Annotated in this window: 46 protein-coding genes, 1 tRNA gene and 2 rRNA genes (1 of these 49 running past the window's edge); 33 read left to right on the forward strand and 16 right to left on the reverse strand. The window is 62.3% G+C overall.

Annotated features, from left to right (window positions below; all coding sequences use genetic code 11):
- Window positions 1-177: 177 nt before the first annotated feature.
- From rrf (BLP99_RS25030) to pgaD, 8 genes are all read left to right on the forward strand, one after another.
- A 5S ribosomal RNA gene (gene rrf, locus BLP99_RS25030) occupies window positions 178-293 on the forward strand.
- Window positions 294-401: 108 nt separating this feature from the next.
- Window positions 402-517 (forward strand): 5S ribosomal RNA (gene rrf, locus BLP99_RS25035).
- Between the two features lie 180 nt (window positions 518-697).
- Window positions 698-1,333: an NADH:ubiquinone oxidoreductase subunit N gene (locus tag BLP99_RS25040; protein ID WP_072398950.1), complete on the forward strand. Its 636-nt coding sequence runs from the start codon at window positions 698-700 to the stop codon at window positions 1,331-1,333.
- 155 nt (window positions 1,334-1,488) lie between these two features.
- Window positions 1,489-2,994, forward strand: coding sequence for a YdgA family protein (locus tag BLP99_RS25045; RefSeq protein WP_072398951.1), 1,506 nt, complete (start codon window positions 1,489-1,491; stop codon window positions 2,992-2,994).
- Window positions 2,995-3,234: 240 nt separating this feature from the next.
- On the forward strand, window positions 3,235-5,715 hold the full coding sequence (gene pgaA / locus BLP99_RS25050) for a poly-beta-1,6 N-acetyl-D-glucosamine export porin PgaA (protein WP_092182068.1): 2,481 nt from the start codon (window positions 3,235-3,237) through the stop codon (window positions 5,713-5,715).
- A gap of 12 nt (window positions 5,716-5,727) precedes the next feature.
- Window positions 5,728-7,725: a poly-beta-1,6-N-acetyl-D-glucosamine N-deacetylase PgaB gene (gene pgaB, locus BLP99_RS25055; protein WP_072398953.1), complete on the forward strand. Its 1,998-nt coding sequence runs from the start codon at window positions 5,728-5,730 to the stop codon at window positions 7,723-7,725.
- 1 nt (window position 7,726) lies between these two features.
- Window positions 7,727-9,082, forward strand: a complete 1,356-nt coding sequence (gene pgaC, locus BLP99_RS25060) for a poly-beta-1,6-N-acetyl-D-glucosamine synthase (protein WP_072398954.1) — start codon at window positions 7,727-7,729, stop codon at window positions 9,080-9,082.
- The gene (gene pgaD / locus BLP99_RS25065) at window positions 9,079-9,579 is read left to right on the forward strand and encodes a poly-beta-1,6-N-acetyl-D-glucosamine biosynthesis protein PgaD (RefSeq protein WP_072398955.1); all 501 of its coding nucleotides are present in this window, start codon (window positions 9,079-9,081) and stop codon (window positions 9,577-9,579) included. Before pgaC ends, pgaD begins: the two co-directional genes overlap by 4 nt.
- A 90-nt stretch (window positions 9,580-9,669) precedes the next feature.
- Here the strand turns inward: pgaD and BLP99_RS25070 are convergent, their stop codons facing one another.
- Window positions 9,670-11,205, reverse strand: a complete 1,536-nt coding sequence (locus BLP99_RS25070; protein ID WP_072398956.1) for an FAD-dependent oxidoreductase — start codon at window positions 11,203-11,205, stop codon at window positions 9,670-9,672.
- A gap of 138 nt (window positions 11,206-11,343) precedes the next feature.
- On the opposite strand from BLP99_RS25070, the gene BLP99_RS25075 reads away from it, so the two are divergent.
- From BLP99_RS25075 to BLP99_RS25080, 3 genes are all read left to right on the forward strand, one after another.
- Window positions 11,344-11,904 carry a YbhB/YbcL family Raf kinase inhibitor-like protein gene (locus BLP99_RS25075; RefSeq protein WP_072398957.1) on the forward strand — a complete coding sequence of 187 codons (561 nt, stop codon included), beginning with the start codon at window positions 11,344-11,346 and terminating at the stop codon, window positions 11,902-11,904.
- Window positions 11,905-12,036: 132 nt separating this feature from the next.
- Window positions 12,037-12,210, forward strand: a complete 174-nt coding sequence (locus BLP99_RS26485; RefSeq protein WP_168199064.1) for a hypothetical protein — start codon at window positions 12,037-12,039, stop codon at window positions 12,208-12,210.
- A 35-nt stretch (window positions 12,211-12,245) separates the two neighbouring features.
- The gene (locus BLP99_RS25080; RefSeq protein ID WP_092182071.1) at window positions 12,246-13,559 is read left to right on the forward strand and encodes an MFS transporter; all 1,314 of its coding nucleotides are present in this window, start codon (window positions 12,246-12,248) and stop codon (window positions 13,557-13,559) included.
- 41 nt (window positions 13,560-13,600) lie between these two features.
- Here BLP99_RS25080 and BLP99_RS25085 read toward each other — a convergent pair whose 3' ends face one another.
- Complete coding sequence (locus BLP99_RS25085) at window positions 13,601-14,479, reverse strand: LysR family transcriptional regulator (protein ID WP_092182074.1); 879 nt, start codon at window positions 14,477-14,479, stop codon at window positions 13,601-13,603.
- Between the two features lie 107 nt (window positions 14,480-14,586).
- On the opposite strand from BLP99_RS25085, the gene BLP99_RS25090 reads away from it, so the two are divergent.
- From BLP99_RS25090 to BLP99_RS25110, 5 genes are all read left to right on the forward strand, one after another.
- Window positions 14,587-15,579 (forward strand): zinc-dependent alcohol dehydrogenase family protein, encoded by a 993-nt coding sequence (locus BLP99_RS25090; protein ID WP_072432192.1) that lies wholly within the window; start codon window positions 14,587-14,589, stop codon window positions 15,577-15,579.
- 167 nt (window positions 15,580-15,746) lie between these two features.
- On the forward strand, window positions 15,747-16,328 hold the full coding sequence (locus BLP99_RS25095; protein WP_072398961.1) for a hypothetical protein: 582 nt from the start codon (window positions 15,747-15,749) through the stop codon (window positions 16,326-16,328).
- Window positions 16,329-16,470: 142 nt separating this feature from the next.
- Window positions 16,471-18,135 carry a vWA domain-containing protein gene (locus BLP99_RS25100; RefSeq protein ID WP_092182077.1) on the forward strand — a complete coding sequence of 555 codons (1,665 nt, stop codon included), beginning with the start codon at window positions 16,471-16,473 and terminating at the stop codon, window positions 18,133-18,135.
- Window positions 18,136-18,242: 107 nt separating this feature from the next.
- Window positions 18,243-18,815, forward strand: a complete 573-nt coding sequence (locus BLP99_RS25105; RefSeq protein ID WP_072398963.1) for an RNA polymerase sigma factor — start codon at window positions 18,243-18,245, stop codon at window positions 18,813-18,815.
- The gene (locus BLP99_RS25110; protein ID WP_092182080.1) at window positions 18,812-19,393 is read left to right on the forward strand and encodes a hypothetical protein; all 582 of its coding nucleotides are present in this window, start codon (window positions 18,812-18,814) and stop codon (window positions 19,391-19,393) included. Before BLP99_RS25105 ends, BLP99_RS25110 begins: the two co-directional genes overlap by 4 nt.
- A 59-nt stretch (window positions 19,394-19,452) precedes the next feature.
- Here BLP99_RS25110 and BLP99_RS25115 read toward each other — a convergent pair.
- Window positions 19,453-19,529: transfer RNA gene (locus tag BLP99_RS25115), tRNA-Arg, on the reverse strand.
- Between the two features lie 350 nt (window positions 19,530-19,879).
- Between BLP99_RS25115 and gabD the strand changes: the two genes are divergently transcribed.
- The 3 genes from gabD to BLP99_RS25130 all read left to right on the forward strand — a co-directional run bounded on the left by gabD (window position 19,880) and on the right by BLP99_RS25130 (window position 24,128).
- Window positions 19,880-21,322, forward strand: coding sequence for an NADP-dependent succinate-semialdehyde dehydrogenase (gene gabD, locus BLP99_RS25120; protein WP_072398965.1), 1,443 nt, complete (start codon window positions 19,880-19,882; stop codon window positions 21,320-21,322).
- A gap of 169 nt (window positions 21,323-21,491) precedes the next feature.
- Window positions 21,492-22,769, forward strand: coding sequence for a 4-aminobutyrate--2-oxoglutarate transaminase (gene gabT / locus BLP99_RS25125; protein ID WP_072398966.1), 1,278 nt, complete (start codon window positions 21,492-21,494; stop codon window positions 22,767-22,769).
- A 141-nt stretch (window positions 22,770-22,910) separates the two neighbouring features.
- Window positions 22,911-24,128, forward strand: coding sequence for an HDOD domain-containing protein (locus BLP99_RS25130; protein WP_072398967.1), 1,218 nt, complete (start codon window positions 22,911-22,913; stop codon window positions 24,126-24,128).
- A gap of 33 nt (window positions 24,129-24,161) precedes the next feature.
- Here BLP99_RS25130 and BLP99_RS25135 read toward each other — a convergent pair whose 3' ends face one another.
- Window positions 24,162-25,151 (reverse strand): GGDEF domain-containing protein, encoded by a 990-nt coding sequence (locus BLP99_RS25135; protein WP_072398968.1) that lies wholly within the window; start codon window positions 25,149-25,151, stop codon window positions 24,162-24,164.
- 198 nt (window positions 25,152-25,349) lie between these two features.
- On the reverse strand, window positions 25,350-26,534 hold the full coding sequence (desA, locus tag BLP99_RS25140; protein ID WP_072432196.1) for a delta-9 fatty acid desaturase DesA: 1,185 nt from the start codon (window positions 26,532-26,534) through the stop codon (window positions 25,350-25,352).
- A 145-nt stretch (window positions 26,535-26,679) separates the two neighbouring features.
- Between desA and dibA the strand changes: the two genes are divergently transcribed.
- From dibA to BLP99_RS25185, 9 genes are all read left to right on the forward strand, one after another.
- A complete protein-coding gene (gene dibA, locus BLP99_RS25145; RefSeq protein WP_072398970.1) occupies window positions 26,680-28,587 on the forward strand; it encodes a phosphodiesterase DibA in 1,908 nt (635 codons plus the stop codon).
- 207 nt (window positions 28,588-28,794) lie between these two features.
- Entirely contained in the window at window positions 28,795-28,977 is a 183-nt protein-coding gene (gene oscA, locus BLP99_RS25150; RefSeq protein WP_003186967.1) for a sulfur starvation response protein OscA, read from the forward strand.
- Window positions 28,978-29,103: 126 nt separating this feature from the next.
- Window positions 29,104-30,117, forward strand: a complete 1,014-nt coding sequence (locus BLP99_RS25155; RefSeq protein ID WP_072398971.1) for a sulfate ABC transporter substrate-binding protein — start codon at window positions 29,104-29,106, stop codon at window positions 30,115-30,117.
- 144 nt (window positions 30,118-30,261) lie between these two features.
- Window positions 30,262-31,080, forward strand: a complete 819-nt coding sequence (gene cysT / locus BLP99_RS25160) for a sulfate ABC transporter permease subunit CysT (RefSeq protein ID WP_072398972.1) — start codon at window positions 30,262-30,264, stop codon at window positions 31,078-31,080.
- 13 nt (window positions 31,081-31,093) lie between these two features.
- Window positions 31,094-31,963 (forward strand): sulfate ABC transporter permease subunit CysW, encoded by an 870-nt coding sequence (gene cysW, locus BLP99_RS25165; protein WP_072432197.1) that lies wholly within the window; start codon window positions 31,094-31,096, stop codon window positions 31,961-31,963.
- 3 nt (window positions 31,964-31,966) lie between these two features.
- Complete coding sequence (locus BLP99_RS25170; RefSeq protein ID WP_072398974.1) at window positions 31,967-32,956, forward strand: sulfate/molybdate ABC transporter ATP-binding protein; 990 nt, start codon at window positions 31,967-31,969, stop codon at window positions 32,954-32,956.
- A gap of 283 nt (window positions 32,957-33,239) precedes the next feature.
- Window positions 33,240-34,604 (forward strand): cytochrome C, encoded by a 1,365-nt coding sequence (locus BLP99_RS25175; RefSeq protein WP_092182083.1) that lies wholly within the window; start codon window positions 33,240-33,242, stop codon window positions 34,602-34,604.
- Window positions 34,601-35,125 (forward strand): sorbitol dehydrogenase, encoded by a 525-nt coding sequence (locus BLP99_RS25180; RefSeq protein ID WP_076405783.1) that lies wholly within the window; start codon window positions 34,601-34,603, stop codon window positions 35,123-35,125. Before BLP99_RS25175 ends, BLP99_RS25180 begins: the two co-directional genes overlap by 4 nt.
- Window positions 35,122-37,341, forward strand: coding sequence for a GMC family oxidoreductase (locus tag BLP99_RS25185; protein ID WP_092182086.1), 2,220 nt, complete (start codon window positions 35,122-35,124; stop codon window positions 37,339-37,341). The genes BLP99_RS25180 and BLP99_RS25185 overlap by 4 nt, the downstream gene beginning before the upstream one ends.
- Window positions 37,342-37,484: 143 nt before the next feature.
- On the opposite strand, the gene BLP99_RS25190 is transcribed toward BLP99_RS25185, so the two are convergent.
- Window positions 37,485-38,009: an Mpo1 family 2-hydroxy fatty acid dioxygenase gene (locus BLP99_RS25190; protein ID WP_072432201.1), complete on the reverse strand. Its 525-nt coding sequence runs from the start codon at window positions 38,007-38,009 to the stop codon at window positions 37,485-37,487.
- An 88-nt stretch (window positions 38,010-38,097) separates the two neighbouring features.
- Between BLP99_RS25190 and BLP99_RS25195 the strand changes: the two genes are divergently transcribed.
- Window positions 38,098-38,784 carry a Crp/Fnr family transcriptional regulator gene (locus tag BLP99_RS25195; RefSeq protein WP_072398979.1) on the forward strand — a complete coding sequence of 229 codons (687 nt, stop codon included), beginning with the start codon at window positions 38,098-38,100 and terminating at the stop codon, window positions 38,782-38,784.
- A gap of 31 nt (window positions 38,785-38,815) precedes the next feature.
- Here the strand turns inward: BLP99_RS25195 and BLP99_RS25200 are convergent, their stop codons facing one another.
- Complete coding sequence (locus BLP99_RS25200) at window positions 38,816-39,820, reverse strand: AraC family transcriptional regulator (RefSeq protein WP_092182089.1); 1,005 nt, start codon at window positions 39,818-39,820, stop codon at window positions 38,816-38,818.
- A gap of 100 nt (window positions 39,821-39,920) precedes the next feature.
- On the opposite strand from BLP99_RS25200, the gene BLP99_RS25205 reads away from it, so the two are divergent.
- Window positions 39,921-40,994 (forward strand): fatty acid desaturase, encoded by a 1,074-nt coding sequence (locus tag BLP99_RS25205; protein WP_092182091.1) that lies wholly within the window; start codon window positions 39,921-39,923, stop codon window positions 40,992-40,994.
- 191 nt (window positions 40,995-41,185) lie between these two features.
- Here the strand turns inward: BLP99_RS25205 and BLP99_RS25210 are convergent, their stop codons facing one another.
- From BLP99_RS25210 to BLP99_RS25220, 3 genes are all read right to left on the reverse strand, one after another.
- Window positions 41,186-43,687, reverse strand: coding sequence for a TonB-dependent siderophore receptor (locus tag BLP99_RS25210; protein ID WP_072459587.1), 2,502 nt, complete (start codon window positions 43,685-43,687; stop codon window positions 41,186-41,188).
- An 85-nt stretch (window positions 43,688-43,772) separates the two neighbouring features.
- Window positions 43,773-44,762 carry a FecR domain-containing protein gene (locus BLP99_RS25215; RefSeq protein WP_072459586.1) on the reverse strand — a complete coding sequence of 330 codons (990 nt, stop codon included), beginning with the start codon at window positions 44,760-44,762 and terminating at the stop codon, window positions 43,773-43,775.
- Window positions 44,752-45,252, reverse strand: a complete 501-nt coding sequence (locus BLP99_RS25220; RefSeq protein WP_072398984.1) for a sigma-70 family RNA polymerase sigma factor — start codon at window positions 45,250-45,252, stop codon at window positions 44,752-44,754. The genes BLP99_RS25215 and BLP99_RS25220 overlap by 11 nt, the downstream gene beginning before the upstream one ends.
- A gap of 254 nt (window positions 45,253-45,506) precedes the next feature.
- On the opposite strand from BLP99_RS25220, the gene BLP99_RS25225 reads away from it, so the two are divergent.
- A complete protein-coding gene (locus BLP99_RS25225; RefSeq protein ID WP_072398985.1) occupies window positions 45,507-47,387 on the forward strand; it encodes a methyl-accepting chemotaxis protein in 1,881 nt (626 codons plus the stop codon).
- A 173-nt stretch (window positions 47,388-47,560) separates the two neighbouring features.
- On the opposite strand, the gene BLP99_RS25230 is transcribed toward BLP99_RS25225, so the two are convergent.
- From BLP99_RS25230 to BLP99_RS25250, 5 genes are all read right to left on the reverse strand, one after another.
- Window positions 47,561-48,025, reverse strand: coding sequence for an SRPBCC family protein (locus BLP99_RS25230; protein WP_092182094.1), 465 nt, complete (start codon window positions 48,023-48,025; stop codon window positions 47,561-47,563).
- A 31-nt stretch (window positions 48,026-48,056) separates the two neighbouring features.
- Window positions 48,057-51,479, reverse strand: a complete 3,423-nt coding sequence (locus tag BLP99_RS25235; protein WP_072432208.1) for an amino acid adenylation domain-containing protein — start codon at window positions 51,477-51,479, stop codon at window positions 48,057-48,059.
- Between the two features lie 10 nt (window positions 51,480-51,489).
- Window positions 51,490-52,422, reverse strand: a complete 933-nt coding sequence (locus tag BLP99_RS25240) for a diiron oxygenase (RefSeq protein WP_072398988.1) — start codon at window positions 52,420-52,422, stop codon at window positions 51,490-51,492.
- Window positions 52,419-53,195 (reverse strand): DUF3050 domain-containing protein, encoded by a 777-nt coding sequence (locus tag BLP99_RS25245; RefSeq protein ID WP_092182097.1) that lies wholly within the window; start codon window positions 53,193-53,195, stop codon window positions 52,419-52,421. The genes BLP99_RS25240 and BLP99_RS25245 overlap by 4 nt, the downstream gene beginning before the upstream one ends.
- A 676-nt stretch (window positions 53,196-53,871) precedes the next feature.
- Window positions 53,872-54,561, reverse strand: a complete 690-nt coding sequence (locus BLP99_RS25250) for a GntR family transcriptional regulator (RefSeq protein ID WP_072398993.1) — start codon at window positions 54,559-54,561, stop codon at window positions 53,872-53,874.
- Window positions 54,562-54,766: 205 nt separating this feature from the next.
- On the opposite strand from BLP99_RS25250, the gene lapG reads away from it, so the two are divergent.
- Both lapG and lapD read left to right on the forward strand, forming a co-directional pair.
- Window positions 54,767-55,456, forward strand: coding sequence for a cysteine protease LapG (lapG, locus tag BLP99_RS25255; protein ID WP_072432210.1), 690 nt, complete (start codon window positions 54,767-54,769; stop codon window positions 55,454-55,456).
- 14 nt (window positions 55,457-55,470) lie between these two features.
- Window positions 55,471-57,417: a cyclic di-GMP receptor LapD gene (gene lapD, locus BLP99_RS25260; protein ID WP_072398991.1), complete on the forward strand. Its 1,947-nt coding sequence runs from the start codon at window positions 55,471-55,473 to the stop codon at window positions 57,415-57,417.
- Window positions 57,418-57,471: 54 nt separating this feature from the next.
- Here lapD and BLP99_RS25265 read toward each other — a convergent pair whose 3' ends face one another.
- Window positions 57,472-57,671 carry the 3' portion of a tryptophan synthase subunit beta gene (locus BLP99_RS25265; RefSeq protein ID WP_072398992.1) on the reverse strand. 139 nt of this gene lie beyond the right edge of the window, so only the last 200 of its 339 coding nucleotides appear in the window; its start codon lies off the right edge, out of view — the gene reads right to left on this strand; the stop codon is at window positions 57,472-57,474.

Consider the following 57,671-nt stretch of genomic DNA (forward strand, 5'->3'; position numbering starts at 1 on the left):
CCCGTGAGGCTTGACCATATAACACCCAAGCAATCTGTCGACTCGACAGAGACCAGATTGCGGTGTTGTGAAGACGAAACGAACCGAAAGTTCGAACGTGCTTGCAGGCAACACACAAACTATCGCATACCCATTCGCTGGAACGTGACCGCAAGGCACACGCTGGCTACCGAATTTCTTGACGACCATAGAGCGTTGGAACCACCTGATCCCATCCCGAACTCAGAAGTGAAACGATGCATCGCCGATGGTAGTGTGGGGCTTCCCCATGTGAGAGTAGGTCATCGTCAAGATTAAATTCCGAAACCCCTATCTGCTGACGCAGGTAGGGGTTTTGTTTTAGTAGAAGTTGCTGATTTTTTACCGGCACGTTGCTGTTGGACGGGCCGGTCACAGAATTTCTTGACGACCATAGAGCGTTGGAACCACCTGATCCCATCTCGAACTCAGAAGTGAAACGATGCATCGCCGATGGTAGTGTGGGGTTTCCCCATGTGAGAGTAGGTCATCGTCAAGATTGAATTCCCAAAACCCCTGTCTGCTGACGTAGACAGGGGTTTTGTCGTTTGGGCCCGGTGATCGGAGAGACGCCCGACGACCAGCAAACTCCGAGGCCGTTGCTATGCTGTGAATGTCGGGCATCGGCAAAAAACAAGCCCGTGAGGTCTATGTGCCACTGGTCATGGGGATTCCAATAATGAAAAACCCTTATGCTCCCGGGTTCTGGTGCGCCATCGCGGCATTGGTGCTGCTTTCGGCTACTTATTTCTATGGTGTCATGCTGACTCACCAGATCGAAAAAGCACTGATTTTTTTAGACAGCGCTTCCGCCCTCATTGGCGTAATTTCCATCGCTGTCGTGGCCTGGGCATCGGTGCAAGGCCAACGCATCAAGAAGAAACACCTGGACCAAGGCAAGACCCTGGTGCTGATCTGGGATACCAAGGTAGCGTTACGGCGGGTCGAAACAGTGTTCGATCGTTACTTCTGGGGCAGTTACTGGCAGCCAGGCCGTACATTCCAGGAGGTCATGGGGGAACTCACCGGCACCCCGCTGGAAAAAAGTCTCGAGGCCCTGAAAGTCCAATGCGCTGCCCTGGATAAGCAAGTCGCGCAAGAAGGTTGGCATTGGCTCAACAATGCCCGTGAGTTGTGTGATGTCGCCAACGCTATGGCTCGTGAGCGTTATCAACTGGACTTCTGTGACCCTCGCGCCGAGTCATCGGGCGCTGCGGTGATCAACCGCGACTTTGAAGTGTTGGTGTACACCTGGACGGCACGGCTCAGGACTTTCGATCACCAACTCGACGAGATTGAAGTCCAATATTCGTAGACCACCTCTCAAGAATTCGCTTTTCCCCCTTTAAACATTGGGCCTCCAAGGGGCCTGATGGTAATCTCCCCCGCACTTCACGGCGTCGAGCCACCCCCTTTCGCGGGCCAGGGAAGACGGCGACTTTCAACCAATGGATATCGATCGGGTCACTCATGAATAAATCAGCAAGCGTACTCCTGGGAATCGTTGTGGTTGTCGGTGCGATCAGCGCGGGCGGCGCCTGGTACACCGGCACCAAGCTCGAAGGAGTGCTGCAGAACGCGATTGCCGACAGTAACAAGCAGATGGCGATTGCCCTGACCGGTTCCAACAGTTCGTCCTCCATTGAACTGGTTTCGCTGGAACGAGGGATTTTCAGCAGCACCGCCCGTTATCGCCTCAAGGGTGAAGGCGAGATGTTTGGCGGCGAAGCGGTCGAGTTGCAGCTGGTAGACAATATCGAACATGGACCGCTGCCATTTTCGCGTTTGATGACACTCAAGTGGCTGCCGGTCATGGCGACCAGCCATACAGAAATCGAGCGCAACCCGCTGACCGATAAATGGTTTGCCGCCGCCAAGGATAAGTCGCCGGTCAAAGGCGTGTTCAACCTGGGTTACGATCAGTCGGTCAACGGTACCTTGGAGCTGCTGCCCCTGGACACCAAGCTGGATGAGCAATCCCATCTGATCTTCTCTGGCCTCAAGTTTGACCTGGCCGCCAGCGCCCAGGCCGAGAAGATCAAGCTCGATGGCTACATGGACAACCTCAAGCTGACCACCGTCGCAGAGGATCAAAGCCCGGTACAGGTTGAACTCAACGGGCTCACGCTCGCCAGCAACCTGAGCAAGAGTTCTTACGGCTATTACCTGGGTGAGAACGCCCTGATCCTGAGCAATACCAAGGCCATCTTCGGTGAGCAGAAGTCGGTGGTGGGCTTGAAGAATCTGGAGATGAAGAACAGCAGCACCGAGAGTGGCACCAATGCTTCGGGGCGTGCCGATTACAAAATCGGCGAGTTGTCGTTCAACGAGAAGGCTATCGGCTCGGCACACATGGCGCTGAGCCTGAAGAACCTGGACGTTCCCGCTACGATGTCACTGATGCAGCTCTATCAGACCAAGCTGCAGCCTTATGAAAAGGCCGCAGCCGAGGCCGCTGAAGCAGGCGAGCCGGCTCCAGAGCTGAACCTGACCGAGGCAGAAGAGAAGCAGGTCAAGGCTGATCTTGAAAAGATCCTGGCCGGCAGTCCTCAAGTGGCGGTGGAAAAACTGGCGTTCAGCACTCCTAACGGCGAGAGCAGCGCCAGCCTGGTCATTAACCTGGCCAAGCCTCAGTCCATGGACCTGCCACCTGACGAACTGGGGCGGCAACTGCTCGCACTGTTGGAGCTCAACGTGAAGGTGTCCAAGCCGATGCTGGCTGACCTGGCGACCGTACAGGCACAAATGGAAGGTCAGACCGACGCCAAGTTGATCGCCGATCAGGCGACGGCCACCAGCGACATGTTCAGTGCGATGGCAGTCGGCACTCAGCTGGCTACCCTGGAAGGCAATGACGTGGTGACCAGGCTGCGCTATGCCAACGATCAGGTCGACTTCAATGGCCAGAAGATGACCGTAGAGCAGTTCACCACTTTCGTGATGAATCAGGTAGGTGGCGGCGTCGCTGTTCAGTAATTCTCGCCAGCGACATCCAGAACCGGTCCGTGCATTGCGCGCGGGCCGGTTTTTTTTGTCCGCTCACAAGGGGTTAGCAAATCTGACGGATTCTGAAGAATTGTTGCGTTCCGAAAAATGACCCGCATGGGGATGCAAGACTTAGCCCATTAGAGCTTGGCTGGATTCCTTTGATCCGGCTTCCTGTGTGATGGGCAAGGGGGCACTGCGACCCGGCTGGCCATGTAAGGGTGCTGACGAATGCCGCGTACCGTAGGTCCTTTTATTCAATGTGGTTTGCGCCCGTTGTTTGGCGTCGTGCTGTGCAGCCAATTGTGCTGGCCGGTACTGGGCTTTGCCGATACCGCCTATGACGAAGCGGTTCGTGACGCCCGTGCCGGTCGTCATGCGCCCGCCTTGGTTGCGTTGCGCGGGGTGCCGGTCGGCCAGGCCAGTACCGCGCAGATCGGCGATCATCTGCAGATCGCCAGCTGGGCCGGTCTGGATGCCGAAGTGGTGCAGGTTTATGAAAGCCAGGGTCGCTATCGCGATCTGCCAGTCCAGGCGCTGAGCGCTACGGCTCGGGCTTATCGTAATCTCAAACGCTGGGATCTGGCTGCCGAAGTCTATCGCCAGGCGCTGTTGAAAGATCCCCGCAACCCCGACCTGCAGCTCGGCCTGGCATTGACCCAGGCTGACGCGGGCAAGCCCGACGAAGCCGTTGCTCGTGCCAGGGCCATGGTTGCCGCCAAGCCCGAAGATCCGATGCGTCGCATGGCCCTGGGCTATGCGCTGACACGTGCCGGCAATCCCCATGAGGCGCTGTTCGAATATGACCAGGCCTTCACTCGCGCCGGCAACAAGCCTGAAATCGCCCGGGAATATATCGACGCCCTGCAACGGGCTCGTCTGCCGGAGCCGGCGTTGCGCCTGGCCCGTCTGCAGCCAGGGTTGATCGAGCGTGGTGTACAGCGGCGGCTGGAAGGCGATGTGGCCGCTGAGCGGGTTCGTCTGGCGGACATGGCCACCCGCAGTGAAAAAGAGCGTTTTGTCATCGCTGATCGTGCCTTGGCCGATTACGACAAGTTGCTTGCGACCTGGACGCCGGTAACCGAGGCTCACGATGATGTGCTCCGCTGGCGTATCGACCGCATGGGCGCTCTGAACGCTCGCGCTTATCGGGCAGAGGTGATCGTCGAATACCAGAAGTTGCGCGCCGAGGGAGTGAGCATCCCCACGTATGCGTTGCGCTGGGTGGCGTCCTCCTATCTCGAGCAACGCCAGCCCGAAATCGCCGTCGATCTCTATCGTCAGGTCCTGACGGCGCCGGACGCCGATGCGGCGGATCGCTTCGAGGACAGCACGGCTCTTTATTACGCCCTGCTGGAAAGCGAAAAGTCAGAGGAGGCCCGGGCCTTGGCCGAGGACTTGGCAAAGTCCCAGCGTCCGCGCGTCGAGCTCAAGGGGCTGCCCATCGGTAACCCCAACGATGAATGGATGGATGCCCAGCTGCTGGCTGCCCAGGCTGGTACCTACGGTGCTGATTATCCCTCTGCCGAAGCGAGCTTGGACACCTTGGTCAATCAGGGACCGGGCAACATCGGCTTGCGCCTGGCCCAGGCCGATCTGTATCGGGCCCGCGAATGGCCGCGACGCTCGGAAAACCTGCTCAAGGAGGTCGAGACGACCACCCCGCGCAACCGCGACCTGGAGGTCGCCCAGGCCCGCACCGCCATGGAGTTGCAGGAGTGGCGGCAACTGGATGCGCTGACTGACGATGTGGTGGCCCGCTACCCGGAGAACGCTCACGTCAAGCGCCTGCAACGCCAGCGCGAGGTGCACGACATGGCCGAGCTGCGTATCGAAGCCTACACCGGCAAGAGCTACGGTGGTGGCAACGGTGAGGCCGGCGCGGTGACCGGCAGCCGGGATTTTGGCATCGAGACCTTGCTTTATAGCCCACCCATCGACGAAGACTGGCGACTGTTCGGCGGCGCCGGCTACGCCACGGGGGATTTCGAGGAAGGGACCGGCCATCACCGCTGGCAGCGCCTTGGTGTGGAACGGCGCACCCGGGACATGACGCTGGAGGCGGAAGTCTCGAATCACGTCTACGGTTCTGGCGATAAACAGGGCGCACGCCTGGCCGTGGCCCGGGATATCGACGATCACTGGCAGTACGGCGGCAGCCTGGATTACCTCTCGGCGAACACGCCGTTGAGAGCCCTCAACAGCGGCATCCGCGCCAACGGTGGCAGTGGTTTCGTTCGCTGGCGTGCCCATGAGAGTCGTGAGTGGCGACTGACCGTCAGCCCGTCCCATTTCAGCGATGGCAACAATCGTCTCGAGGCTTTGCTGAGTGGCCGCGAAGGACTTTACAGCGCCCCTCGGCTGCAGGTGGAGCTGGGCCTGGAAGTGAGCGCCAGCCGCAACAGTGGAACCGACGAAGTCCCGTACTTCAACCCCAAGTCGGACCTGGGCGTGATGCCCACCCTGACCGCCAACCATGTTTTGCACCGCCGCTATGAGACCAGCTGGAGCCAGCAGTTCCAGGTCGGCGCCGGCACCTACAGCCAGCGCGACCATGGTACGGGTGCCATGGGCCTGCTGGGCTACGGCCAGCGTTTCATCTGGAACGATGTGCTCGAGGCCGGTGCCGCGCTGAGCTGGCTCAACCGCCCCTACGACGGCGATCGCGAGAGCGATCTGCGCCTGCTTGTCGACCTCACCTATCGCTTCTAGAAGAGTTTGAAGATGCCTGTCATTTCGCGATTCATCCTTCTGCTGGGCGTCTTGCTGGTCAGCGCCTGTGCCCAGCAGGCCCCGGCCTTCACGCCCCCTTCGCAGCGCCCGCTGGCGGCCAACGAGGCGCCCTGGCCAAAGAACCACGTACTTGGCATCGCCTACCACGATGTGAACGACCGTGATCCGGACCAGGCGCTGGTGGCCGTGCGCACCGAGCGCCTGATCGAACAGTTGGCCTGGCTGCGGGAAAACAACTATCAGCCGGTCACGGTGGACCAGATCATCACAGCCCGCAACGGCGGTCCGCAGTTGCCGCCACGGGCGGTGTTACTGAGTTTCGACGACGGTTACTCCAGTTTCTACACCCGCGTGATGCCGATCCTGCGTGCCTATAACTGGCCGGCGATCCTGGCTCCGGTGGGCAGCTGGATCGATACGCCGTCGAACCAGACGGTGGACTTCGCCGGTGTGCCGCGCAAGCGTTCGGAGTTCCTCACCTGGGAGCAGATCCGCGAGGTCTCCAAGTCTGGCCTGGTGGAAATCGCCGCGCATACCGATGCCAATCACAAAGGCGTGCTTGCCAATCCGCAAGGCAACCAGCAGCCCGCGGCGACAACCCGACGCTACGATCCCGCCACCGGACGCTATGAAACCGAAGCCGACTTCCAGGCTCGCCTGCGCCAGGACGTGGCGGCGATTTCCGAAAAGATCCGCAAGGTTGCCGGCTACAATCCGCGCGTCTGGGTCTGGCCGTACGGGGAAGCGGACGGTACCGCATTGCAGGTGATTGGCGACCACGGCTATCAGATGGCCCTGACGCTGGAGGATGGCCTCGACAGCCTCTCCAACCTGATGAGCGGGCCGCGCTTCCTGGTGGCTTCCGATCCGGATGGCGCGCACTTCGCCGAAAGCATGGTTTCGGTGCAGACGATGGACCCGATGCGAGTGGTCCATGTCGACCTGGATTACGTCTATGACCCGGATCCCGTGCAACAGGAAGCCAACGTCGGCAAGTTGATCCAGCGCATCTATGACCTGGGCGCCAATACCGTGTTCCTGCAGGCTTTCGCCGACCCTAAAGGTGACGGCCTGGTGCACTCGCTGTACTTCCCCAACCGTCACCTGCCCGTACGGGCGGACTTGTTCGACCGGGTGGCATGGCAACTGAAAACCCGAGCGAACGCCAAGGTTTTCGCCTGGATGCCCGTGCTCGGTTTTGCCCTGGACTCGAAGCTGCCGCGCGTGCAGCGTTGGGACCCGGAGACTGGCAGGACCGGCATCGCCAAGGATCAGTACGTCCGCTTGTCACCCTTCGACCCGAAGGTTCGGCATGTGATCGGCGAGATCTACGAGGACATGGCGCGAATGAGCTCGGTGGACGGCGTTCTGTACCATGACGACGCGGTGTTCTCCGACTTCGAGGATGCCGGCCCCGCTGCCTTGAAGGTCTATGCCGCCAACGGCCTCTCGACCTCCATCGCAGCCCTGCGGGACGACCCGGCGGCCATGCAGCGCTGGACTCGCTTCAAGAGCCGCTACCTGATCGATTTCACCCAGGAGCTCACTGCCAAGGTCCGGGCGATCCGTGGCCCGCAGGTGCAGACGGCCCGCAATCTGTTCGCCGAGCCCATGCTCAACCCTGAAAGCGAGGCCTGGTTTGCCCAGAATCTCGACGACTTCCTCGGTGCCTACGACTGGACGGCACCGATGGCCATGCCGTTGATGGAAAAGCAGACTCGCCGGCAGTCCGGCCCCTGGCTCGAACGCCTGGTCAACACGGTCAAGGCTCGTCCCGGCGCGCTCCAGCGCACCGTGTTCGAACTGCAGGCACGGGACTGGCACAGCCAACCGGCCAAGGACATCGACGGTGAACAACTGGCCGAATGGATGGGCGTGTTGAAACGCCAGGGCGTGATCAGTTTGGGCTACTACCCGGACAACTTCATCGAAGACCAGCCCGCCGTGAAAACCGTGCGCCCTGCGCTCTCCAACAAGTGGAATCCTTGACATGCTCGACAGACTGCTCGCCCTGCTGGTGCTGGCGATTGTCCTTGGGGTACCCCTGGGCCTGATCTTCCTGGTCACCGGGCAATTTCTGATGGACTTCGTATTCTTCTACCCGCTGTTCATGTCCGGTTTATGGATTGCCGGTGGCCTGTATTTCTGGCTGCACTGGGAGCGCCACTGGCCATGGAAGGATGACACCCTGCCGCCGCCCCTGGCCGGCGAGCCGCTGATCAGCATCCTGGTTCCATGCTTCAACGAAGGCGACAACGTTGCCGATACCATCCACGCAGCGTTGGGCCAGCACTACCCGAACATCGAAGTGATCGCCATCAACGATGGCTCCAAGGACAGCACCGGCGCGGTACTGGATCAGTTGGCGACGCAAGACCCACGTCTGCGCGTGCTGCACCTGGCAGAGAATCAGGGCAAGGCCGTGGCCCTGCGCATGGGCGCCATTGCCGCGCGCAGCGAATACCTGGTGTGCATCGACGGTGACGCGCTGCTGGCGCCCAATACCTGCGCCTACCTGGTGGCGCCGATGCTGGACAATGCCCGCCTTGGCGCCGTGACCGGCAACCCGCGCATCCGCACCCGCTCCACCTTGGTGGGCCGGGTCCAGGTGGGGGAGTTTTCTTCGATCATTGGCTTGATCAAGCGAACACAGCGGGTCTTCGGACGGATCTTCACCGTCTCCGGCGTGATCGTCGCCTTCCGGCGCACGGCCCTGCACCGGGTCGGCTATTGGAGCCCGGATATGATCACCGAGGACATCGACATCAGCTGGAAGCTGCAACTGGATCACTGGAGCATCTTCTACGAGCCCCGGGCGCTGTGCTGGATCCTGATGCCCGAAACCCTGCGCGGTCTGTGGCGGCAACGGCTGCGCTGGGCCCAGGGCGGTGCCGAGGTGCTGTTCAAGAACATTCGCGGCATCTGGCAATACCGGCATCGTTACCTGTGGCCGCTGCTGTTCGAATATTGCCTGTCCACCGGGTGGGCGTTCACCTTCCTGCTGTCGGTGGTTTTCTGGGGCGCCGGCAAATTCGTCGAGATGCCGGCGGCCATCGCCGTGGACCACCTGATGCCGCCGGCCTTCACCGGACTGTTGCTGGCGGTGGTGTGCCTGATGCAGTTCGCCGTGAGCATCCTGATCGATCGCCGCTACGAAAAAGGCCTGTGGCACATCATGTTCTGGGTGGTCTGGTACCCACTGGTGTTCTGGCTGATCAGCCTGTTCACGACCCTGGTGAGCTTTCCCAAAGTGTTGTTCGGACAGCATCAGAAGCGTGCGCGCTGGATCAGTCCGGACCGCGGCATCAAACCCTTCGGTGAGCAAGAAGAGGAAGTGATCCGATGAAAATTATCAGGACCCGCCAGCGACCTTTTCTGGTCATCATCGATGTGTGTTTTACCGTGCTGGCGTGGATCGGACTGCTGTACCTGCTGATCAACGGGTTATGGCCGCTATTCGACGGCCACGCAGGCCCACGCCTGGGAGGCGCGTGGCTGGAAACCCTCGGGACGCTGCAGATCTACGGTTGGGTGGCGCTGGTCAATGCGCTGATCCTGATTGGCTGGGCACGTTACCAGCAGCGCAAGAGCGGCCGTTTCGCCCAGCGCCGGCTACCGGCGCCGGTGGTGGACGATCGACGCCTGAGCGAGAGTTTCAAATTGACCGATGAGCGCCTGGACACCCTGCGCCAGCCTGGTTCGAAGATCATTCATAACAACCAGGACGGCGACATCAGCCATGTCGTGCCGCATTTCCATGTGCTCCCCAAGGAACTGCAACCGCCGCCTTTGGCGCCGCTGGAGCATTCGGGAGTGATCCATCTGGCTGATCATCCCGCGTAGGGGTTGGTATCGCCTTCGCAGGCAAGCCCGCTCCAAGGATGGGCAATGCAGCACAAGGCACGAACGTCACGGTTTGCTGCGCCGGTCGGCTCAAAGCGTCGAGAAGTCACGAATAAGTCGCCACGCCTCGTCTACCGGCAATGGTTGCTTCATGCGCTGGGCCAAGGCCGCCATGGCCCGGCCTTCATCACAGGCCACTGCGGCGGCGACGACGCCGTTCTTGCCCAACAGGCCGATGAAGGGCGGATGTTCAGGCGTGCCTTTGAATTGCACCTCGTCCCACTGCTCGGCATGGCCGAGGTAGTCGTAGCGTTTGCCGAAGTGATAGGTCCAGAAAAACGGTACATCCAGGTAGTGTTCATCCCCGCCGAGCATGTTCGCGGCGGCGATGCGCGCCTGTTGCTGGGCCAGGCGCCAGTGTTCGATGCGTCGGGGCTGGCCGTCGAGGGGAAAGGTCGCGATGTCGCCGACGGCCCATACCCCATCGGTCACGCGCATGCCCGCGTCGACCCTCACAGACTGGTCCTTTTCCCTGGGCAGTTCAATGAACGGCTCGGTGGCCGGACGCACGCCGATACCGACAATCACCAGGTCCGCTGCAAAGCGCTGGCCGTTATCCAGCACCACGGCTTCCACCTGGCCGCGGCCTTCGATCCGCGCCGCTTCGCCATCGGTGTGATACACCACGCCATTGGCCCGATGGCGGGCCAGGATCGCCTGGCCGACGCTCTCGCCAAACTGCTTGGCGAACGGTACGGGATGGCGAGCCAGCACGGTGACGCTCAGCTCGCGCTTGCGCAGCGATGAGGCAACCTCCATGGCAATGAAACTGTCGCCGATGATCACCGCTCGTTGACCCGCTCGGGCGTTCTCAAGGATTTGCCGGGTATGTTCCAGGTTGCGCAATACGAACACCTGCGGCAGATCGATGCCCGGCAGATCCGGAATCCTGGGGGAGCCGCCGGTGGCGATCAGCACGGCGTCGTATTCCAGCCACCGGTCATCGGCGAGCCTGATCCGGCGGGAGTCGCAATCCAGGCCAGTGACTTCGCCCTGGATCCGTTCGATACGTTGCTGGATGAAATAAGTGTCATCGCGCAGCGGTGGCGTTTCGTCGACGCTCATGTCGCCGGCCAGGACATATTTGCTCAGCACGGTGCGGTCATATCCGGCCCCCGCTTCACGGTCGATCATCTGGATGCGGCCGCCGAAACCTTTCTCCCGCAACGCCGCCGCGCAAGCCGTGCCGGCGGCACCGGCGCCGATGATGACAAAGGTGCGTGAGTCGTCGGCCGGCGGGATTTTCTCGGCCGGCAACGGTTGATCATCGACCCAGACCTCGTCGCCTTTCACTTCGACGTGATAGCGCGCCAGGCTATCGAGCGCCGGCGGTTCGCACAGGGCGCCGTCTTCTGCCCGGAACGCCGCCTTGTGCCAGGGACAGATCAGCCTTCCATGACACACCGCGCCCTTGGCCAAGGGCGCCCCGGCGTGTGGGCATCTGCCCTGGAAAGCACGTACCTGGTCGCCTGCGCGCAGCAGCAGGATGGTCGTGTCGTTGATCTTCACTTCGAGGCCGCGGTCCTCGCGCACATCCGCGAAGCGGGCGACTTGATGCACAGGCATGGTCGGTCTCCGGCAGGCGTTTCCCATTAGAACCGAAGGACCGGAACGAGGTTCAGCGTAATTGTCACTGCAACCCGGCGGGCGCTGCGGCTATAGTTCGCAAGCCGTCCATGGCCTGAACCGCATAAGGTGCCCGGTATGACTCGATTGACCTCACTTGCTCCCTGGCTGGCCGCCGTTGCCCTCGTGTTGTGCGCACAGGCAACCGTCCAGGCGCAGGAGCGCTTCACCCTCAGCATTCCCGGTGTGTCGGACGACCGCCTCTTCACCGCAGCGGCCGCCAGCGATGCGAACAATTGCGGCGGCAAGAACGTTTCCCCGGCCCTGAGCTGGAACGCCGGCCCGCCCGGCACCCTCAGCTACGCCATCGTCATGCATGATCCGGATGGTCAGAAAGGCCAGGGCGTCGACCATTGGGTGCATTACGGCATCAAGGCCTCCACGCGGCAGATTCCGGCAGGCGTGGGTGCCAAGTCGGCGCTGGAAGGCGTGAGCGGCACCAACAGCAAGAATACCCATGGCTATATCGGCCCTTGCCCACCTGTCGGTGACAGCGCCCACCATTACCTGATCCAGATCTACGCCCTGGACTTGCCACCCGAAGCGCTGCCTGCCGGCCTGACCCGTGCCCAATTGATGGAAAAGATCAAAGGCCATGTGTTGCGCAACAGCAGCGTGGTGCGTCGTTACCACCGCTGATCCGGAACGCCCCCGTCGTTCGTGGCGGGAAGGCCGATATTCCCCGGGCCGCCAGGCGGCCCTCATCACAAAATTGGCATCAGGCGGCAAAAGCGAGCACTATCGAGCCCCTGATCACTGCCGGAGATGGCGATGACGCAGAAACCCGACGGCATCGCCCGCCTGAAGAACTGCCCCACCAAGGGCGACGAAATACGCCAGGCCATCGCGCGCAGTCGCAAGGATTACCTGCCTGAAGACGAGGCCGAAGACGCCGAGCCAGGTCAACCACCGGTTCGACCCATGGACAACCGGGGCGACGACTGAACGGTCGTCCTCACTCAACTTTCTGCTATCTGCCTATGACTGCCACAACTCATCTACCAGGCGACCGATTCAGCCGGTCCGACTACAAGACCCTGGGCCTGGCCGCCCTCGGCGGCGCTCTGGAGATCTATGATTTCATCATTTTCGTCTTCTTCGCCCTGACGCTCAGCCAGCTGTTCTTCCCCCCGGAAATGCCCGAATGGTTGCGCTTGCTGCAAAGCTTCGGAATCTTTGCCATCGGCTATCTGGCTCGCCCCTTGGGCGGCATTCTCATGGCGCATTTTGCCGATCGCCTGGGACGCAAGCGGGTGTTCAGCCTGAGCATCCTGATGATGGCCTTGCCGTGCCTGCTCATCGGTGTGATGCCGACCTACGCGCAAATCGGTTATTTCGCGCCGTTGCTGTTACTGGCGTTGCGCATCCTGCAAGGGGCGGCGGTAGGGGGCGAGGTGCCGAGTGCCTGGGTGTTCGTGGCCGAACACGCACCGCCGCGACACCGAGGCTACGCCCTGGGCTTCCTCCAGGCCGGCCTGACGTTCGGCTACTTGTTGGGCGCCTTGACCGCCACGGCGCTGGCACGGCTGTTCACTCCTGAGGAAATTCTCGACTATGCCTGGCGGCTGCCTTTCCTGCTGGGTGGCGTCTTTGGTGTGATCGGAGTCTGGCTGCGTCGCTGGCTGAGCGAAACACCGATTTTCATGGCCTTGCAAGCCAACCGTGAAGGCGCGGCGGAACTGCCCCTGCGCACCGTGCTGCGCGACTATCGCCACGCCTTGTTGCCTGCCGCCATCCTTACATGCGTGCTGACCTCCGCCGTGGTGGTGTTCGTGGTCATCACCCCGACCGTCATGCAGAAGAGCTTCGGCATGACTCCTGGCCAGACGTTCGCCCTGAGTAGCCTGGGCATCGTTTTCCTGAACATCGGCTGCGTCCTCGCCGGCCTTATCGTCGACCGCATCGGCGCCTGGCGCGCGGTCATGCTCTACAGTCTGCTGCTGCCGCTGGGCATTGCGCTGCTCTACGCCAGCCTGATCGGCGGCGGTGCCTGGCTGGGCCTGGCCTACGCTGTGGCAGGCCTGGGCTGTGGCGTGGTGGGGGCGGTGCCTTCGGTGATGGTCAACCTGTTCCCGGCCAGGATCCGTGTGTCCGGCATCTCGTTCACCTACAACATCGCCTATGCGCTATGGGCCAGCATGACGCCGTTGCTGCTGATTGCGCTGGTGCCCTGGAGCCCATGGGTGTGTGTGGCCTATTGCGGGGTCATGGGCGCGGTGGGGGTGGGTGCGGCGGCGTATTTTTCGGGGCGGGCCACGAAGTCGGCGCTATCGCCGTTGGTGTGTGAGTCCTAGGTTTGCGCGACGACGCCCTGCCGCGGGCCCGGTCAGCCTCATCAGAGGCGTTCGCGCAGAAAGTCCACAAAGGCCCGGGTACGTGCCGAGCGTCGGCGGTCGCTGCTGAAGACTGCGTTGATGGGCAGGGCGGTTGGTTGGTAATCCTCAAGCAGCTGCGACACGGCTCCCTGACGCAGGTCGGCGGCAAACAACCACTGGGGTGAAAGGCAAATGCCCAGGCCCGACAGCACCATTTCCCGAATGGCCTCGCTACTGTTGCTGGTGACGTTGCCCTTGATCGTCACGCAGTGTTGCCTGCCTTCCTGGTCGAAACGCCAGGTGTCGTAGTGCTCCAGCAGTGTAAAGCCCAGGCAGTTATGGTGGATCAGATCCGCCGGCTCGAGCGGCGTGCCGTATCGCTGCAGATAGGCCGCAGACGCGTAGACCCGGCGCGGACTGTCGCCGAGGGAGACGGCCACCAGCCCTTCGTTCTTAACCGCGCCGATGCGAATGGACAGATCGATGTTTTCCTTCAGCACATCTTCGTTCTGGTCATTGAGCCGCAGGTCGATCCGCACCTTGGGATGGCGCGCCAGGAACTCGCCCAGCAGCGGCGCGATGCATAGCCGCCCGAAGCTGACTGGCGCCGCCACACGCAAGGGGCCGGCGATCTCTTCCTGTCCGCTGGCGAAACTGAGCCGGGCCGCGTCCAGGCTGGCGAGTATCTCCTTGCTTTGCGCGTAGAAACGCTGGCCCTGGTCGGTCAGCGCAAGCTGGCGGGTGCTGCGGGCAAGCAACGCGCCACCCAGATGCCGCTCCAGCGCACGGACCTGCTTGCTCACCGCCGGTTGGCCCAGGTTCAGTTCCCTGGCGACAGCCGAGAACGAGCCGCGCTCCACCACCCGTACGAATACCTGCATCGCGTCGAACAGATCCATCGGAATTTGGCCTCTTCATGGAATAAAACCTATCCGTGCTTGCTTACTTATCGGAATGCATCGTGGGTTGCAACATGTACTCCACCCACTCATTGGAGGTCACTGACATGAACGACACCATGCTCGCCGCCATCGCTGAAACCGCCCAGGCCCCTTTGGTCGTCCGCCCTGTTGCCCGGCCCGTGCCCGGCAAGGGACAGGTCTTGATCAAGGTCCATGCCGCCGGCATCAATCCGCTGGATACCAAGATAGCGACGGGAGGCGGCGCCCATGCCCGTCAACCGCTGCCCGCAGTGCTGGGAATCGACCTGGCCGGCACGGTCGTCGAGCTGGGCGATGGCGTCACTGACTTCACCCGTGGAGATGAGGTATTTGGCATGGCTGCCGGAATCGGCGGAATCCAGGGCGCCCTGGCCCAATACGTTGCCGTCGATGCGTCGCTGATCGCACCCAAGCCCCGGTCGATGAGCATGCGTGAAGCAGCAGCCTTGCCGTTGGTCTTCATCACGGCCTGGGAAGGCCTGGTCGATCGCGCCAACGTCCGGGCCGGTCAACAGGTGCTGATCCATGGCGGCGCCGGCGGTGTCGGCCAGATGGCCGTGCAAATCGCCAAGGCCCGAGGCGCCAAGGTCTATGCCACCGGCTCGGCCGGCAGCCTGGACTTCATTCGCGAGCTGGGGGCCACCGCCATCGATTACCGGATCCAGGACACCGACAGCTACGTGCGCCTGCACACCGATGACGAAGGCTTCGATATTGTCTACGACACCGTTGGCGGCTCGACCCTGGATGCGTCGTTCAGCGCCGTGAAGGCGTACACCGGTCACGTGCTCAGTTGCCTGGGGTGGGGGCAGCACAGCCTGGCACCGCTGTCGTTTCGAGGCGCGAGTTATTCTGGGGTGTTCACCTTGATGCCCCTGCTGACCGGCAAGGGGCGCGAGCACCACGGGCAGATCCTGCGGCAGGCGGCGGCACTGGTCGAAGCCGGACAACTGCGGATCAAGGTGGACGTACATCGGTTTGGCCTGGACGACGTGAACGACGCGTTCAAGCAAGTGGCCCAGGGGCTTGGCGCAGGGAAGACGGTGGTTGACATGTGAGCCATGGAAGCCAGCAAAGCCCAGTCTCCAGGACCTGGGCTTTGCTGGCTTGATGACGTTTCGCTGAAAAAATGCGCATGCAAGTGAAAAAGGTGACGTGAGAAACGCTCGGCTCCCTTAGAATGCCGCCGGTTTTTACTCTTCACTTTCCAGGGACGAATTCAGACATGCGCGTTTTTGCACTGTTGCTTGCCGCTTGCCTCATGGCGGGCTGTGCCTCCAAGCCGGACTACTATATTTCTCCCGCCCCCGTGACCATCCCCAAGACCGCCACCTATTGGATCGACACGTTCAATGTTGAAGTCGTAGGCAAGAACGAGCGTTTTCTGCCTGACGACAAAGTCCGTGACCAGCTGCACTCCGACCTGATCGTCCGCCTGCTCGACGGTAATCGCTATGCCGACAGCAAGGAAACCGCCGATTACCTGCTGGATGTGAACGCCGTCTACACACGCCGTATCCAGGACACCCAGGGCGGCTTCATGAGCAAGATCGTTGCCGACGGCACGTACCTCGCCAGCGTCGATTTCAGCTATCAGGTCAAGGTCAAGAAGGCCGGTGCCGAAGTACTGCACTTTGCCCAGGCCCGCGAAGGGCTGATGCCTGCAGGCGCGATGGGCCAGATGCAGAACATGAAAAGCATGATGGGGGCGCTGACCAACAAAGGTAATGCCGACGTCGAGGGTTACTACACCGGTGTGCTGAGCCGCTTTATCGCCGATGACCTGCAGGCCATTCCGTCCCGCTAGTCGGTTTGCATGCCTGGTCGCCTTCGGGGGGCCGGGCCTGCGATTGCAGAGCGCCGTAAAATAATGCCCGACCCTTAACCCGAATCCCCGATACCCCTCGTCTGAGCTTGTGAACGGATCATTCATTCACGAGGTTCAGCCCATGTCCCGTCCCTGTCCATTCCTGCGTCCCGCTGCCCAGGGCTTTGCCATGACCTTATTGGTGATGCTGGCCGGTTGTGGGTTGTCTTCCCGAGAGGCCCCCAAGCCGGTCGAACCGGTGGCTCCCAGCCCGGTGCTACAAAACGAGGCTGCCCACACTCGCCAACCGCTGACCAAGCGCATGGCCGCCCCGGTATCGGTGGTCGCCCCGAGTGTGGCGAACGATGCCATCGTCGGGGATTACCGCACCGAACCGCGGGAGCAATACGAGAAGCTGCCGGATAACCCTGTCCATAGTGTCGCCGAAACCCCCGTGTCGACCTTCGGTGCGGATGTCGACACCGGCAGCTATGCCAATGTGCGACGTTTCCTCAATCAGGGCCGCCTGCCGCCTGAAGGCGCTGTGCGACTGGAGGAAATGGTCAACTACTTTCCCTACGATTACGCGCTGCCCACCGACGGCTCGCCGTTCGGCGTGACCACCGAGGTAGCACCCTCGCCCTGGAATCCTCATACCCGTCTGCTGCGCATCGGCATCAAGGCTTCCGATCGTGCGGTGGCGGAGCTGGCGCCGGCCAACCTGGTCTTCCTGGTGGACGTTTCCGGTTCCATGGATCGTCGCGAGGGCCTGCCGCTGGTCAAAAGCACCTTGAAGCTACTGGTGGACCAACTGCGCGACCAGGATCGTGTGTCCCTGGTGGTGTATGCCGGCGAATCGCGGGTGGTGCTCAAACCCACCTTGGGTCGGGACAAGGCCAGGATCCGCACTGCCATCGATCAACTGAACGCGGGCGGTTCCACCGCTGGCGCCTCGGGCATCGAGCTGGCGTACCAGCTGGCCCGGGAGAGCTATATCGACAACGGCATCAACCGCATCCTGTTGGCTACCGATGGCGACTTCAACGTCGGCATCAATGACTTCGACAGCCTCAAGCAGATGGCGGTGGACCAGCGCAAAAGCGGCGTGTCCCTGACCACGCTGGGTTTTGGCGTGGATAACTACAACGAACACCTGATGGAGCAACTGGCCGACGCCGGGGATGGCAATTACGCCTACATCGACAACCTGCTCGAAGCGCGCAAGGTGCTGGTGGACCAGCTCAGCTCGACCCTGGCGGTGGTGGCGCGGGATGTGAAGCTGCAAGTGGAGTTCAACCCGGCCCAGGTCAGCGAATACCGTTTGCTCGGTTATGAGAACCGCGCACTGAAGCGCGAGGATTTCAACAACGACAAGGTCGATGCCGGCGAAATCGGTGCCGGGCACACCGTGACGGCGTTGTATGAAATCGTGCCCAAGGGCGAGCAGGGTTGGCTGGAGCCGTTGCGCTACGGCAGCGTTGCCAGGCAGGACGTTCAATCGGGGGAGCTGGCCATGTTGCGGGTACGCTACAAGCCCGCCGAGGGCGGTGTCAGCCGGTTGATCGAGCATCCTGTGGTTGCGGCGCAGGAAAAGGGCGAGGCCAGCGAAGACTTGCGCTTCTCGGCCGCCGTGGCTGCCTTCGCTCAGCAGCTCAAGGGCGATGGACGCTACACTGGCGCCATGAGCTTGAAGGACACCGCTCGACTGGCCCGCTCCGCCCGGGGCGATGACCCGTTCGGGTTGCGTGCCGAGTTCGTGCAGATGGTCGAGTTGGCCCAGAGCCTCAAGCCTGCGGCCAAGCACTGATCCCAAGCACAACGAGGACCAACTGTGGGAGCGAACCTGCTCGCTCCCACAGTTGGCCCTTGTTGTCTGCAAGACTATGTCCACACCGAAAGGAGTTCGCCACCCACATGCCCGCTACGATGGATTCTCCCAGCGACGAATCGCTGCTGGCCCGTTACCGCAACGGCGACGGGGCATGTTTTGAAGCTTTGTACGCCCGCCATCGGCAGGGGCTTTATCGTTTCCTACTGTCATTGAGCAACAAGGCCGAGCTGGCCGAAGAGGTCTTCCAGGACACCTGGCTCAGCCTGATCCGCAGTTCCACCCAGCCACAAGGACAGGCGAGTTTTCGTACCTGGTTGTTCCAGATTGCGCGCAATCGCTTGATCGACCACTGGCGCAAACACGGCGTTCATAACCCGCTGCACGACAGCTACGACGAACAGCTTCACAGGCAACCCGACGACGCCGACGGTCCCGAGCGGCAGTTGAGCCTGAGTCGCGACCAGGCTCGCCTGGACGCTGCCTTGCAGGCCCTGCCCGAGGATCAGCGGGAAGTCTTCCTGTTGCGCCTGCACGGCGAACTGGAACTGCCACAGATCGCTACCCTGACCGGCGCCCCGCTGGAAACGGTGAAAAGCCGCCTGCGTTACGCCCAGCAGAAATTGCATCGGCTGCTGGCCGATGAGGTACCCGCATGAACGACTCCAGACACACCCAGGATCCCCAGGACGACCTGATGATCGAGCATTTTCGCGAACATGCCGGCGGCGAGCCGCCCGCCTCGCTGGACGCATTCATCCTGGCCGCCGCCCGCCGCGAGGCGCCGGCACCCAAGCCGAGCCTGTGGCAGCGCTGGCTGCTGGCCTGCCAACGGCCCCGCTGGCAGGTCGCGTTCGCCAGCCTGGCCGGTGTGGCGCTGATGATCGGCCTGGTACTGCGCGCGCCTGAGCCCCGGCAAGCGCCAGCAACGCTGGACTTTTCCGCCGACCGACAGGCCCCTGCGGTTATCGCGGAGGCACCACCCCCTGCGCCCGCTCCCGCGCCAATGGCGCGCATGGCGCCCCAGGCGGAAATGGCCCAGGTCCCCGCGGATCGGCCCGCGGCGAAGATGAGCAAACCCGCCGCACCGCTGTCGCTGGAGAACGAGCTGTTGGAAATCCTGCGCTTGCGCCAGGCGGGGCAGAGCAGGGCTGCCGATGAGAAACTGCTGGCGCTGCACGCGCGCTTTCCCCAGGAAGACCTGCCGGCGCGGTTGGAGGCGTTGCAGGGGCGTTAAGGCTTTTTCGACACCCACAAAAAAGCCCCAGGTCTGGCGACATGGGGCTTTGCTGTATATGGCGCACCAGGCGGGATTCGAACCCACGACCCCTGCCTTCGGAGGGCAGTACTCTATCCAGCTGAGCTACTGGTGCAACGCGGGCGCCATGATACTCATAAGCATGCCGGGCGTCCATGCTGCTGATTCGCCGGTGTTTTCCTGCCCTTGGGCGGGCATCGGCTACGCTGATCAGAAAAAACAGGCAAATTCGGCTTTTTCGTTCTTTTTTTCGAACAGCCTATTGTCCTTCACCCCTATCGGCCCTAGGATTCGTTTGAGATTTCAAACGCTCTTGTCTGGGTGCTGAACCGCACGTCTATGCTTGTTGTGCGTTATTTCTGTGCTTCAGCCCGGTGAATGATTTCCCTGACGGCAGCCCATAAGGCGCCTTTCTACAACTCTAATTCGCTCCGCGTGCGCGCGGTGCTGTTAAGGAAAGCCGACATGCAGCTTAAAGACACCCAGTTGTTCCGCCAGCAAGCCTTTATCGATGGCGCTTGGGTCGATGCGGACAATGGTCAGACAATCAAAGTCACCAACCCGGCTACGGGCGAAGTGCTGGGCACGGTGCCGAAGATGGGCGCTGCCGAAACCCGTCGCGCGATCGAAGCCGCCGACAAGGCGCTGCCGGCCTGGCGTGCCCTGACCGCCAAGGAACGCGCCAACAAGCTGCGCCGCTGGTATGAACTGCTGATCGAAAATCAGGACGACCTCGGTCGCCTGATGACCCTGGAGCAGGGCAAGCCGTTGGCCGAAGCCAAGGGCGAAATCGTCTATGCCGCTTCCTTCATCGAATGGTTCGCCGAAGAAGCCAAGCGCATCTACGGCGACGTGATTCCCGGGCACCAGCCCGACAAGCGCCTGATCGTGATCAAGCAGCCGATCGGCGTGACCGCCGCCATCACCCCTTGGAACTTCCCGGCTGCGATGATCACTCGCAAGGCCGGCCCGGCCCTGGCCGCGGGTTGCACCATGGTCATCAAGCCGGCGTCCCAGACGCCATTCTCGGCCCTGGCCCTGGTGGAGCTGGCGCACCGTGCCGGCATTCCACAGGGTGTACTGAGCGTGGTCACCGGCAGCGCCGGCGACATCGGTGGCGAGCTGACCAGCAACCCCATCGTGCGCAAGCTGTCGTTCACCGGCTCCACCGAGATCGGTCGCCAGCTGATGGCCGAATGCGCCAAGGACATCAAGAAAGTCTCCCTGGAGCTGGGCGGCAACGCGCCGTTCATCGTGTTCGACGACGCAGACCTGGATAAGGCCGTCGAAGGCGCGATCATCTCCAAGTACCGCAACAACGGCCAGACCTGCGTCTGCGCCAACCGTCTCTACATCCAGGATTCGGTGTACGACGCCTTCGCGGAAAAACTCAAGGCGGCAGTGGCCAAGCTCAAGATCGGCAACGGCCTGGACGATGGCACCACCACCGGTCCGCTGATCGATGAAAAAGCCGTTGCCAAGGTGCAGGAACACATTGCCGATGCCGTCGGCAAAGGCGCGACCGTATTGGCCGGTGGCAAGCCGATGCAAGGCAACTTCTTCGAGCCGACCATCCTGACCAATGTGCCGAAAGACGCTGCCGTGGCCAAGGAAGAAACCTTCGGCCCGCTGGCGCCGCTGTTCCGCTTCAAGGACGAAGCCGAAGTGATCGCGATGTCCAACGACACCGAGTTCGGCCTGGCTTCCTACTTCTATGCCCGCGACCTGGGCCGTGTGTTCCGCGTGGCCGAGGCCCTGGAATACGGTATGGTCGGCGTCAACACCGGGTTGATTTCCAACGAAGTCGCGCCGTTCGGCGGCATCAAGGCTTCGGGTCTGGGCCGTGAGGGTTCCAAGTACGGCATCGAGGACTACCTGGAAATCAAGTACCTCTGCCTGGGTATCTGATCCGCTTCAAGCGCAAAGGGCACGAGAGCGCTGTCCCTTTGCGTGCTTCACCCGTTCTGTTTCTTGCGGCCGGAACCCCGCGACAGTCGATCATCGCATGCTGTCGCCGTGGCCTCCCCGCCGCGTATTCCTTTACCCGCGCCGCCCTGAGCTGCGAATGAGGACTGTAATGAGCAAGACTAACGCTGACTTGATGGCCCGCCGCACCGCTGCTGTTCCCCGTGGTGTCGGCCAGATCCACCCGATCTTCGCCGAATCCGCGAAGAACGCTACGGTAACCGACGTCGAAGGCCGTGAATTCATCGACTTCGCCGGTGGCATCGCCGTGCTGAACACCGGCCACGTGCATCCGAAGATCATCGCCGCGGTGACCGAACAGCTGAACAAGCTGACCCACACCTGCTTCCAGGTCCTGGCCTACGAGCCGTACGTGGAACTGTGCGAAAAAATCAACGCCAAGGTGCCCGGTGATTTCGCCAAGAAAACCCTGCTGGTGACCACCGGTTCGGAAGCCGTGGAAAACGCCGTGAAGATCGCCCGTGCCGCCACCGGCCGTGCCGGTGTGATCGCCTTCACCGGTGCTTACCACGGTCGCACCATGATGACCCTGGGCCTGACCGGCAAGGTCGTACCGTACTCGGCCGGCATGGGCCTGATGCCAGGCGGCATCTTCCGCGCGCTGTACCCGAACGAGCTGCACGGCGTGAGCATCGACGATTCCATCGCCAGCATCGAGCGCATCTTCAAGAACGACGCCGAGCCACGTGACATCGCCGCGATCATCATCGAGCCGGTACAGGGCGAGGGTGGCTTCTATGTGGCGCCCAAGGAATTCATGAAGCGTCTGCGCGCCTTGTGCGACCAGCATGGCATCCTGTTGATCGCGGACGAAGTCCAGACTGGCGCCGGCCGTACCGGTACCTTCTTCGCCATGGAACAGATGGGCGTTGCCGCCGACCTGACCACGTTCGCCAAATCCATCGCCGGCGGCTTCCCGCTGGCCGGTGTGTGCGGCAAGGCCGAATACATGGATGCCATCGCACCGGGTGGCCTGGGCGGTACCTACGCCGGTAGCCCGATTGCCTGCGCCGCCGCGCTGGCGGTAATGGAAGTCTTCGAAGAAGAACACTTGCTCGATCGTTGCAAGGCCGTGGGTGAACGTCTGGTCAGTGGTCTGAAGGCCATCCAGAAGAAGTACCCGGTGATCGGCGAAGTCCGTGCCCTGGGTGCGATGATCGCCGTGGAGCTGTTCGAGGATGGCGACTCCCACAAGCCGAACGCTGCGGCCGTGGCGCAGGTGGTGGCCAAGGCTCGCGACAAGGGGCTGATCCTGCTGTCCTGCGGTACCTATGGCAACGTCCTGCGCGTGCTGGTGCCACTGACGTCGCCGGATGAGCAACTGGACAAGGGCCTGGCCATCATCGAAGAGTGCTTCTCCGAACTCTGATGCCCCGGGCTGTGCGTTGATCCACAAAAAACCCGCTGCGAAGCGGGTTTTTTCATGCCTGGGTGCCGATGCCGGGATTTTGAGCTGTCTGGAATGGCTGCCATTGTCTAAGGTGCATGTATGGCAAGGGAGCGATGCTGCATGACTGCTGTGGATTTACCTGCTGTACCCCGTGTTCTGATCGCCGAGGCCGACCCGGCGTCCCGGGAGCTGCTGGAGGAGGTGCTCTCGCACGTGCGCTGCGATGCGCAGGTGGACACCTGTGACGAAGGGCGCAAGGCCCTTGAGCTGCTGGCGCACAGTCCCTACGACCTGGTGATCGCCGACTGGGAACTGCCGGGCGTGGATGGCCTGAGTATCCTGCGCGGGCTGCGCAACCAGCAACGCACGCCGGTATTGCCGTTCATCCTGGTGAGCCGGCGCAACGACACCGCCAGCGTGCGTGAGGTGTTGCCGCTGGCGCCGACGGCGTATCTGACCAAACCTCTGAACCGGGAAAACCTGACCCAGCGTCTGCAAGGCTTGTTGGTGAGCGGTGCGCAAGAAGCCCCTGGCGATGTGCCGGCTCCCGGCACGGCGCAGACCCTGGGTGCGTTTCTCGAACGTCGGCGCGATCTGTCCGAAGGCGCGCCGCTGCTGGCCGATGTGCAAGTGGCGATCAAGCGCAGCCTCAACCCCGGCGGACTGGACCTCAAGCTGCTGGAGGAGGAGCTGCGCACCGATCCGCAGATCACCGCCGTGCTGATCGCGGCGGCCAACAGCGCCGCCCAGCATCAGGGCGGCGGACCGGTGCAGACTGTCGCCCAGGCATTGCACCAGCTCGGCACCGGCCAGAGCATGAACCTGATCCTCGGCCTGACGCTCAAGCGCTGTGCCCGACTCAGCGTCCCATGCCTGGCAGAGTACGCCGAACGTTATTGGGCGTTGTCGCTGCACACCGCCGAGTATGCCCGGACAATCGCCCGGTTGCTGGACCTGGAGCCGGAGCGCTGTTATTGCGCCGGGCTGCTGCATCGCCTGGGCGAGCTGGCGGTGCTGCGTTGCCTGGAGGAGTGGAAGCAGGCCGGTGGCGAACTGGATGAGCCGGAAGAAGTGGGAAACGCGCTGGAACGGCATGGCGCCGGCTTCGGCTCGGCATTGCGTACCCGCTGGCGCCTGCCGTTGGAACTGCGGGAGCTGATCGCGGCGGTCTATGGTCTCGGGGGCGGGGTGTATTCGCGTGAAGCGCTGGTGATGAACATGGCGGCGCAGATGGCCCGCCTGACCGAGCACGAGGGGCTCGAAGAACTGGCTCGAGGCCGTACGGCGCGTTTGCTGAAGATCGGGTTGCCTGAGTTGATGCGCTTGCGCCGAAAATAGGCTGACCCGCCAACTCTCCAGGACGCAGGTTACTCAGGCGGCGATGATGCGATTCTTGCCTTGGCGCTTGGCCTCGTACATGGCGGCGTCGGCGCGGGAGAACAGGTTGTCGAGGGACTGGTCTTCGTCGGTGATGCCTGTCAGGCCCTGGCTGACAGTAATCCCGAAGCCCTGCTCCCCATTGCGGAAGGTCAGGCGCTGGATTTCCCTCTGCAGACGCTCGGCCACCTGCATCGCCATGTCTGGAGGGCAGCCGGGAAACACCGCCGCGAATTCTTCGCCGCCAATGCGCCCGAACAGGTCGCCACGTCGGAGCACGGTCCGCCCGCATTCGGCGATTTTCTGCAACACGATATCCCCTTCCTGATGGCCGTACGTGTCGTTGATCACCTTGAAATCATCGATATCCAGCAACAGGAAGGCCATGGGGGTTCCCTGCAGTCGTGCCTGCTCGAATTCGCGGTGGGCGCATTCGAAGAAGTGTCGACGGTTGCTGCTCTGGGTCAGCACATCGGTGGTGGCCAACCGTTGCAGCTCGCTTTCCAGCAGCTTCTTTTCGGTGATGTCTTCGGCGATGCCGACCACGATCACCGGTTGTCCCGAGTCGGCCTGGCGGTTGATGAAGCATTTGTCGCTCAGCCAGCGGATCTGGCCGTCGGCGGCGATGATGCGGTATTCGCGGTCTTCCACGGCCCCCTTCACCAGGACTTCGGCCAGGCTGCGTTCGGCGTAGTCCAGGTCGTCGGGATAGATTGCATCGCGCCACTCATTGAAATCAGCCAGTACCAGGCCGGCGGGGCGACCGAAGATCCGCTCGTAGGCGGGGCTGACGTACAGTAGCTGCCGGGTTTCCCAGTTGAACGCCCAAAGCACCGCATTGACGCTGACCAGCAACGAGCTGAACAGTTGTTCGCGTTCGCTCAGACGCGCCACCTCGCCCTTGGCATGCATGAGCGCCATGAGCATCTGGGCCGCTTCCGGCCAATGAGGTTGGGATGAATCCTGCAGGTTCTTGTCGACCATCGGCACAAATCTCAAAGAGCGTGCAGTGTTGTAGGTTCGCACGCGCTTGCTCCAAAGCCCGCCTGGATGGCGAAGTGCTCTTGAGATAGGGGATTGCGGGCGAAGTTCCTTTTCAGGCGACGAAGGGCAGGGGCAGTCAACCAAGTCATGACTGCTGAACCTGTGGCGAGGGGTTCATCCCCTCACCACAGATGAGTGTCAGGCCGTGGCGGGACGCAGCGAGTAGGTCTTGAGCTGGTCGGCAAAGTCCCGCAGGGACTGGATGCCGCTGGCTTCGGCTTCGTGGACCCACTCCTTGATGGCCGCGAGCATGTCGTGGCCATTGCTGCTTGTCTTGACCCAGATCTGCTGCAAGGCCAGTCGTTTCTCGTAGATTGTCTTCAGCGCCTGGCTGTGCTCCAGCATGTTCTGGATGCGCACATGGTGGCGGTCATCCAGCAGGCTGGTTTCCCGCGACAGCAGGCGTTTGGCCCGGTGGAACTGGTGGCGTACCGAGTGATCGACCTTTTCCAGCTCCTGCTTGACCAGCGGCGCGATGACCAGCCGGCGGTACTGGGCCATGATCTGGAAACGGTTGTTGAGGATCGCCATGGCGGTGTCCATGTCCAGGTGTCCCTTGCCCTTGATCCGGTGGGCGATGGGCGCGACCCGCTGGACCTTGGCCAGGCCCAGGAAGCTGAATACCCGAATCCAGGCCCAGCCCAGGTCGAATTCCCACTTGCGAACCGACAGCTTGGCGGAATTGGGGTAGGTGTGGTGGTTGTTGTGCAACTCTTCGCCGCCGATCAGGATGCCCCACGGTACCAGGTTGGTGGCCGCGTCGCGGCACTCGAAATTGCGGTAGCCCACGGCATGGCCCAGGCCATTGACCACGCCGGCGGCCCAGACCGGAATCCACATCATCTGGATGGCCCAGATGGTGATGCCGATGGTGCCGAACAGCAACAGGTCGATCAGGCCCATGAGTGCCACGCCCAGCAGCGGGAAGCGACTGTAGAGATTGCGCTCGATCCAGTCCTCGGGGCAGTTCTTGCCGTAGATGCGCAGGGTCTCCGGGTTTTCCGCCTCGGCGCGGTACAACTCGGCGCCTTTGCGCAGCACGGTGGAGAGCCCCTTGACGACCGGGCTGTGGGGATCGTCGACGGTTTCGCACTTGGCGTGGTGCTTGCGGTGGATGGCGGTCCACTCGCGGGTGTTCTGCCCTGTGGTCAGCCACAGCCAGAAACGGAAGAAATGTTTGAGACCGGCATTGAGCTCCAGGGAGCGATGAGCCGAATAACGGTGCAGGTAGACCGTGACGCTGATGATCGTGACATGGGTCATCAGCAGGGTGACCGCCACCAGTGACCAGGGCGACAAGCCAAGAAAACCTTCGTACCACATAGGCTATAGGGCCCTCGATAAAGATAGAAACAGCCGCTGCATTATCTCCAGCCCTGCAGATAAAACCAGTCGGCCTTTCAGATAAGAGTGGCAGAATGTTTCTTCCTCTATAATCCCGGCCTCTTGGTAGGGACATGGACGACCGATGACTGTTTATCACCGTATTGCCTTGCGGGGCACACTGCTCTATCTCGTGCTGTCAGTCGTCTGGCTGCAGTTGGTTGGTTATTTATTGAGCAGTTTCTTCGATCAATCCGCCGACAGGCTTCGCTGGCAACTGATCAACGGCTATACCTGGATCCTGATCAGTGCCGGGCTGATGTTCCTTGTATGGGTACGCAGATCCCGGGCGGTGGGGGAGGGTGTGCCGCGCGCCGATCGCGAGCGCCTGCGCCAGGCTGCCGCTGTCTTCGATTGCACCCGCGAAGGGGTGCTGGTGACAGACCGCGACGGCCTGATCGTGCACGTGAACCGAGCCTTCATGGCGATCACCGGTTATGACCGGGGCGAGGTGCTGGGCCAGCGTCCGAGCCTGTTCAAGTCAGGCCGTCACGGCCTGGACTTCTACCAGGACATGTTTGCGTCCCTGGCAAACAACGGTGAGTGGAGCGGCGAGATCTGGAACCGGCGCAAAAGCGGTGAGATCTACCCGCAATGGCAGACGATCCGCGCCATCACCGACGACAGCGGCCAAGTCAGCCAATACGTCGCGGTGTTTTCCGACATCAGTGCGATCAAGGATTCTCAACATGAGCTGGCCCACCTGGCCCATTACGACCCGCTGACCGGCCTGCCCAACCGCGTGCTGTTCACCGACCGTGCGGAACAGGCCCTGGCCTCGGCGCAACAGCACAAGCGTGGTTGTGCGCTGCTGCTGGTGGACCTGGATCATTTCAAGAACATCAACGACAGCCTGGGGCACACCATCGGCGATGAGTTGCTCAAAGGCGTGGCCGAGCGCTTCCGCGGGCTTTTCGCGCCGGGCGTCACCCTGGCGCGCCTGGGCGGCGACGAATTCGCCGTGCTGCTGGAAAACTGTTCCCAGCCCGGCCAGGCGGCAGTCCTTGCCCAGCGCATCCTCGATGGCTTGAGAGAGCCGTTGCGGCTCGACGGCCATGCCCTGTTCATCAATGCCAGCATTGGCATCAGCCTGTTTCCCGGCGATGCCCTGAACGCCGGGCAACTGCTGCGCAATGCCGACTCGGCGCTGTTCAAGGCCAAGAGTGCCGGACGCGACGGCTACGCCTTGTACACCGAAGAACTCACCGCCCATGCCCAGCAACGTGTGGAAATCGCTTCCGAACTGCGTCGCGCCCTCCAGCAGCAGGAATTGCGGGTGCATTACCAGCCAGTGCATGACCTGACCTCCGGTCGCCTGATCGGTGTCGAGGCGCTGGTGCGCTGGGAGCATCCTGTGCGTGGGCTGATATCGCCGGCGGGGTTCATTCCCATCGCCGAGCGCACCGGCCTGATCGCCCAGATCGATGCCTGGGTCATGGCCAAGGCCTGCCAGCAGATGTGCCAGTGGCAGCGGGAGGGCGTGGTGCTGTCGTTCGTCGCGGTAAACGTATCCAGTCGATTGTTTGCCCATCGCGAACTGTATGAACAGGTCGCCAGTGTGCTGCATGACACGGGTCTGGATCCGGCGTTTCTGGAGCTGGAAGTGACTGAAAGCGCGGTGATGGATGACCCTGAGGTGGCGCTGGAGCAGATGCATCGCTTGCGGGAGTTGGGCGTGCGGCTGGCGATCGACGATTTCGGCACCGGCTATTCGTCGTTGTTGCGGCTCAAGCGCTTGCCGGTGCAGAAACTCAAGATCGACCAGGGCTTCGTCGCCGGGTTGCCGTGGGATGAGGATGACGCGGCTATCGTCCGGGTGATCATCGCCCTGGCCCGCAGCATGGGCATGCAGGTGCATGCCGAAGGCATCGAGCAGCGCGAGCAGGCGGCTTTCCTGCTGGAGCAGGGCTGCGGATTGGGCCAGGGCTACTGGTTCGGCCGGCCCGTGCCCATGCAGCAACTGGATTGGGCGCACGCTCCAGCCATCGCCTGAGGCTACAGAAGGCTGCTCGCAATGGCGGATCGGCAGGGGAAAAGCGCCTGGCTCCTGATGAGCAGGCTCGCTTCTGACGCTACCTGAAAATTGGTTATATAAAAATTCTTAAATAGTATTTTTAAGAATATCCCGCCTTATCTAGTATGGCTCCCACGCCACGCGCAGTGCCGCCCACTGCCCGGCATTCATTCAAGGAGCAGCATGATGAGCGCATCCCTACGTAGCGTTGACGGCCAGGACGAAGCAACCATTTTGCGGGAGATCCAGAGCGCATTGCGCGATCTGCGTTTCGGCGCGGTGGAAATCACCGTGCATAACGCGCAGGTGGTCCAGATCGAGCGCAAGGAAAAATTCCGTCTGCAGCAGCCCAGTCATAAACCGAGCTGAAGGATCGCCGCCTGCGGCTGCCTCTACCGGGGGCTTGGCGTAGAGAGCTGCCGCAGGCAGCGGTCTTTTCTTCGGGCAAGTCGATTTCAAAAAGCCATAAAAACCAGAATCCCAGGAGCTTTCACCATGTCGTCGATTCGTCGTTATGCCTTGGCCGCACTGGCCAGCGCTGTTTTCGCGGGTTCCGCGGTTGCCAAGGATTACGAGCTGCTCAATGTGTCCTACGACCCGACTCGCGAGCTGTATCAGGATTACAACGCCGAATTCGCCAGTTTCTGGAAGAAAGCGCACCCGGACGACACCGTGAAGATCCAGCAATCCCATGGTGGTTCGGGCAAGCAGGGCCGGGCGGTGATCGATGGGCTGCGGGCCGACGTGGTGACCCTGGCCCTGGCCGGGGATATCGACGAAATCGCCAAGCTGGGCAAGTCCCTGCCGGCGGACTGGCAGACGCGCCTGCCTGAGGCCAGCACGCCCTACACCTCCACCATCGTATTCCTGGTGCGCAAGGGCAACCCCAAGGGCATCAAGGACTGGGGCGACCTGATCAAGAACGACGTGTCGGTCATTACCCCGAATCCCAAGACCTCCGGCGGCGCTCGCTGGAACTTCCTCGCAGCCTGGGCCTATGGCCTGAAGGCCAATGGCGGAGACGAAGCCAAGGCCAAGCAATACGTGCAGGCATTGTTCAAGCACGTACCTATCCTCGACACCGGTGCCCGCGGCTCGACCATTACGTTTGTGAACAACGGCCAGGGCGATGTGCTGCTGGCCTGGGAAAACGAAGCCTTCCTGGCATTGAAAGAGGACGGTGGCGCCGACAAGTTCGACATCGTCGTCCCATCGCTGTCGATCCTTGCCGAACCACCGGTGGCGGTGGTGGACAAGAACGCCGAGAAAAAGGGCAACCTGGAGATCGCCGAAGCGTACCTCAAGCACCTCTATAGCCCGGCCGGACAGGAAATTGCCGCGAAGAACTTCTATCGTCCCCGGGACAAGGAAGTGGCGGCCAAGTACGCCCGGCAGTTCCCGAAACTGGAGCTGGTGACCATCGACAAGGACTTCGGTGGCTGGAAAACCGCCCAGCCGAAGTTCTTCAACGATGGCGGCGTGTTCGACCAGATCTATCAGGCGCAGTAAGCTGCGGTCTGTCTTAGTGTCTGCCAGTTAAGCCACAAACTGTGGGGGCGAGCTAGCTCGCGATGGCGTCGGTTCACGCATCGATGTTGGCTGATGCACCGCTATCGCGAGCAAGCTCGCTCCCACAGTAAACCAAGGACCTCTATGTCGCGTCGCATATCCCCCGTCATACCCGGCTTCGGGCTGACGCTGGGCTACACCCTGGTGTACCTCAGTCTGATTGTGCTCATACCGCTGGCGGCCATGTTCGTGCATGCCGCCCAACTCACCTGGGATCAGTTCTGGACGATCATTTCGGCGCCACGAGTGCTGGCGGCGCTGAAACTCAGTTTCGGCACGGCACTGTGTGCCGCGATCATCAATGGCGTGATCGGCACGCTGCTGGCCTGGGTGTTGGTGCGCTACACCTTTGCAGGCCGCAAGGTCATCGACGCGATGATCGACCTGCCATTCGCCCTCCCCACCGCCGTGGCCGGTATCGCCCTGACCGCCTTGTATGCGCCGACCGGCCTGGTCGGCCAGTTCGCCACCGACCTGGGCTTCAAGATCGCCTACACCCCGCTGGGCATCACCCTGGCGCTGACCTTCGTGACGCTGCCGTTCGTGGTGCGTACGGTACAGCCGGTGCTGGCCGATATTCCCCGTGAGGTGGAAGAGGCGGCGGCCTGTCTCGGTGCCAAGCCCTGGCAGGTGTTCCGCCACATCCTGATGCCGGCGTTGCTGCCAGCCTGGCTGACCGGCTTCGCCCTGGCCTTTGCCCGTGGCGTGGGCGAATACGGCTCGGTGATTTTCATCGCCGGCAACATGCCGATGAAAACCGAGATCCTGCCGTTGCTGATCATGGTCAAGCTCGATCAATACGACTACACCGGCGCCACCTCCATCGGCGTGCTGATGCTGGTGGTTTCCTTCGTCCTGTTGCTGCTGATCAACTTGCTGCAGCGGCGCATCGAAACCCCTTGAGGAGGCGCGAAAAATGTCCCAATCGTCCATTGCCGCCGCTTCCACCAACGCAGCCCGTCGCGGCAGCGCGGTTTCGCGGCGCATCCTGATCGGCCTCGGCTGGCTGATCTTTGCACTGTTTTTGCTGTTGCCGTTGTTCATCGTGGTGTCCCAGGGCCTGAAGTCGGGCCTGGGGACGTTCTTCGCGGCGATCCTCGAACCCGACGCCCTGTCGGCGCTCAAGCTTACGGTGATCGCGGTGCTGATCTCGGTACCGTTGAACCTGGTATTCGGCGTCAGCGCCGCCTGGTGCGTGAGCAAATACTCGTTCCGCGGCAAGAGCATGCTGGTGACCCTGATCGACCTGCCATTCTCGGTATCGCCGGTGATCGCGGGCCTGGTCTACGTGCTGATGTTCGGCGCCCAGGGCCTGTTCGGGCCGTGGCTGTCGGACCATGACATCCAGATCGTGTTCGCCTTGCCGGGCATCGTGCTGGCGACAATTTTCGTCACCGTTCCGTTCGTGGCCCGGGAGCTGATCCCGCTGATGCAGGAACAAGGGACCCAGGAAGAAGAAGCCGCGCGCCTGCTGGGGGCCAATGGCTGGCAGATGTTCTGGCATGTCACCGTGCCGAACATCAAGTGGGGCCTGATCTACGGCGTGGTGCTGTGTACCGCCCGGGCCATGGGCGAGTTCGGCGCGGTGTCGGTGGTGTCCGGGCACATTCGCGGGGTGACCAACACCCTGCCGCTGCACGTCGAGATTCTCTACAACGAATACAACCATGTGGCCGCGTTCGCCGTGGCGAGCCTGTTGCTGATCCTGGCGCTCTTGATCCTGCTGCTCAAGCAGTGGAGCGAAAACCGAATCAACCGCCTGCGCGCCAGCGCCGCGGAGGAATAAGTCATGTCCATCGAAGTCCGTAACGTCAGCAAGAATTTCAATGCCTTCAAGGCCCTGGACAATATCAGCCTGGACATCCAGAGCGGCGAGCTGGTAGCGCTGCTGGGCCCGTCGGGTTGTGGCAAGACCACGCTGCTGCGGATCATCGCCGGCCTCGAAACCCCTGACCAGGGCAACATCGTGTTCCACGGCGAGGACGTGTCCGGCCATGACGTGCGTGATCGCAATGTCGGTTTCGTGTTCCAGCACTACGCTTTGTTCCGCCACATGACGGTATTCGACAACGTCGCCTTCGGCCTGCGGATGAAGCCCAAGAACCAGCGTCCGAACGAAAGCCAGATCGCGACCAAGGTTCACGAACTGTTGAACATGGTGCAACTGGACTGGCTCGCCGATCGCTACCCCGAGCAGCTGTCCGGCGGCCAGCGCCAGCGTATCGCCCTGGCCCGCGCCCTGGCAGTGGAACCGAAGGTGCTGTTGCTGGACGAACCATTCGGTGCCCTCGATGCCAAGGTCCGCAAGGAGCTGCGTCGCTGGCTGGCGCGGCTGCACGAGGATATCAACCTGACCTCGGTGTTCGTGACCCACGACCAGGAAGAAGCCATGGAAGTGGCTGACCGGATCGTGGTGATGAACAAGGGGGTGATCGAGCAGATCGGCTCGCCGGGGGACGTCTACGAGAACCCGGCCAGCGATTTCGTGTACCACTTCCTCGGCGACTCGAACCGCCTGCACCTGGGTGAGGATCGGCATGTGCTGTTCCGTCCCCATGAAGTCTCGCTGTCACGCTCGGAACTGGAAGACCACCATGCCGCCGAGGTGCGGGATATCCGTCCGCTGGGGGCGACCACCCGGGTGACTCTGAAAGTGGAAGGCCAGAGCGAGCTGATCGAAGCCGAAGTGGTGAAGGATCACGACAGCCTGGTGGGCCTGGCCAAGGGCGAGACGCTGTTCTTCAAGCCGAAGGTCTGGCAGAAAGTCGCCAACCTGTGAAGGCGGCGCTGATCCCAGGGGGAGCAAGCCCGCAATGGATCGGCCTCGTGGGCAGATTCCGGATTCACTTCAATCCTTGTGTGGGAGCGAGGCTCGCCTGCGATGGCGTCCTCGCTGTTCGCTCCGATCCGAATAATGCCGCCTGGCTTTGCTTCGATTGATTCTATTTCTGCCGCAATTCTCTCATCAAACCCTACCTAGACTCTGACCTGCCAGGAGGCAAGTAAGAGTCCACGACGGACCGGTGATTTCTCCTGGCGCCCTGATGCCAAGGAGAGAAAGCATGAGAATGGAAGTCAGTCGGCATGGCCCGCTGGGCTGTGCCTTGTTGAGTGTATTGCTGTGCCCGTCCGCCAGCGCCGCCCCCGCGCTATCACCGCAGATACCCTTCGATGTCACGGCCACCCAACCGATCTCGCTGGCCAGCCTGCAGGACAATTTCGACACGCTGTCGTGGCAGACCTTCATCGCCCTGAACTGGCCTGCGCTGGATAACGGCGCTCCCGACACCGGCACTTCCATCGGGAAACAGGATGGAGCCACGGTCTGGGAGAGCTGGAAGGAGAGCTACCAGATCTTTCGTGCCAAGGGGCAGGCGCCCTTGCCCTGGGACGCTCCGGCGACACTTCCTGAAGTCTGCAAGCAGCTCAAGCCGGGCCGCCTGTTGCAACAGATGGGCAAGGTCCCCGACGTGCTGGATGAGTTCATCCAGCCCTTCGAAAGCGGCCCGCTGGTGGATCAGAACGGTGTCTATACGCGCAACGAAATCGTGGTCAATCAATCGATGTTCAACGGTATCGTCGACAACGGTCTGTACAGCATCGAAGGCCAGCAGAAGTTCTTCGCCAGCAACCCGAAAAACGCGGTGGCGTTCAGTTGTGGCTCCAACGACACGAGCCAGGTCGGTTCCGTGATGGTGAAGGCCTCGTGGAAGGTGCTGGGTGCCAATGACCGCCCGCAGGATTTCCACACGGTCGATGCGTTGGTCTACACGCCGGGCAACAGCGATCCGAGCCACGGGCCGATTGTCGAAGAGTCGTGTGCCTCCCAGTCGGTCGGATTGGTGGGCCTGCACATCGTCCACAAGACCGCCAGCGCACCGCAGTGGGTCTGGTCGACATTCGAGCATGTGAACAACGTGCCGGAGCAATCCACCCCAGTGGCGCAGCGGACAGGGCCGTACCTGTTCTACAACGCCTCCAGCGACAGTACGATCAACCAGCCCCCGCCACGGCCCTGGAACCCGGCTGTCAAGGCGACACCTTCGCAGATCGTGCGCGAGGTGCCGTTGACCGACGCCACCAAGGCCTTGAACACCACCTACCAGGCGCTGCTGCGCACGGTCAATCCGCAGAGTGTGTGGGCCAATTATCAATTGATCAGCACCCAGTGGCCGACCGCTACACCACAGCCCGACTGCCAGATCTCGGCCGCCAACCCCCTGGGCAATCCTGCTCCGTCGTTCCTGGCCAATGCCACGTTGGAAACCTACATCCAGGGCACCACGCCCCAGGCTTCCTCCAGCTGCATGGCTTGCCATGGCAACGCCGCTACTCATGTCACCGAATCCCCGCGTACCAGCTTCGCGGACTTCACCTATTTGCTCGAACGCGCACAGTCCACCACCGGACAAGGAGCCAAGCAATGAGCGTTGACCTGGACAATTTCGTCGGCCTGTCGTCGGCCCTGACCGGTATTCCCGTCGAACGCCTGGCGCCACAGCTCGATCCGGTGGGTTTGCCGCCGCTTTTTCTCGATTACGTCACCCCACGGATCACCCACGCGGTACTCGACCCGCTGCTGGCGCAATACGCCACGCTGGCGGCCGACAAGGTGCCGCCGGACGAGATCGCCCGGCGCGTGCTGATGGCCGGGACTGCGCCGGCGGCGACCCAGGCCGCGCAAGCCGCGCGAGCCATCATGAAACTGTGGTTTCTGGGTGTGTGGTACCAACCCTATGACGCCGGTAACTACAAAAAGGGTGACTCGGCGGTGGTATCCGACCAGGCCTACATCTACAGCTGGGCGTGGAAAGTGGCCCAGGCCCACCCCATGGGTTACAGCGAATCGTTCTTCGGCTACTGGAATGAACAGCCGTCGAGCCTGGAGGACCTGACCGGCGTACCCGCCAGCACGTCTTCCAAAGCACAACAAGGAGACCGGTCATGACTATTGAACAAGCCGAAGTAGTGATCGTAGGCGCCGGGTTGGCGGGCAGTATCGTTGCCTATCAACTGGCCATGGCCGGCGTGGAAGTGCTGGTGCTCGAGTCGGGACCGGAGATTCCTGCCAATCGGACGCAATACCTGGAGCGGTTCTACACCACCACGCTGAAAACCCCGGAATCGCCCTATCCACCGGTCACCACCCTGGACCCGCCCCGCAACCCGGCCGGCCAGAACGCCCCGCGTGCGACCATCGCCGACCTGATCCTGGGATGGGACAAACCAGAGGTCAGTTACCTGGTGCAAAAGGGCCCGATGCCTTTCACCAGCACTTATGAGCGAGTCGGCGGCGGGACCACCTGGCACTGGGTCGGGACCTGCCTGCGCATGGTGCCGAACGATTTTCGCCTGCGGTCCCTATACAACGTCGGGGTGGACTGGCCTATCGGCTACGATGACCTGCAGAGCGCCTATTGCCGGGCCGAAGCGGAAATCGGCGTCTCGGCCAACGTCGCCGACCAGGCCTACCTGGGCATGACGTTTCCCGAGGGCTATGAATTTCCCATGCACAGCATTCCGTTGTCCTTGGTCGACGGCAGTTTTGTCGCGGCGGTGACGGGGCAGACCTTCGATGGCTTGCCGCTGGTGGTCAGCCCGACGCCGGCCGGACGCAACTCCCAACCCTACGCGGGGCGCCGGGTGTGTGCCGGCAATACCAACTGCACACCGATCTGCCCGATCCAGGCCAAGTACGACGCCACCGTGACGATGAACAAGGCCCTGGCCACCGGCAAGGTCAAGGTGCTGTACAGGACGGTTGCCAGCAAGTTGAACATAGGGTTGGACGGCACCATCTTCGGTGTGGAATTCAAGCAGTATCAATTGGGTGATGGACCGATGACCGGCTTTGGCGAGGCCATTGCTCAACGTTATGTCATCGCCGCCCATGCCATCGAAACCCCCAAGCTATTGCTCAACTCCGCCACGCCCGCCTGGCCCAAGGGCGTGGCCAACAGCAGCGGTCAGGTGGGGCGTAACCTGGCCGACCACCCGATCTACCTGGCTTGGGGGCTGATGCCTGAAGGCAAGGCGATTTTTCCCTACCGTGGTCCCCTGTCCACCGCGGGTATCGAGAGCTTGCGTGACGGTGCCTTTCGCAGCGAACGCGCGGCGTGGCGTATCGAGATCGGCAACGAGGGCTGGAACTGGCCGGCAAACGATCCCTACGACACGGTGGCCGATTTTATCGACGGTACGAACAACAACGGCGTCAACCCGGTGAAGTCGGACCAAGACTCCAAAGCCGCTACCGAGGCGCTTTATGGAACAGCGCTGGTGCAAAAACTCAACGACATCTTCGTCCGGCAGTTCCGCATCGCGTTCCTGGTGGAGCAGGTAGAAGACGATCCGGATAACGCCAAGTGCTACATCGTGCCGTCGGCCGACTACAAGGACCTGCTCGGTATCCCCCGGCCGGAAATCCACTATGAATTGTCCAAGTACACCCAGAAGGGGTTCCTGGAAGCAAAACGGCTGGCCACTCACATTATCAAAGACCTGCTCGGCGCCGTGGAGCTGACCAAACCGCTTACGCCAGGGACGTTCACTTACGGAAACGAACCTATGAGCTTCCAAGGTGCCGGGCACCTGATGGGTACCTATCGCATGGGCAGTGACCCGGCCACATCGGTGGTCGACAAGGACCAGCGCAGTTGGGATCACAAGAACCTGTTCCTGGTGGGCGATGGTGTTTTCCCCAGTAGCGGGACTTCGAATCCGAGCCTGACCATCGCAGCGTTGTCGTTCCTGGCCGCAGACACCGTGGCCAACGACCTGAAGGCGGTGACGATGCAGGTCCAATCCAACGTTGCCTGGCAGGGCACCGGTGTGCAGGTCAACGGGTTGGTGCCGCGCCTGGTTCGCTACGTCAGCGGTTTATGGTGTGCCAGCCCGCAAGGCGGCAATGTCGATGGGAAGGGTGGTTCGAGGCACATCGACTACAGCAGCTATGCCTTGCCCGGTGCTGCCGAAGGCGCCCTGATCGGTCGTGTGGGCAATGGCGGAGCGCCGTTCCTGGTAGGGGATCTGGCGCAGGTTCCAGGAAACCAGCAAGGGGAACTGCAACTGTGCATCAATGATGATTTGACCGGGCAGCACGGAGCTGGCTTGAGCGATAACACCGGCGCCCTGACCATCCGGGTCGAGTTCGGTGCGCTGTAACGCTTGAGTGGTAAGGCCTAACTCCTGTGGGAGCGAGCTTGCTCGCGATAGCGGTGGGTCAGTCGGCACGGATGTGCCTGGCCGAGCGCAACCGCGAGCAAGCGCGCTTCCACAGAGGGGCAGTTGGATATGGCGTGTTCTTTTCACGCCGCCGAGCGCTGGTTGCGCATCGCCACGGGCCCGGCGCGCTCTTCGATGGCCCGCTTCAGGTCACCGCGAAGCCCCAGCAGGAAACCTGCTTCCACCACCACGAACAACGGCCCCACGATCAGGCCGGAGAGATCATCGACGAATGCCGGCTTGCGGCCTTCGTAATAGTGGCCGACGAACTGGATCACCCAGCCCAGCACAAACATGCCCAGGCCGCTGACCAGCCACACAGGAGTGCTTTGCATGGCCAGGATCTGGCCCAGCCATACGGCCAGGCCCAGCAGTACGGTCATCAGCGCACCCAGGCGCAACTCCAGCCGCAGATAGAACCAGGCGCTGGCTGCCGCTACCAGGAGGGCCGGCGACAGCATGAGCGCACCCAACGACCAGCCCGGCCGCGACAGCAGCACGGCGACGGCGACGAAGATCAGCGGAATGCCAACGAAGTGAGTGGCGATATTGCGAGGATCGCGGTGATAGGTGGCGTATTGACTGAGATGATCGACGAGGCTTTTCATTGTTGTTCCTCCTGTGGTGATGCCCGCATGATGCATCAGGTCTTGCACGACGCTCTGTCAGTTAGCCGACACTTGTCCCGGAGTTTCCATGAATTCGCATCCCTGGCACTTACCGCTGATGGCCGGCCACTGGTACAGCCACTTGCCCGTTGAGTTACAGAGTAGCCTGCTGGACATGGCCCGCGAGCGCCGCCTGCTGCCAGGCCATCGGCTGTTCAAGCGCGGCGATCCGCCGTGCGGCCTGTATGCCGTGCTGGAAGGCGCGGTACGGGTAGGCGCGGTGAACGAGCAGGGCAAGGAGGCACTGTTGAGTGTGATCGAGGCGCCCCACTGGTTCGGGGAAATCTGCCTGTTCGACGGCCAGCCGCGGACCCATGACGCCGTGTGTGTCGGCCCGTGCACCCTGCTGCACCTGCCCCAGGCGGCACTGTTGGCGTTGCTGCAGGCGCAACCGGTCTACTGGCGGCATCTTGCGCTGTTGATGAGCCACAAGCTGCGCCTCACGTTCATCAACCTGGAGCACCTGAGCCTGATGCCCGCCCCGGCTCGCCTGGCTCATCGCCTGCTGCTGATCGCCGAAGGCTACGGCGAGACCGACGCGGTGCGCCAGGTCCTGCAACTGCCCCAGGAGCAGCTGGCACTGATGGTATCGCTGTCGCGCCAGACCACCAACCAGATCCTCAAGGACCTGCAGAGCCAGGGCATTCTTCACCTGGGCTATGGCGAGATCGAGATTCTCGACATCGAGGGTTTGCGGGCCCTGACCAGGACCTGAACGACGGCAGTTCGAGGCGCACGCATCCGGTTCAGCGCAGCCCATCGCGAAACTGCCCCGGGGTCATGCCGGTCCAGCGCTTGAAGGCGCGGCTGAAGCTGCTGGCATCGGCAAAGCCCAGCAGGTAGCCGACTTCGCTCAGCGAGCACTGGGGATCGCGCAAGTGCAGCAGCGCCAGGTTCTCCCGGCATTCGTTGAGCAAGGCATCGAAGCGACAGCCTTCGTCGGCCAGGTGTCGTTGCAGGCTGCGCAGGCTCAGGTGCATGGTCTGGGCGATGCGTTCGGCGCTGGGTTCGCCTTCGGGTAACTGGGCCTCGATAGCGGCCCGCACCTTGCGTTCCCAGGTCAGTGGCTGGAGCTGGGCGAGGGTGCGCTTGAGTACCGTTTCGTTGTGTTCGGCCAATTCCGGGTTGGCGTCGTCCAGGTGCCTGTCGAAGTCGACGAGGCTGAACTCCAGGCAATCCTGCGCGGCGGCGAAATGCACCGGCGAGCGGAACACCTTGTGCCAGGGCTCGGGGTCCGCCGGCTCCGGCCGCCGTAGGTAGACTGCCAACGGCGCATAGTCGCGGCCCAGCCGGTTGCGACAGGTGCGCACATAGATCGCGGCGAATGCATCGAGGGCTTCGAAGGCCGGGGCCGGATGGTCCTGGGGCGTGTCGAGGCTGAAGCGGTAGCGGTCTTCACAGCGACGCAATTGCAGCGTCAGCGCGTCGCTGACCACCGGGTGGTAGCGCACGATCCGCTCGAACACTTCCCGCAGGCTGCCGCTGGCCACCAGGGCGTAACCCAGTGCGTGGAACGTGGTGGGACTGACGAAGCGCGATACCCGCAGGCCGATGGCCGGATCGCCGCTGGCCTTTACGGCCAGGGTCCACAGGCGACTGGTGCCCGAGAGCGGGTAGCGGGCGTTCGGGTCGTCCATCAATTGTGGGTCGAGGCCGGCCTCCAGGCACAGGGCGTGGCTGTCCAGCCCCAGCGCATCGAGCTGTTTGCGCAGGGCCCGGGTCCAGCTGGCAAGGGTGGTCGGTTCAGTCATGACAATTGGCGCTTGCGGTCAACAGGTTGGCGTCTACGGCTACTACCCTGTGGAACAACGCCCGTCAGGATGAGCACATCGTTATCAGAGGATGTAAGCCATGCACGGCACTTGCGCAAGTCCCGACCGATTGAATGCACAACAACGCGCCGCCCATATCCGCCAGGTCGTGCTGGCCCGGGGCGATGAGTTACGCCAGCGTTATCCGATCCTGCGGCATCAGGATGCGCTGGGAGCTGGCATCCTGGCGTTCGCCCTGGCGGGGATGATCGGATCGGCGCTGCTCTATATCAACGGGCATCTGGCCGGCTGGGCGTGCTTGCTGCTCAACGCCTTTTTCGCCTCCCTGACCCATGAGCTGGAGCATGACCTGATCCACAGCATGTATTTTCGCAAGCAACGCCTGCCCCATAACCTGATGATGGGGCTGGTCTGGCTGGCGCGGCCGAGCACCATCAACCCGTGGATCCGCCGCCACCTGCACCTCAACCACCACAAGGTATCCGGCAGCGAAGCCGACCTGGAAGAGCGGGCCATCACCAACGGCGAGCCCTGGGGGCTGGCGAGGCTGCTGATGGTGGGGGACAACGTCATGTCGGCGTTCATCCGCCTGCTTCGGGCCAGGACCTGGGCCCACAGGCGCAGCATTCTCAAGCGCACGCTGAAGGTGTACTTCCCGCTGGCGTTGCTGCACTGGGGCGCCTGGTATGTGTTCCTCGGTTTTCATGGGGCCAACGGCGTCGCGAGCCTGATGGGTACGTCGATCGATTGGTCGGCGACCACGTTGTCGGTCATGCACGTGATCGACATCGCCGCGGTGGTGATCATCGGCCCGAATGTATTGCGTACCTTTTGCCTGCACTTCATCAGCTCGAACATGCACTACTATGGCGACATCGAGCCAGGCAATGTCATCCAGCAGACCCAGGTGCTCAACCCCTGGTGGTTGTGGCCGTTGCAAGCTTTCTGCTTCAACTTCGGCAGTAGTCACGGGATCCATCATTTCGTGGTGAAGGAGCCGTTCTACATTCGCCAACTGACGGTGCCGGTGGCTCACCAGGTGATGCGGGAGATGGGCGTGCGATTCAATGACGTTGGCACGTTCGGGCGGGCGAATCGCTTCGTGCGCCAGGAGGGTGTGGTGCGGGAGGAAGGCAAGGCCGTTCGGGTTTGAGGTGCACAATTTCAGGGATGGAAAACAACCCGTGGCGAGGGACTTTACCCCCGCTGGGCCGCGCAGCGGCCCCAAAAAGGTTGAGTGCAATCAGGCCTGACACCACGAGGCGGCAGTCAAAGGGCTGCTGCGCAGCCCAGCGGGGATAAATCCCCCCGCCACAGGGGGGCGTGGGTGACCTGAAGAATGAGTCAGAACTGGTAACTCACCGTAGCCGCCACGTTGCGTTCTTCGCCCATGTAGCAGTAACTCAAGCTGGCGCAGGAGGCCACGTAGGTTTCGTTGGTCAGGTTGTTGGCGTTCAGGCGAACGTCCATGCCCTTCAAGCCGACCTTGCCCAGGTCATACCCCACCGAAGCATCGAACAGCGTGTAGGAGGGCACTTTCATGGTGTTCTCCGCATCGGCCCAGCTGTAGCCGACATATCGCACGCCACCGCCCAGTCGCAGGCCATCGAGGGCGCCGCTGTCGAATCTGTAGTCGGCCCACACCGATGCCATGTGGCGCGGGGCCTGGGTCGGTGAGTTGCCTTTGTTTTCGATGATGTCGGTGGGGGTACTCAGGGTGCTGACCATTGATTTGGAGTATTCGATATCGGTGAAGGTGTAGCTGCCCAGCAGCTTGAGCTGCTCGGTCAACTGCAGGTGCGCTTCCAGTTCCAGGCCCTGGGAGCGCACGGCACCCACGGCGCGGTAGAAGTTCTCCTGGGGCAGCTTGGTCGCCAGGTTTTCCTGGTCGATGCGGAACAGCGACGCCGTGTACAAGTCATCCGTGCCCGGTGGCTGGTACTTCAAGCCCAGTTCCCATTGCTTGCCATCGGTGGGTGGCAGTGGATTGCCGGCGCTGTCGGCGTAGGAGTTGGGGTTGAACGACTCGGAATAGCTGATGTACGGCGCCAGGCCGTTGTCGAACAAGTACAAGGCGCCGGCGCGACCGGTGAGCTTGGTGCGCTTGTCGTTGATTTCGGTGCCTTGCGGGCGACCGGATTCGGCGATGCGGTTTTCATCCGAGGTCTCGACCCAGTCCTGGCGCAGGCCGAGAGAGAAGCGCCATTTGTCCATTTCCACCAGATCTTGCAGGTAGACGCCAGTCTGCTCCAGGCGCCGCAGATAGCTGGTGGGGCTGGAGTAGGTGATGGTCGAGTTGCCGTAGGCCGGATCGAAGGCGTTGATCGGCGCCAGGCTGCCGCTGGTCCAGTCCACCACAGTCTTGCGCCGCTGGTAGTCGGCGCCCATCAGCACGGTGTGTTTGGTCGCGCCGGTGAAGAATTCGGCTTGCAGCATGTTATCGACGATGAAGGCGTGGAGCTTTTCTTCGGCGCCGGTGTAATAGCGATTGAGCTCGTTGCTGGTGGGCGTCGTCCAGCCATAGGCATAGACCTGGTCGTTCTTGACCTCCGAATCCAGGTAGCGGAAGTTCTGCCGGGCGGTGAAGACATCATTGAAACGGTGCTCGAACTGGTAGCCGAACGATTGCTGGTCACGCTCATAGCGATCGACCCCCGGTTCGCCCTCGAAGAAATTCTCGGAAATCCGTCGGCCGTTGCGCTGGTGCAGGGTACCGTCGGCCGGCATGCCGCCATGGTAGCCGCCGTCGGGGTCATGTTGCAGGTAGGCCTGGAGGGTCAGCGAGGTGTCTTCGGTGAAGTCGATGCTCACGGTGGGCGCGAGGGCGAAGCGCTTTTCCTTGTTATGGTCGAACTGGGTGTCGGACGTGTCCGCCAGGCCGATCAGGCGATAGGCGATGCGCTTGTCGTCGTCCACCGGGCCGGTGAAGTCGAAGCCCATGCCGCGCTGGCCTTGGGTGCCGACCGACGCCTGGATCTGGTGATAGGCCTCGTACAAGGGCTTCTTGCTGGTGAGCGCCACCAGTCCGCCAGGAGAACTGCGACCGTAGAGCACCGAGGACGGTCCCTTGAGGATATCGACCCGCTCCAGGAAATACGGATCGATCTGGATCGAACTGTAGGTGCCGCTGTCGCCCATGGACTTGAGGCCGTCGAGGTAGATGTTGTCCACCGAGCCATCGTTGAAGCCGCGCATCGCCACGTAGTCGTAGCGGTGGGTGGCGCCGTAGGGGTTGGTCAATACGCCTGGGGTATAACGCATGGCCTGTGACACGGTCTGTGCACCCTGGTCGTCCATCTGCTCGCGGGTGACCACCGATACGCTTTGGGAGGTTTCCCGCAGGGCGGTACTGGTCTTGGTGGCGACCTGGCTGTGGGTGGCGTTGTAGCCCTCCATGCTGCCCAGGGCATTACCCAGGGCAAAGCCCTTGATATCGGTGGTGGGCAGCGCCAGGGTGCTGACCTCGGCCTCGGTCTGCAGGACATAACTGCTGCCGTCCTGGCTGACGGCAACCAGTCCTGAACCGCTGAGCAGGTGGCTCAGGGCCTGGTCTGCCGAATATTCGCCTTGCAGGCCAGGGGACTGCACGCCACGGGTCTGCTCCGGGGTACTGGCCAGGGTGATGCCCGCCTGGCGCGCGAACTGGTTCAACACATTGCTGAGGGGGCCGGCGGGAATGTTGTAGCTCTGGCGGCTGGTGCTGACGCTGTCGGCGGCGACCGCCAGCATCGGCGCGACGCCGGCACTCAGCGCCGTGGTCAGTAGCGCGGCGCGGATGGCCTGGCGCAGCAGGCCGGTGTCCGAGGAGCCGCCAAAGGGGGTCTTGAAGTGTACGCGCTCAGTCATTTACAGGTTTCCGTTGGAGTCGCTGAAGGCAGAAAAGCGTTGCTTACCTTCCTAGCCGGACAGCCGCCCAAAACCCGCCAAAAAATCAGGCAGGGCGTTCCACCGTGACCCACCAGCGGGTCCGATAACGTATCTGCACCCCGAGCGTGCGAGGCAGGACGGCCAGCAGCCTGTCGGTGTCCTCCAGGCGGAAGACGCCCGACAGCCGCAAGTCGGCGATCGATGCGGCGCATGTGAGGTAGCCCCGGCGGTAGCGTCCTACTTCGTTGAGAAAGTCCTCCAGGCGCATGTTGCGGGTGACGATCAATCCATCCGCCCATGCACCAGCGTCCATGTCCAGCGGCGGTGCCACGGTCGCCGTGGAGGCGGAAACGAGATAGTGCTGCCCGGCATTCACCTGGATCGGCGCGCCATCGCTGCCAGTGTGGGAACGGATCACCACCCGGCCACTGCTGACACTCAGGCGCGTGCAATCGCTGTCCTGGCGCACGATGAAGCGTCCCTCCTGGCCTTCGAACAATCCCTGTCGGCTTCGTACCAGCAACGGTCGCGCCGGATCGCGCCCGCAGGTGACCATGATTTCACCGCGGGCCAGGGTGATCAGGCGTTGCTGCGAGGTGTAATCCAGATCGGCGGCGCTGTGGGTGTTGAGTTCGAGCCGTGTTCCGTCCGGCAACTGGAAGCCTCGGCGTTCGCCGGTGGCGGTTGCGAAATCGGCGGTCCATGGCTGCCCGCCCAGGTCTTTGCCCAACCACGCGGCGCAGCCCACCAGTGCCACGCCAGAAAGCAGTTTCAAGGCCTGCCTGCGGTCGAGTCGCCGGGCGCTGTTCTCCAGGGTTTCGAGGGCGATGTGGGCGCCGGGCACGGCTCGCAGGTTCGAGGTCAGTTCGCTGTGCAGCGATTGCACCCGCTGCCAGGCCAGTTCGTGTTCGGGATGGACAGCGCGCCAGACCTCGCACTGTTGACGCAGGCTCGGATGAGCGGCGTGGTTGCGCAGGCGCAGCACCCAATTGATCGCTTGCCTGACCACTTGCTGCGAGGGTCCGTTGCGGCGGCCCATGGGGTCAGTGGTCATAGCGCAACACGTAGCAGTGATACAGCGCATCGGCGACATAACGTTCCACCGAGCGCAGGGAAATGCCCATGTGTTCGGCGATCTGCTTGTAGGTCAGGCCTTCGCATTGGGCCAGCAGGAAGGCCCGGCGCACCTTTGGCTTCAGGCCTTCGAGCATCCTGGCGATGGCCTCCAGCAGTTCCAGGATCAGGGCCTGGGCTTCGGCGCCAGGGACTTCGGCTTCCGGCAGATGGGCTATTGTTTCGAGGTATGCCCGCTCGATCTCTTCCCGCCGCCAGTGGTCGATGACCAGGCCTTGGGCAATGGTACGCAAAAAGGCACGCGGGGCCTTGAGTTCCAGGCGCTCGGTGCGCTGCAGCAGGCGCACGAACGTATCCTGGGCCAGGTCCGCCGCATCCGCGGCGTTGCCGAGCCGATTGCGCAACCAGGTATGAAGCCAGCCGTGATGGTTGATGTAGAGCGCCTGCACTGCAAACTCGGGAGATGACATGAACGCGACGCCCTGGGTGTCACAAATGATAATAGGTCGCATTGTCATCAGCGTCCGGAGAATTTGCAACCACCGTTCGACTGTCGCGGCCTTCCGTCGCCCAGTTTTTTAAAGTCCTAATTTTTTTCCCGAACTTGCCGACAGAGGAATATGCGTGCACCAAAATGGAGCGGGGTTCCCTCCCGCCCGCGCTGTCACATGGAATGTTGCAACCCGGAATGCACCCCCACTCTCTGCAGAAGAAGTCCTCATCGATGAATCTAAAGTTCAGCCATAAGATCCTGCTGGCCGCCTCTGGTGTAGTAGTGTTGGCTTTCGCCCTGTTCACCCTCTACAACGATTATCTGCAGCGCAACACCATCGGCCGCAGTCTCGAATCGTCCATCGAGCAATCCGGCGAGTTGACGGCCAGCAGCGTCCAGAACTGGATGAGCGGCCGGGTGCTGGTGCTGGAAAACCTGGCGCAGAACATCGCCCATCAAGGCGTCAGTGCCGACCTGCCGGGGCTTGTGGACCAGCCGGCGCTGACCTCCAATTTCCAGTTCACCTACGTGGGCCAGGCCAACGGTGTGTTCACCCAGCGCCCCGACGCGAAGATGCCCGACGGCTACGACCCGCGCCAGCGTCCCTGGTACAAACAGGCGGTCGCCGCCGACCGCACCATGCTGACCCCGCCCTATATGGCCGCGGTCGGCGGCCTGGTGGTCACCATTGCCCTGCCGGTGAAACGCAACGGCGAGCTGCTGGGCGTGGTGGGCGGTGACCTGAGCCTGGAAACCCTGGTGAGAATCATCAACTCGGTGGATTTCGGCGGCATCGGGCATGCCTTCCTGGTCAGCGGCGACGGTCAGGTCATCGTCAGTCCGGACAAGGACCAGGTGATGAAGAACCTCAAGGACATCTACCCCGGCACGCCGGTGCGCATCGAGAAAGGCATCCAGGAAGTGGAACTGAACGGACAGGACCGGATCCTCTCGTTCACACAGGTGGCGGGCCTGCCGAATGCGCAGTGGTACATCGGCCTGTCGATCGATGAGGACAAGGCCTATGCACCGCTGAGCCAGTTCCGTACCTCGGCGCTGATTGCGATGTTCGTCGCGGTGGCGGCCATTGCGCTGCTGCTGAGCCTGTTGATCCAGGTGCTGATGCGCCCGCTCACCACCATGGGACGCGCCATGCAGGACATCGCCCAGGGCGAAGGCGACCTGACCCGGCGCCTGGTGGTGCAGAGCAAGGACGAGTTCGGTGAGCTGGGCAGCTCGTTCAACCAGTTCGTGGAACGTATCCACGCCTCGATCGCTGAAGTCTCCTCCGCTACCCGGCAGGTGCACGACTTGTCGCAGCGGGTGATGACTTCGTCCAACGCGTCGATCATAGGTTCGGATGAGCAGAGTGCCCGCACCAACAGCGTGGCGGCGGCCATCAATCAGTTGGGGGCCGCGACCCAGGAAATCGCTCGCAACGCCGCCGATGCCTCGCAGCATGCCAGCGGTGCCAGCGAACAGGCTGAAGACGGCCGCCAGGTGGTGGAAAAAACCATCCAGGCGATGTCCGAACTGTCGGAGAAAATCAGCCTCTCCTGCACCCAGATCGAAACGCTGAACGCCAGCACCGACAACATCGGGCACATCCTGGATGTGATCAAGGGCATCTCCCAGCAGACCAACCTGCTGGCCCTGAACGCCGCCATCGAAGCAGCCCGTGCCGGCGAAGCCGGGCGCGGTTTCGCGGTGGTGGCCGATGAGGTGCGCAACCTGGCGCACCGCACCCAGGAGTCGGCGGAAGAGATCCACAAGATGATCACCTCCCTGCAGGTGGGTTCCCGTGAAGCGGTGACCACGATGAACGCCAGCCAGGCATCCAGCGCTGAAAGCGTGGAGGTCGCCAACCAGGCCGGCCTGCGGCTGGTCAGCGTGACGCAGCGCATCGGCGAAATCGACGGCATGAACCAGTCGGTCGCCGCCGCGACCGAAGAGCAGAGCGCCGTGGTGGAAACTCTCAACATGGACGTCAGCCAGATCAACCTGCTGAACCAGCAAAGCGTGGCCAATCTCAATGAGACCCTCAAGGATTGCGATGCCTTGTCCCAGCAGGCCAACCGCCTGAAGCAACTGGTGGACAGCTTCAAGATCTGACCCAGTCGCCGGGCCACCGCCATCGCGAGCAAGCTCGCACCCCAAGGGGATTGGCGGTGAGCCTGGATCTTGAGCTCGCTGCGACTCAATGCGAAAGCTTGCTCGCGATGACGTCGGTACAGCGGGCATCACCGCCGACTGCATCACCACCTTCGCGAGCAAGGGGCTGGTGCTTACGTGAACATTCCCTGCACATTGCCCATCGCCTCATCGGCGAAGCCCTGCAGGAAGTCCCTGAAGCCCGAGGGCGAATGGGCGTCGGTGTGGTCGGCGATGATGGTCCAGGTGGCGCGACAGCGCTTCGGCGCCAAGGGCTCGACCTGCATCGATGCCCACAGGTTATCGATGCCCAGGGTGTTGTAGACCAGTGTCCAGGTCATGTGCATGGCCTGATCGTCGCGGCTGTTGAGCTGCTCCACCACCAGGTTCTGCCCATCGGCGAAGAATTTCTTGCGCAGGGACCTCACGCCCTCGCCGGTCATTTCGATGCGCGCAAGCGCCGGGATGAATCGGTTGAAGCCACCGAAATCACCCACCAGTTCCCAGACGCGGGCCGCATCGTCGGCGACCTCCACCGAGGTTTCGACGTGGCAGGCCCGGGGGTTCCTGATCAGGGTGTCGGGTTGGAATGTCTTCATGGTCTTGCTCCTTTTTTTGCGGTTGGGTGTTTCAGATGAAATCGATGGCCTTGAGGTAGTCGGCGCCGCGGCGCAGCAGCGCCGGGGACTTTTCCGGGTAGCGGGCGCCCATCTGTCGTACGCCGGTCCGGGCGTTGTCATGACGGATCATCGAGATGTCGCCGATGTCTTCCTCGAACCCGTTGAGATAGAAGCCCAGTACCCCGAACAGCGCGTTGTCGGCATCGACGCGGCCCAGTTGCCGCTGCCAGTCCGCGACGCTCACCAGGGAAAACTCGCGACCGCTTTCACGGAACGACGCCACATAGGCGTCCCAGCTCAAAGGCTCGGGATTGTGCAGGTTGAACACCGCCTGGGTCGGCTGGTAGCGACTGGCGTGGAAGGCGATGAAGCGGGCCAGGAAGTCCACCGGCATCAAGTCGAAGTTGAGTGACAGGGCCGGTACCTGGCCCAACTGGATCGAGCCCTTGAGCATCAGCATCAGGCGATTCTTGTGGGGCTGGCAGACCCCGGTCAGGCTGTTGAAACTGATGTTGCCGGGGCGAAACAGATTGACCCGCACGCCACGCTCCCGGGCCCGTTGCAGGATCCGTTCGCCCACCCATTTGGACAGGTTGTAGCCGTTCTTGATGTAGATCGGCGGCGTCGCTGCGGCGGGCTGCTCCAGGACCTGGCCGTCGGCGTCCAGGGCACTGGAGGCCGACAGGGTGGAGATGAAGTTGAAGACCTTCTTGCTGCGTCCTTCGCACAGGCGCAGGCATTCGAAGATCGGTTCCACGTTGTCCCGTGCCAGCGACTCGTAGTCGAGCACGTGATTGACGTGGGCAGCGTTGTGCACCAGCGCGCCGAAGGTCTGGTCGATACGGGCATAGACGTCATCGGGCAGGCCCAGTTGCGGCTGGGTGATGTCGGCGGCATGGACGCTGACCCGACTCAGGTCCAGGTGGGTCAGGCGGTTGTCCTGCAAGGCTTGGGCAAAACGTTCGGCGGCGCTGTTCCTGGCGGATGGACGCACCAGGCAGGCCACCTCCGTGGCACCCCAGGCCAGCAAGGCCTCGACAATGTGCACCCCGAGAAAGCTGTTGGCTCCCGTCACCACCACCTTGTGCACATCCCCGCACTGGCTGATGGGCAACGGATCGATGTCCAGTTCGGCCTCGGCATCGATGAACGCCTGCGGGCTGAGGACCGATGCGCCACTTGCTCCGGGATCGTCGAGCAACTTGGCCAGGGTGATCAGGGTGGGCGCTTCGATGAAGCGATTGATCGACAGGCTGCGGCCGAACGCCTGGTGGATATTCAGCAACATCTGCGACAGCAGGATCGAATGTCCCCCCAGGTTGAAGAAGCTCTCATCGATGGCAATGTCTTCGGCAGGCAACTCCAGCAGCTCGGCCCACAGCTGTCGCAACTGTGCCTGCAGTGGGTTCTGTGGCTGTCGATGCTCTCCTGAGGACGATACCTGCACCGGCAGGGCAAGCAGGGCCCGGCGGTCGACCTTGCCATTGCTGGTGTAGGGCAGGCTGGGCAATTCGACGTAGGCGGCGGGATGCATGTAGGCGGGCAGCGTCTGTTGCACATGCTCGCGCAAGGCCTGGAGCGCGGCGCCGGGCCGGTCTTCCCGGGGATGGACGAGAAACGCCAGGATCCGTCGCCGCTCATCCACCCCCACCGCCACTTGCCGAAACCAATGGCTTTGCCGCAGGCAATGCTCGATCTCTTCCGGCTCGACCCGGAAGCCGCGGATCTTCACCTGGTTATCGCGCCGGCCGCAGAGCACGATGCCGTTGTCGGTCCACTGGCCGATATCCCCGGTACGGTAGGTGCGCAGGGTGTTCTCGCCGGGCAGTGTGAGGTCGAGGTAGCGGCCCGCAGTCAGCGCCGGGTCATTCAGATAACCCAGGCCTACCCCCGGTCCGGCGATGTAGAGCTCGCCGGGTGTGCCCTGGGGCACCGGTTGCCGGTGCTCATCCAGAATCAGCAGGCGAGCGTTGGCGATGGCCACGCCGAGGTTGCGGTTGTTGTCGCCCACGGCGAATTGTCGCGTGGTGGCGAGCACGGTGGTTTCGGTCGGGCCGTAGATGTTATGGAACTGGCACTGCGGCGCCAGGCGCTCGATCACGAACGGCTCGCAGACATCCCCACCAGTGATCAGGTGCTCCAGGCCCAGCGGTGCATCCAGCGGCATCACACTCAGCAGCGCCGGCGGAAGGAAGGCGTGGGTGACATGCTGCTCACGAATCAATGTCACCAACCGCCGCGGGTCGCGACGCTGGTCCTCGTCGGGTATCACCAACAGCGCGCCCTGGCGGAAGGTCGGCAGGATATCCAGCAACGACGCATCAAAATTGATGGTGGAAAACTGCAGGGCCCTGCTGTCTCGCTGCAACCCGACATAATCGGCGTACCAGGCACAGAAGTGGCTGAGGTTGCGATGGCTGAGCAATACCCCCTTGGGCCGGCCGGTGGTGCCGGAGGTGTAGATCGCCACGGCCGGCTCGTCGACCTCCACCCTGCGGCGGATCAGCGAGGCGGGAAAGCCAGGCCGGGACGATGGCAGTCGATGCACGTCCAACGCAGGCATCGCCAGTTCGCCCAGGTCGCAGTCGCCATCGTGCAGCAGCAGGTCGGCGGCGGCATTCTCCAGGATGAAGCGCCGCCGCTGCGCCGGGTGTTGCGGGTCCAGGGGCAGGTACACGGCGCCGCAACCGAGCACCGCGAGAATGGCCGCATACAGCGGCGCGGACTTGGGCAGGCAGACGCCGATCACCCTGGGGGAAGTGCATGGACCGATCCGCTCCAGTATCGCTTGCTGCAACCTCAACGCCAGGCTACGCAAGTCTCGGTAATCGATGAGCCGGCCTTCGACCCAAAGCGCCGATCGGGTTGCGTCATCGAGCATGCGCTGTTCGATGTCGTGCATGACCGGCACCTCGGCGGCCGCCAGCAGCCACGGCACCGCTGGACCGTTGAGCCGGTGCTCGAAGGCCAGCGCCTCCAGCATATCGAGGCCGTGCAAGGGGGACTCGACGGTATCGGCCGGGGCCGTCGACCAGTGAGCGAAGCAGGCTTCGTCCCGTGACAAATGGCTGACCAGGCGCGCCGCGTGTTCCACTACCACGGCCACTGTGCGCAACCGCAACGACTGGCCGTTGCCCGAGCTTTCCGGGGCGACGACCTCCCGGCATAACGGACGCTGCCCGGCGTCGAGAAACACCACCACCGGTTGCGGCAGGACTTCGCCGGGCACGGCCAGTAACGCCATCCGCACGTGAAGGTGCGAACGGGCGGCAATGGCGCCAGGCACGGTCGCATCGTCGATCAACAGGTCGACCGCGCCAGGGTCGGCCGGAGATTGGAAGTGGACGACACCGTGGCCGTGCAATTCAAGTTCGCGGGCCAGTTCGGCCATGGCCAGGCTGGTGCCAGACACTGCGATTTCGAGACGTCTCATCGGCTTCTCCTCATGGGGTCAGGTAGTCGGCCAGGGCCTCACGCACGCAGGGCGAGGCGAGCATCGAGCTGCCGCGGAAAAACCGCGTGATGTTGCCCACCAGCGGGTGAAAGCGATTGATGGGATAGGCCAGTGCGCCGGCCTCTTCGCGCAGCGACTGGCGCACGGATTCGTCGACGGGCAGGTGAGCGATCAACTCGAAATCGAAGGCCTGCTGCAGGTCGCTCGCCAGGTATTGGACGATGAAGCCGGGCATCAGGCGCGCGATCGCTTCGCGGTCTTCTTCGCAAGCGGTGCGCCAGTACATCTGCACCAGTCGCGTCCAGAAACCCGAGTGCCGGCCTTCGTCCAGCAGGTGATCGGCCATCAGTCCCTTGATCGACGCCTTGACCGAATCGTCCCGGGCGAAGGCTGCCACGTCGTTGGTCACGGTGTTTTCGGCAATGGCGATACAGATCAGCTCCACGGCGCTGAGCAAATGCCCGGGCGCCTGGGCCAGGGTCGCCGGTATGGCGCGACTCAACTCGATCTGTGCAGGCAACGGGATCGGTTCTATGCCGGTCATGTCGATGGTCTGCTGCATGAAATCCATGGCCACCAGCGCGTGATAGTCCTCGTCCACCACCACCGTCATCGCGTCGTAGCGGCAGGCGAACGGGAACTCGATGCCGAAACGATTCTTGGCAATGCGCCGGGCGGTGTGGTCCACCAGTTCAGTCTCGAAGATCACCACATCGTTGATGAATTTGTAGAGACTCTGCACCAAGGCAAAGTCGCGCAATTGCGGGCAATGACTGAGAAAGGTCTGGCTGTGCACCAGCGGTTGACGACTCATGGGAAAAATCAACTTGTCGTCGTTTTCCACCCAGCGTCGAGGCCGGGTGCGGATCGTGGCGCGGGTTTCCCAGGCGTCGGCGAAGGACTGGTACTGGACCGCGCTCATGGCATCACCTGCGCGACCGGTTGGGTCATGCTTTCGTGCAAGCCGTCCCACAAGGCCGCACGGCTGTGAACCGCGGCGAGCGCGGCGGACAGCACTTCGGTCTCGCGCTGCGGGTCGCCGTCGATCAGCCGGGCCAGCAGTTTTTCCGCGGCCGGGCCGTGATCTTCCGAATCCACCTCGATGTGCCGTTGCAGGTAATAGCGAAACGTCGGCGCCTGGTCCAGGCCAATGCCCCAGTCGTCCAGCATCCGCTGGAACATTTGCGGGATGACGCTTTCACGACCGTGTACGAACGCGGCCGCCACGCTGTGGGCCGGGGCGTGCAAGGCGGTATGCAGGGTCTGGCGGACGAACCGCGCCGCCGCTGGCTCCACCTCGACACTGTCCAGCGCGGTATCGGGATTGACGCCTTCCTGTTGCAAGGCAATGAATCGCTCGATCGCCTGGGTGTCCGCACCGACCTCACGCATGGCGTCCAGGTACAGTTCGAAATGGCTGCAATAGCCCGCCCCCGGACGATCGTCCGATTCTTCGCCCAGGACGATCTCGTTGATCAGCCGGGCGGCATGGGGATCGGCGGGTGGCAGCCAGGGTAGCTGGACGCAGGTCAGTTCCCGTTGCAGCCGCTTGGTCAGCGACATGAAGTCCCACACGGCAAACACGTGACTTTCCATAAAGCGGCGCAACAGGTCGATTGAAGTTATTTCGGAAAAAACCGGATGTAGGCCAAGTTCACGTTTCTTCAGGATAAGTTGCTCTTTGGTTGGCTGCATTGGAACGTCCTCATCAATGATGTTTGACCGGAAGGTGGCTCGAGATTTAATCAAGGCGAGCGGGTGCCTGAACCGGAGTCCATGAATAACTAAAGTGTTCGCAGTAATTGCGTGCTGCTGGCTTTGCGGCCTTTGTTTCTGGTTTTTCTGTGAGGTTTTTCAGCGTCGATGGAAGCGCGACGTAGAAAAAACTAATACACGAAACAAGTAAGCGGCAAGAACTTTTTTAATTATTTGAAGTTGTACTTTTATTGGGTGCGAGTAGTGCTTGTAAAACTTTTTATATAAGTTTTATTGGGGCGAAGAAGCTCCTTCCGATTTATAGCGATCAGAATCGAATAGTTCGAGTGAATGCCTCACCCGGAGCACTTCAGGGGACAGGGAATAAGAAGTTTGGGTTTTTAAGGGCCGGAAGTCGTTCGGACATACGATCCTCCCGCCGGTTGGGCGACGCTCCTTGCGTGGTGGCTTCGATTCGCCTGGCTGACGCCGGGCGCTGACTTCTTCAGGTCTGTTTTTTGAATCGACAAACGCAAGAGTGAGCCCAAATCGGCGGCAGTGCCATTGGGCTGGTGCGACGATGAGGCGCGGCGACGGCCAAGCCCGTCAGGCAGGCGGCAAGACGGGTAGGAGGGATGTGTAAGAAAGTGATACGTCGATGGCTTGGCGGGTGAGGTCAGTCCTGCGACTGCTCCAGGTACCGTCGGATGGTTACGCAGGCTTTTTCCAGATGGTGCTCCAGCAACGCCACCGCATGGTCGATATCCTTGGCTGCCGCCGCCTCGAGCAGGGCACGATGATCGTCCTGGGTCAGCTTGCCCAGCCCCATCGAAGACAGGTGGAAGCGCAGGAAACGCTCTTCTTCATTGAGCTCGCGCTCCACCAGGTCCAACAGCTTGCTGTTGGGGGCCTTGTGGTAGAGCGACATGTGGAACAGCCGGTTGAGCCGGCCGATTTCGGCGTGATCGGTTTGCGCTTCCAACTGGTCGATGTATCGAGCGGCCTGGGCCAGGTCGTCGGCGTCGAGCAGCGGGATCGACAGGCGCAAGGCGAAGGCTTCGAGGACTGCGCGCAATGCATAGGTCTCGATGGCATTGTTGGTGATCAGCGGGGCCACCACGGCGCCCTTGTGCTGGACCACGTTGAGCAGCGATTGGGCCTCTAGCTGGCGCAATGCCTCGCGCACCGGCATGCGGCTCACGCCGAACAGGTCGGCCAGTTCCTGCTGGCGCAGGGCGGTGCCACGGGGCAGGCGTCCATCGAGAATGGCCTCGCGCAGGGAGCCTTCGATGATCGAACGTGCCTGGGCCGCAGGGACGGGCTTGTTCACCTGGATAGTGCTTAACGGCTTGGGCTTCTGTGTCACGACAACGCACCCTGGCTGGTAGTAACGAAATTGGATCCAAGCCAACACTAGTTACAGTTTCTCATGCCGTCAAAATCTGACGGCTCCGGTTCCTGAACTAAAGTTTAGCGTGCCTGGGATGATTTCACCCTGCCATTGTCTTTTCCCGGGCCAGGCTGCACCATCCAACGAATTTCCCCACGGCCCTTTTCCGGACGTATTTCCCTTGGCTGCACCTTCCACAGTCCTCAGGTCCTTGCGCTGGTTGTGTTCGGCATTGTTGCTGGCCGGCCTCATGCTGGGTGGCCTGCGGGCCGACTGGGACTTCGCCCAGATCAGCCGGCGGGCCCAAGGGTTGTACGGGCCGCTGGGCGAAGGACAGCAACGGATCGATGCCTGGCAACAGCTGCTGGCGACCCAGAAGCAGATCCCGGAACTGGAACAGCTCAAGGTGGTGAACCTGTTCTTCAACAAGCAGGTGCGCTACGTGGAAGACATCGACCTGTGGCGTGAAGTCGACTATTGGGAAACCCCCATCCAGGCCCTGTGGAAGGGCGCCGGCGATTGCGAGGACTACGCCATCGCCAAGTATTTCAGCCTGCGCCATCTCGGGGTGTCCAGCGACAAGCTGCGCATCACCTACGTCAAGGCGCTGCGGCAGAACCGGGCACATATGGTACTGACCTACTACGCCACCCCCGATGCCATGCCCTTGGTGCTCGACAGCCTGATCGACGGCATCCAGCCGGCCAGCCAGCGGACCGACCTGCTGCCGGTCTACTCTTTCAATGCCGAAGGGCTATGGCTGCCGGGCACCAAGGGCAACAAGAAAGTGAGTGACACCAAGCGCCTGTCCCGGTGGCAGGATGTGTTGAAGAAAATGCAGGCCGAAGGTTTTCCGGTCGAGACTAACTAGGAGCGCGCGCTCAGATGTCCTTGTTCAAACAACTGTTGATCGCTATCTGTCTGTTCCTGGTGGTCGCCTTCAGCGGCAGCTTCATGGTCAGCCTGGAGAGCTCGCGGACCCAGTACGTCAATCAGCTGCGTTCCCATGCCCAGGACGCGGCCACGGCGCTGGCGCTGTCGTTGACACCGAACATCGACGATCCGGCGATGGTGGAGCTGATGGTCAGCTCCATCTTCGACAGCGGTTATTACGCCAGCATCCGCGTGGTCGACGTGGCCACCGACAAGACCCTCGTCGAGCGCACCGGCGTACCGGACGCCGGCAGCGTGCCGCAGTGGTTCGTCAAGCTCATCGGCCTGGAGCCGGCCGGTGGCGATGCCATCGTCAGCCGCGGCTGGGAGCAGGCGGCGCGGGTCGAAGTGGTCAGCCACCCGATGTTCGCCCTCGCCAAGCTCTGGCAGAGCGCCCTGGGCAGCCTGGGCTGGCTGTTGCTGTGCGGCGCCGTGAGCGCGGTGCTGGGGGCCTTGCTGCTGCGGCGTCAGCTCAAGCCCCTGGACTACATGGTGCACCAGTCCCATGCCATCGCTCGTCGCGAGTTCCTGAGCCTGCCGGAGCTGCCGCGTACCCCTGAATTGCGTCGCGTGGTGCAGGCGATGAACCAGATGGTCGAGAAGCTCAAGGCGCTGTTCGAGGAGCAGGCCGAGCGCAGTGAAAAACTGCGGGTCGAGTCCTACCAGGACAACCTGACGGGCCTGGCCAACCGGCGTTATTTCGAGATGCAGCTCAATGCCCGGGTGAGCAATCCGGAGCAGGCCAGTTCCGGTTACCTGCTGCTGTTGCGGGTCAAGGACCTGGCCGGGCTGAACCAGCGACTGGGCGGGCAGCGTACCGACCAACTGCTCAAGGCCGTGGGCGAACAATTGCTGCGTGAGTGTGCCCGCTACCCTGAAACCCACAATCTGGTGACCCGCATCCGCGGCGGCGAATTCGCCGTGCTGGCGCCGGGCCTGGTACGTGAAGAGGCGCTGCAGCTGGCGCAGAATCTCGAAGCGGCGTTGGCAAGCCTTCACGCCACCGGCGCGACCGACGTGGCGTCGGTGGCCTCCATCGGGCTGGCGCCGTTCGTCCACGGCGATTCGCCACAAGCGGTGCTCCAACTGGGCGACCAGGCCCTGGCACAGGCTGAAAGCCAGGGTGAACCCGGTTGGGCCTGTCTCGAACACAGCGCGTCGGCCAGCGTCGGTGACGATCACCATGCCTGGCACACGCTGCTCGACCAGGCGTTGAGCAATCAGCGGTTCGAGTTGTATTTCCAGCCGGTGGTGGCCGCCCAGGACACCCAGCTGGTGCTGCATTACAAAGTGCTGTCGCGGCTGCTCGACGACCAGGGCCAGACCATCCCGGCCGGGCGCTTCCTGCCTTGGCTGGAGCGTTTCGGCTGGACTGCGCGGCTGGATCGCCTGATGCTCGAACAGGTGCTCAAGCAGATGGCCGGGCACGAGCAAGCCCTGGCATTGAACCTGTCCTCCGCTACCCTGGCCGACCCCCAGGCACTGAACAGGATCTTCGAGATCCTGCGCGCCCATTCCAACCTGGGGCCGCGCCTGACGCTGGAGATCGGCGAAGAGCAACTGCCCGAGCAAGCGGTGCTGGAACAACTGACCCGACGCCTGCGCGAACTGGGCTTCTCCCTGAGCCTGCAGCGTTTCGGTGGACGGTTCAGCATGATCGGCAACCTGTCGCGGCTGGGACTGGCCTACCTGAAAATCGACGGCAGCTACATCCGCGCCATCGACCAGGAAAGCGACAAGCGTCTGTTCATCGAAGCCATCCAGCGCGCCGCCCACAGCATCGACCTGCCCTTGATTGCCGAGCGGGTGGAGACCGAAGGGGAACTGGCGGTGATTCGCGAGATGGGGTTGTTCGGCGTGCAGGGGCAACTGGTGGGCGAACCCCGGCGTTGGGTGTGATCCTGAACCACTGATCGTTCCCATGCAGAGCAAGGGAAGGATCAGTCAGCCCGGCTAGATCAACCCTTTCTCATCGTCATCGATCAAGCGGCTCAGCCCGCCCAGCGCTTCCCGGGCCTGGTTGCGGTCCATCAGCTTGGCCTGGGCCGCCGGCGGCAGGTCGGTGACGCGGATGACGCCCTTGGCTGTCAGGACCTGGATCAGGTCGTCGAGTACCCGAATCATCTCCAGGTCGCTCTGCTTGAGCTGCTTGA

This window comes from Pseudomonas sp. NFACC32-1, from assembly GCF_900101215.1.
Classification (GTDB): domain Bacteria; phylum Pseudomonadota; class Gammaproteobacteria; order Pseudomonadales; family Pseudomonadaceae; genus Aquipseudomonas.

Bases quoted from the DNA above. Each gene is read 5' to 3' on its own strand.
- BLP99_RS25040 (WP_072398950.1), top strand. From the start codon at position 698: ATGAAAAACCCTTATGCTCCCGGGTTCTGGTGCGCCATCGCGGCATTG.
- BLP99_RS25045 (WP_072398951.1), top strand. From the start codon at position 1,489: ATGAATAAATCAGCAAGCGTACTCCTGGGAATCGTTGTGGTTGTCGGT.
- pgaA (WP_092182068.1), top strand. From the start codon at position 3,235: ATGCCGCGTACCGTAGGTCCTTTTATTCAATGTGGTTTGCGCCCGTTG.
- pgaB (WP_072398953.1), top strand. From the start codon at position 5,728: ATGCCTGTCATTTCGCGATTCATCCTTCTGCTGGGCGTCTTGCTGGTC.
- pgaC (WP_072398954.1), top strand. From the start codon at position 7,727: ATGCTCGACAGACTGCTCGCCCTGCTGGTGCTGGCGATTGTCCTTGGG.
- pgaD (WP_072398955.1), top strand. From the start codon at position 9,079: ATGAAAATTATCAGGACCCGCCAGCGACCTTTTCTGGTCATCATCGAT.
- BLP99_RS25070 (WP_072398956.1), bottom strand. From the start codon at position 11,205: ATGCCTGTGCATCAAGTCGCCCGCTTCGCGGATGTGCGCGAGGACCGC.
- BLP99_RS25075 (WP_072398957.1), top strand. From the start codon at position 11,344: ATGACTCGATTGACCTCACTTGCTCCCTGGCTGGCCGCCGTTGCCCTC.
- BLP99_RS26485 (WP_168199064.1), top strand. From the start codon at position 12,037: ATGACGCAGAAACCCGACGGCATCGCCCGCCTGAAGAACTGCCCCACC.
- BLP99_RS25080 (WP_092182071.1), top strand. From the start codon at position 12,246: ATGACTGCCACAACTCATCTACCAGGCGACCGATTCAGCCGGTCCGAC.
- BLP99_RS25085 (WP_092182074.1), bottom strand. From the start codon at position 14,479: ATGGATCTGTTCGACGCGATGCAGGTATTCGTACGGGTGGTGGAGCGC.
- BLP99_RS25090 (WP_072432192.1), top strand. From the start codon at position 14,587: ATGAACGACACCATGCTCGCCGCCATCGCTGAAACCGCCCAGGCCCCT.
- BLP99_RS25095 (WP_072398961.1), top strand. From the start codon at position 15,747: ATGCGCGTTTTTGCACTGTTGCTTGCCGCTTGCCTCATGGCGGGCTGT.
- BLP99_RS25100 (WP_092182077.1), top strand. From the start codon at position 16,471: ATGTCCCGTCCCTGTCCATTCCTGCGTCCCGCTGCCCAGGGCTTTGCC.
- BLP99_RS25105 (WP_072398963.1), top strand. From the start codon at position 18,243: ATGCCCGCTACGATGGATTCTCCCAGCGACGAATCGCTGCTGGCCCGT.
- BLP99_RS25110 (WP_092182080.1), top strand. From the start codon at position 18,812: ATGAACGACTCCAGACACACCCAGGATCCCCAGGACGACCTGATGATC.
- gabD (WP_072398965.1), top strand. From the start codon at position 19,880: ATGCAGCTTAAAGACACCCAGTTGTTCCGCCAGCAAGCCTTTATCGAT.
- gabT (WP_072398966.1), top strand. From the start codon at position 21,492: ATGAGCAAGACTAACGCTGACTTGATGGCCCGCCGCACCGCTGCTGTT.
- BLP99_RS25130 (WP_072398967.1), top strand. From the start codon at position 22,911: ATGACTGCTGTGGATTTACCTGCTGTACCCCGTGTTCTGATCGCCGAG.
- BLP99_RS25135 (WP_072398968.1), bottom strand. From the start codon at position 25,151: ATGGTCGACAAGAACCTGCAGGATTCATCCCAACCTCATTGGCCGGAA.
- desA (WP_072432196.1), bottom strand. From the start codon at position 26,534: ATGTGGTACGAAGGTTTTCTTGGCTTGTCGCCCTGGTCACTGGTGGCG.
- dibA (WP_072398970.1), top strand. From the start codon at position 26,680: ATGACTGTTTATCACCGTATTGCCTTGCGGGGCACACTGCTCTATCTC.
- oscA (WP_003186967.1), top strand. From the start codon at position 28,795: ATGAGCGCATCCCTACGTAGCGTTGACGGCCAGGACGAAGCAACCATT.
- BLP99_RS25155 (WP_072398971.1), top strand. From the start codon at position 29,104: ATGTCGTCGATTCGTCGTTATGCCTTGGCCGCACTGGCCAGCGCTGTT.
- cysT (WP_072398972.1), top strand. From the start codon at position 30,262: ATGTCGCGTCGCATATCCCCCGTCATACCCGGCTTCGGGCTGACGCTG.
- cysW (WP_072432197.1), top strand. From the start codon at position 31,094: ATGTCCCAATCGTCCATTGCCGCCGCTTCCACCAACGCAGCCCGTCGC.
- BLP99_RS25170 (WP_072398974.1), top strand. From the start codon at position 31,967: ATGTCCATCGAAGTCCGTAACGTCAGCAAGAATTTCAATGCCTTCAAG.
- BLP99_RS25175 (WP_092182083.1), top strand. From the start codon at position 33,240: ATGAGAATGGAAGTCAGTCGGCATGGCCCGCTGGGCTGTGCCTTGTTG.
- BLP99_RS25180 (WP_076405783.1), top strand. From the start codon at position 34,601: ATGAGCGTTGACCTGGACAATTTCGTCGGCCTGTCGTCGGCCCTGACC.
- BLP99_RS25185 (WP_092182086.1), top strand. From the start codon at position 35,122: ATGACTATTGAACAAGCCGAAGTAGTGATCGTAGGCGCCGGGTTGGCG.
- BLP99_RS25190 (WP_072432201.1), bottom strand. From the start codon at position 38,009: ATGAAAAGCCTCGTCGATCATCTCAGTCAATACGCCACCTATCACCGC.
- BLP99_RS25195 (WP_072398979.1), top strand. From the start codon at position 38,098: ATGAATTCGCATCCCTGGCACTTACCGCTGATGGCCGGCCACTGGTAC.
- BLP99_RS25200 (WP_092182089.1), bottom strand. From the start codon at position 39,820: ATGACTGAACCGACCACCCTTGCCAGCTGGACCCGGGCCCTGCGCAAA.
- BLP99_RS25205 (WP_092182091.1), top strand. From the start codon at position 39,921: ATGCACGGCACTTGCGCAAGTCCCGACCGATTGAATGCACAACAACGC.
- BLP99_RS25210 (WP_072459587.1), bottom strand. From the start codon at position 43,687: ATGACTGAGCGCGTACACTTCAAGACCCCCTTTGGCGGCTCCTCGGAC.
- BLP99_RS25215 (WP_072459586.1), bottom strand. From the start codon at position 44,762: ATGACCACTGACCCCATGGGCCGCCGCAACGGACCCTCGCAGCAAGTG.
- BLP99_RS25220 (WP_072398984.1), bottom strand. From the start codon at position 45,252: ATGTCATCTCCCGAGTTTGCAGTGCAGGCGCTCTACATCAACCATCAC.
- BLP99_RS25225 (WP_072398985.1), top strand. From the start codon at position 45,507: ATGAATCTAAAGTTCAGCCATAAGATCCTGCTGGCCGCCTCTGGTGTA.
- BLP99_RS25230 (WP_092182094.1), bottom strand. From the start codon at position 48,025: ATGAAGACATTCCAACCCGACACCCTGATCAGGAACCCCCGGGCCTGC.
- BLP99_RS25235 (WP_072432208.1), bottom strand. From the start codon at position 51,479: ATGAGACGTCTCGAAATCGCAGTGTCTGGCACCAGCCTGGCCATGGCC.
- BLP99_RS25240 (WP_072398988.1), bottom strand. From the start codon at position 52,422: ATGAGCGCGGTCCAGTACCAGTCCTTCGCCGACGCCTGGGAAACCCGC.
- BLP99_RS25245 (WP_092182097.1), bottom strand. From the start codon at position 53,195: ATGCAGCCAACCAAAGAGCAACTTATCCTGAAGAAACGTGAACTTGGC.
- lapD (WP_072398991.1), top strand. From the start codon at position 55,471: ATGTCCTTGTTCAAACAACTGTTGATCGCTATCTGTCTGTTCCTGGTG.